This window comes from Shimwellia pseudoproteus (genome assembly GCF_016415625.1).
GTDB lineage: Bacteria > Pseudomonadota > Gammaproteobacteria > Enterobacterales > Enterobacteriaceae > Shimwellia > Shimwellia pseudoproteus.
Genome location: NZ_WBXP01000008.1, coordinates 1 through 57,671, shown reverse-complemented (window position 1 = coordinate 57,671; position 57,671 = coordinate 1). Strand labels below are relative to the sequence as shown.

The 57,671-nt window shown below is 58.2% G+C and carries 45 protein-coding genes and 3 pseudogenes (1 of these 48 running past the window's edge); 32 read left to right on the top strand and 16 right to left on the bottom strand.

Annotated elements, in window-relative coordinates; genetic code table 11:
* From nuoG to nuoN, 8 genes and pseudogenes are all read left to right on the top strand, one after another.
* Positions 1-2,060, top strand: the 3' portion of a protein-coding gene (nuoG, locus tag F9C28_RS05470; protein ID WP_199014225.1) for an NADH-quinone oxidoreductase subunit NuoG. 667 nt of this gene lie to the left of the window's left edge; only the last 2,060 of its 2,727 coding nucleotides appear in the window; its start codon lies off the left edge, out of view; it ends in the stop codon at positions 2,058-2,060.
* Positions 2,057-3,033 (top strand): annotated as a pseudogene (nuoH, locus tag F9C28_RS05465) (NADH-quinone oxidoreductase subunit NuoH). The gene nuoG and the pseudogene nuoH overlap by 4 nt, the downstream one beginning before the upstream one ends.
* Positions 3,034-3,045: 12 nt before the next feature.
* Positions 3,046-3,588, top strand: coding sequence for an NADH-quinone oxidoreductase subunit NuoI (nuoI, locus tag F9C28_RS05460; RefSeq protein WP_199014224.1), 543 nt, complete (start codon positions 3,046-3,048; stop codon positions 3,586-3,588).
* Positions 3,589-3,599: 11 nt separating this feature from the next.
* Positions 3,600-4,151: an NADH-quinone oxidoreductase subunit J gene (gene nuoJ / locus F9C28_RS05455; protein ID WP_199014223.1), complete on the top strand. Its 552-nt coding sequence runs from the start codon at positions 3,600-3,602 to the stop codon at positions 4,149-4,151.
* A complete protein-coding gene (gene nuoK, locus F9C28_RS05450; protein ID WP_199014222.1) occupies positions 4,148-4,450 on the top strand; it encodes an NADH-quinone oxidoreductase subunit NuoK in 303 nt (100 codons plus the stop codon). The genes nuoJ and nuoK overlap by 4 nt, the downstream gene beginning before the upstream one ends.
* Positions 4,447-6,291: an NADH-quinone oxidoreductase subunit L gene (gene nuoL, locus F9C28_RS05445; protein WP_199014221.1), complete on the top strand. Its 1,845-nt coding sequence runs from the start codon at positions 4,447-4,449 to the stop codon at positions 6,289-6,291. Before nuoK ends, nuoL begins: the two co-directional genes overlap by 4 nt.
* Positions 6,292-6,509: 218 nt before the next feature.
* Positions 6,510-8,039 carry an NADH-quinone oxidoreductase subunit M gene (gene nuoM / locus F9C28_RS05440; RefSeq protein ID WP_199014220.1) on the top strand — a complete coding sequence of 510 codons (1,530 nt, stop codon included), beginning with the start codon at positions 6,510-6,512 and terminating at the stop codon, positions 8,037-8,039.
* Between the two features lie 7 nt (positions 8,040-8,046).
* A complete protein-coding gene (gene nuoN, locus F9C28_RS05435) occupies positions 8,047-9,504 on the top strand; it encodes an NADH-quinone oxidoreductase subunit NuoN (protein ID WP_199014219.1) in 1,458 nt (485 codons plus the stop codon).
* On the opposite strand, the gene F9C28_RS05430 is transcribed toward nuoN, so the two are convergent.
* Positions 9,480-9,845, bottom strand: a complete 366-nt coding sequence (locus F9C28_RS05430; RefSeq protein WP_199014218.1) for a hypothetical protein — start codon at positions 9,843-9,845, stop codon at positions 9,480-9,482. The genes nuoN and F9C28_RS05430 overlap by 25 nt on opposite strands.
* On the opposite strand from F9C28_RS05430, the gene F9C28_RS20075 reads away from it, so the two are divergent.
* The 3 genes and pseudogenes from F9C28_RS20075 to F9C28_RS20070 form a co-directional block, all read left to right on the top strand.
* Complete coding sequence (locus F9C28_RS20075; RefSeq protein ID WP_233148927.1) at positions 9,770-9,994, top strand: hypothetical protein; 225 nt, start codon at positions 9,770-9,772, stop codon at positions 9,992-9,994. The two genes, F9C28_RS05430 and F9C28_RS20075, sit on opposite strands and share 76 nt — an antisense overlap.
* Positions 9,995-10,062: 68 nt before the next feature.
* Positions 10,063-10,620: a helix-turn-helix transcriptional regulator gene (locus F9C28_RS05425; protein ID WP_199014217.1), complete on the top strand. Its 558-nt coding sequence runs from the start codon at positions 10,063-10,065 to the stop codon at positions 10,618-10,620.
* A 90-nt stretch (positions 10,621-10,710) separates the two neighbouring features.
* Positions 10,711-11,064: pseudogene (locus tag F9C28_RS20070) on the top strand (hypothetical protein); the annotation flags it as partial.
* A 253-nt stretch (positions 11,065-11,317) separates the two neighbouring features.
* Here the strand turns inward: F9C28_RS20070 and rnz are convergent.
* On the bottom strand, positions 11,318-12,232 hold the full coding sequence (gene rnz, locus F9C28_RS05415; RefSeq protein WP_199014216.1) for a ribonuclease Z: 915 nt from the start codon (positions 12,230-12,232) through the stop codon (positions 11,318-11,320).
* 69 nt (positions 12,233-12,301) lie between these two features.
* On the opposite strand from rnz, the gene F9C28_RS05410 reads away from it, so the two are divergent.
* From F9C28_RS05410 to menE, 8 genes are all read left to right on the top strand, one after another.
* Entirely contained in the window at positions 12,302-12,751 is a 450-nt protein-coding gene (locus F9C28_RS05410; protein ID WP_199014215.1) for a GNAT family N-acetyltransferase, read from the top strand.
* A 91-nt stretch (positions 12,752-12,842) separates the two neighbouring features.
* Positions 12,843-13,154 (top strand): DUF883 family protein, encoded by a 312-nt coding sequence (locus F9C28_RS05405; RefSeq protein ID WP_233148926.1) that lies wholly within the window; start codon positions 12,843-12,845, stop codon positions 13,152-13,154.
* 118 nt (positions 13,155-13,272) lie between these two features.
* Complete coding sequence (gene menF, locus F9C28_RS05400; RefSeq protein WP_199014214.1) at positions 13,273-14,574, top strand: isochorismate synthase MenF; 1,302 nt, start codon at positions 13,273-13,275, stop codon at positions 14,572-14,574.
* Positions 14,575-14,657: 83 nt separating this feature from the next.
* Positions 14,658-16,328 carry a 2-succinyl-5-enolpyruvyl-6-hydroxy-3-cyclohexene-1-carboxylic-acid synthase gene (menD, locus tag F9C28_RS05395; protein WP_199014213.1) on the top strand — a complete coding sequence of 557 codons (1,671 nt, stop codon included), beginning with the start codon at positions 14,658-14,660 and terminating at the stop codon, positions 16,326-16,328.
* Entirely contained in the window at positions 16,325-17,119 is a 795-nt protein-coding gene (menH, locus tag F9C28_RS05390) for a 2-succinyl-6-hydroxy-2,4-cyclohexadiene-1-carboxylate synthase (protein WP_199014212.1), read from the top strand. Before menD ends, menH begins: the two co-directional genes overlap by 4 nt.
* Positions 17,106-17,963 (top strand): 1,4-dihydroxy-2-naphthoyl-CoA synthase, encoded by an 858-nt coding sequence (gene menB / locus F9C28_RS05385; RefSeq protein ID WP_199014211.1) that lies wholly within the window; start codon positions 17,106-17,108, stop codon positions 17,961-17,963. Before menH ends, menB begins: the two co-directional genes overlap by 14 nt.
* Complete coding sequence (gene menC / locus F9C28_RS05380) at positions 17,963-18,934, top strand: o-succinylbenzoate synthase (protein ID WP_199014210.1); 972 nt, start codon at positions 17,963-17,965, stop codon at positions 18,932-18,934. Before menB ends, menC begins: the two co-directional genes overlap by 1 nt.
* Entirely contained in the window at positions 18,931-20,301 is a 1,371-nt protein-coding gene (menE, locus tag F9C28_RS05375) for an o-succinylbenzoate--CoA ligase (protein ID WP_199014209.1), read from the top strand. The genes menC and menE overlap by 4 nt, the downstream gene beginning before the upstream one ends.
* Before the next feature lie 43 nt (positions 20,302-20,344).
* On the opposite strand, the gene F9C28_RS05370 is transcribed toward menE, so the two are convergent.
* Positions 20,345-20,689 carry an ArsR/SmtB family transcription factor gene (locus F9C28_RS05370; protein ID WP_199014208.1) on the bottom strand — a complete coding sequence of 115 codons (345 nt, stop codon included), beginning with the start codon at positions 20,687-20,689 and terminating at the stop codon, positions 20,345-20,347.
* 243 nt (positions 20,690-20,932) lie between these two features.
* Here F9C28_RS05370 and fusA point away from each other — a divergent pair, with 243 nt between their 5' ends.
* A complete protein-coding gene (fusA, locus tag F9C28_RS05365) occupies positions 20,933-23,035 on the top strand; it encodes an elongation factor G (RefSeq protein ID WP_199014207.1) in 2,103 nt (700 codons plus the stop codon).
* A 94-nt stretch (positions 23,036-23,129) separates the two neighbouring features.
* Here fusA and F9C28_RS05360 read toward each other — a convergent pair whose 3' ends face one another.
* Positions 23,130-24,584 carry a catalase gene (locus tag F9C28_RS05360; protein ID WP_199014206.1) on the bottom strand — a complete coding sequence of 485 codons (1,455 nt, stop codon included), beginning with the start codon at positions 24,582-24,584 and terminating at the stop codon, positions 23,130-23,132.
* Between the two features lie 323 nt (positions 24,585-24,907).
* On the opposite strand from F9C28_RS05360, the gene F9C28_RS05355 reads away from it, so the two are divergent.
* Positions 24,908-26,101, top strand: coding sequence for a nicotinamide mononucleotide deamidase-related protein YfaY (locus F9C28_RS05355; RefSeq protein ID WP_199014205.1), 1,194 nt, complete (start codon positions 24,908-24,910; stop codon positions 26,099-26,101).
* A gap of 36 nt (positions 26,102-26,137) precedes the next feature.
* Here the strand turns inward: F9C28_RS05355 and glpC are convergent, their stop codons facing one another.
* The 3 genes from glpC to glpA are packed head-to-tail and all read right to left on the bottom strand — an operon-like array spanning position 26,138 to position 30,214.
* On the bottom strand, positions 26,138-27,337 hold the full coding sequence (glpC, locus tag F9C28_RS05350) for an anaerobic glycerol-3-phosphate dehydrogenase subunit GlpC (protein WP_408641445.1): 1,200 nt from the start codon (positions 27,335-27,337) through the stop codon (positions 26,138-26,140).
* Positions 27,334-28,593, bottom strand: coding sequence for a glycerol-3-phosphate dehydrogenase subunit GlpB (glpB, locus tag F9C28_RS05345; RefSeq protein ID WP_199014204.1), 1,260 nt, complete (start codon positions 28,591-28,593; stop codon positions 27,334-27,336). The genes glpC and glpB overlap by 4 nt, the downstream gene beginning before the upstream one ends.
* Complete coding sequence (gene glpA, locus F9C28_RS05340; RefSeq protein WP_199014203.1) at positions 28,583-30,214, bottom strand: anaerobic glycerol-3-phosphate dehydrogenase subunit A; 1,632 nt, start codon at positions 30,212-30,214, stop codon at positions 28,583-28,585. Before glpA ends, glpB begins: the two co-directional genes overlap by 11 nt.
* A 259-nt stretch (positions 30,215-30,473) precedes the next feature.
* Here glpA and glpT point away from each other — a divergent pair, with 259 nt between their 5' ends.
* Both glpT and inaA read left to right on the top strand, forming a co-directional pair.
* The gene (gene glpT / locus F9C28_RS05335) at positions 30,474-31,826 is read left to right on the top strand and encodes a glycerol-3-phosphate transporter (RefSeq protein ID WP_199014202.1); all 1,353 of its coding nucleotides are present in this window, start codon (positions 30,474-30,476) and stop codon (positions 31,824-31,826) included.
* 193 nt (positions 31,827-32,019) lie between these two features.
* Positions 32,020-32,670, top strand: a complete 651-nt coding sequence (gene inaA / locus F9C28_RS05330; RefSeq protein ID WP_199014201.1) for a lipopolysaccharide kinase InaA — start codon at positions 32,020-32,022, stop codon at positions 32,668-32,670.
* Between the two features lie 68 nt (positions 32,671-32,738).
* Here inaA and F9C28_RS05325 read toward each other — a convergent pair whose 3' ends face one another.
* The gene (locus F9C28_RS05325; RefSeq protein ID WP_199014200.1) at positions 32,739-33,455 is read right to left on the bottom strand and encodes a GNAT family N-acetyltransferase; all 717 of its coding nucleotides are present in this window, start codon (positions 33,453-33,455) and stop codon (positions 32,739-32,741) included.
* A gap of 105 nt (positions 33,456-33,560) precedes the next feature.
* On the opposite strand from F9C28_RS05325, the gene pdxR reads away from it, so the two are divergent.
* Positions 33,561-35,015: a MocR-like pyridoxine biosynthesis transcription factor PdxR gene (gene pdxR, locus F9C28_RS05320; protein ID WP_199014199.1), complete on the top strand. Its 1,455-nt coding sequence runs from the start codon at positions 33,561-33,563 to the stop codon at positions 35,013-35,015.
* A 7-nt stretch (positions 35,016-35,022) separates the two neighbouring features.
* Here the strand turns inward: pdxR and yfaE are convergent, their stop codons facing one another.
* The 4 genes from yfaE to ubiG all read right to left on the bottom strand — a co-directional run bounded on the left by yfaE (position 35,023) and on the right by ubiG (position 39,900).
* On the bottom strand, positions 35,023-35,280 hold the full coding sequence (gene yfaE, locus F9C28_RS05315; RefSeq protein WP_199014286.1) for a class I ribonucleotide reductase maintenance protein YfaE: 258 nt from the start codon (positions 35,278-35,280) through the stop codon (positions 35,023-35,025).
* A gap of 8 nt (positions 35,281-35,288) precedes the next feature.
* Positions 35,289-36,419, bottom strand: coding sequence for a class Ia ribonucleoside-diphosphate reductase subunit beta (nrdB, locus tag F9C28_RS05310; protein WP_199014198.1), 1,131 nt, complete (start codon positions 36,417-36,419; stop codon positions 35,289-35,291).
* Positions 36,420-36,527: 108 nt separating this feature from the next.
* Complete coding sequence (nrdA, locus tag F9C28_RS05305) at positions 36,528-38,813, bottom strand: class 1a ribonucleoside-diphosphate reductase subunit alpha (RefSeq protein ID WP_199014197.1); 2,286 nt, start codon at positions 38,811-38,813, stop codon at positions 36,528-36,530.
* 355 nt (positions 38,814-39,168) lie between these two features.
* Positions 39,169-39,900: a bifunctional 2-polyprenyl-6-hydroxyphenol methylase/3-demethylubiquinol 3-O-methyltransferase UbiG gene (gene ubiG / locus F9C28_RS05300; protein ID WP_199014196.1), complete on the bottom strand. Its 732-nt coding sequence runs from the start codon at positions 39,898-39,900 to the stop codon at positions 39,169-39,171.
* Positions 39,901-40,151: 251 nt separating this feature from the next.
* Between ubiG and gyrA the strand changes: the two genes are divergently transcribed.
* Entirely contained in the window at positions 40,152-42,788 is a 2,637-nt protein-coding gene (gyrA, locus tag F9C28_RS05295; protein WP_199014195.1) for a DNA topoisomerase (ATP-hydrolyzing) subunit A, read from the top strand.
* 125 nt (positions 42,789-42,913) lie between these two features.
* Entirely contained in the window at positions 42,914-45,766 is a 2,853-nt protein-coding gene (gene rcsC / locus F9C28_RS05290) for a two-component system sensor histidine kinase RcsC (RefSeq protein WP_199014194.1), read from the top strand.
* A gap of 134 nt (positions 45,767-45,900) precedes the next feature.
* Here rcsC and rcsB read toward each other — a convergent pair whose 3' ends face one another.
* Together rcsB and rcsD are read right to left on the bottom strand one after the other, a co-directional pair.
* On the bottom strand, positions 45,901-46,551 hold the full coding sequence (rcsB, locus tag F9C28_RS05285) for a response regulator transcription factor RcsB (RefSeq protein ID WP_199014193.1): 651 nt from the start codon (positions 46,549-46,551) through the stop codon (positions 45,901-45,903).
* 16 nt (positions 46,552-46,567) lie between these two features.
* Positions 46,568-49,251, bottom strand: a pseudogene (gene rcsD, locus F9C28_RS05280) (phosphotransferase RcsD).
* An 807-nt stretch (positions 49,252-50,058) separates the two neighbouring features.
* Here rcsD and F9C28_RS05275 point away from each other — a divergent pair.
* The 3 genes from F9C28_RS05275 (at position 50,059) to ada (ending at position 53,647) form a co-directional block, all read left to right on the top strand.
* Positions 50,059-51,186, top strand: coding sequence for a porin OmpC (locus tag F9C28_RS05275; protein WP_199014192.1), 1,128 nt, complete (start codon positions 50,059-50,061; stop codon positions 51,184-51,186).
* 137 nt (positions 51,187-51,323) lie between these two features.
* Positions 51,324-52,370: an FAD:protein FMN transferase ApbE gene (apbE, locus tag F9C28_RS05270; protein ID WP_199014191.1), complete on the top strand. Its 1,047-nt coding sequence runs from the start codon at positions 51,324-51,326 to the stop codon at positions 52,368-52,370.
* Between the two features lie 71 nt (positions 52,371-52,441).
* Complete coding sequence (gene ada, locus F9C28_RS05265; RefSeq protein WP_199014285.1) at positions 52,442-53,647, top strand: bifunctional DNA-binding transcriptional regulator/O6-methylguanine-DNA methyltransferase Ada; 1,206 nt, start codon at positions 52,442-52,444, stop codon at positions 53,645-53,647.
* Between the two features lie 6 nt (positions 53,648-53,653).
* Here the strand turns inward: ada and F9C28_RS05260 are convergent, their stop codons facing one another.
* Both F9C28_RS05260 and hiuH read right to left on the bottom strand, forming a co-directional pair.
* Positions 53,654-54,136: a GlcG/HbpS family heme-binding protein gene (locus F9C28_RS05260; protein WP_199014190.1), complete on the bottom strand. Its 483-nt coding sequence runs from the start codon at positions 54,134-54,136 to the stop codon at positions 53,654-53,656.
* A 138-nt stretch (positions 54,137-54,274) separates the two neighbouring features.
* The gene (hiuH, locus tag F9C28_RS05255) at positions 54,275-54,688 is read right to left on the bottom strand and encodes a hydroxyisourate hydrolase (RefSeq protein WP_199014189.1); all 414 of its coding nucleotides are present in this window, start codon (positions 54,686-54,688) and stop codon (positions 54,275-54,277) included.
* A gap of 136 nt (positions 54,689-54,824) precedes the next feature.
* On the opposite strand from hiuH, the gene hprR reads away from it, so the two are divergent.
* From hprR to alkB, 3 genes are read left to right on the top strand one after another with little or no spacing between them, the layout of a single operon-like run.
* The gene (hprR, locus tag F9C28_RS05250; protein ID WP_199014188.1) at positions 54,825-55,502 is read left to right on the top strand and encodes a response regulator transcription factor HprR; all 678 of its coding nucleotides are present in this window, start codon (positions 54,825-54,827) and stop codon (positions 55,500-55,502) included.
* Positions 55,499-56,899 (top strand): heavy metal sensor histidine kinase, encoded by a 1,401-nt coding sequence (locus F9C28_RS05245; protein ID WP_233148924.1) that lies wholly within the window; start codon positions 55,499-55,501, stop codon positions 56,897-56,899. The genes hprR and F9C28_RS05245 overlap by 4 nt, the downstream gene beginning before the upstream one ends.
* Positions 56,863-57,513 carry a DNA oxidative demethylase AlkB gene (gene alkB / locus F9C28_RS05240; protein WP_199014187.1) on the top strand — a complete coding sequence of 217 codons (651 nt, stop codon included), beginning with the start codon at positions 56,863-56,865 and terminating at the stop codon, positions 57,511-57,513. Before F9C28_RS05245 ends, alkB begins: the two co-directional genes overlap by 37 nt.
* Positions 57,514-57,671: the final 158 nt, after the last annotated feature.

Genomic DNA, 57,671 nt, shown 5'->3' with positions numbered 1-57,671 from the left:
TTGCTCCCAGCATCTGCCAGCAGTGCTCCATTGGCTGTAATACCAGCCCCGGTGAGCGCTACGGTGAGCTGCGGCGGATTGAAAACCGTTACAACGGCAGCGTAAACCACTACTTCCTGTGCGATCGCGGCCGCTTCGGTTATGGCTATGTCAACCGCAAAGACCGTCCCCGCCAGCCGATCCAGCGCCGGGGCGACGATCTGATCAGCCTCAATGCCGATCAGGCCATGCAAGGCGCGGCGGACATTCTGCGCCAGTCGAAAAAAGTGATCGGTATTGGCTCCCCCCGGGCCAGCGTGGAGAGCAACTTCGCGCTGCGTGAACTGGTGGGGGCGGCAAACTTTTATACCGGTATCGCCGCCGGCGAGCAGCAGCGTCTGCAGCTGATGCTCAACGTGTTACAAAACAGCGGTATCCATACCCCGACCCTGCGCGACATCGAATCCTATGATGCGGTACTGGTCCTTGGGGAAGATATTACCCAGACCGGCGCCCGGGTTGCCCTGGCCGTACGCCAGGCCGCCAAAGGCAAGGCCCGGGAAATGGCCGCCGCCCAGAAAGTAGCGGACTGGCAAATTGCCGCCATCCTCAATATTGGCCAGCGCGCGAAGCACCCGCTGTTTGTCACCAATGTGGACGACACACGACTGGATGATATCGCCGCCTGGGCTTACCGGGCGCCGGTGGAAGATCAGGCGCGGCTCGGCTTTGCTATCGCCCACGCCCTGGACAACAACGCCCCGGCAGTGGACGGGATCGACCGCGATCTGCAGGGCAAGATCGACGTTATCGTTCAGGCACTCAGCGGCGCGAAAAAACCGCTGATTATCTCCGGCACCAATGCCGGGAGCGATGCACTGATTCAGGCCGCCGCAAACGTAGCCAAAGCCCTGAAAGGGCGCGGCAGCGAAGTGGGGATAACCCTGGTTGCCCGCTCCACTAACAGCGTCGGGCTGGGAATGATCGGCGGTGGATCACTGGATGACGCCCTGAGCGAGCTGGAAAGCGGCAGTGCCGATGCGGTTATCGTGCTGGAAAACGATCTCCACCGTCACGCGTCTGCGGCCCGGGTTGATGCGGCATTAGCCAACGCGCCGCTGGTGATGGTTATTGACCATCAGCGTACCGAAATTATGGATCAAGCCCATCTGGTGCTGTCGGCGGCAAGCTTCGCTGAAAGCGACGGAACCGTTATCAACAACGAAGGCCGCGCCCAGCGCTTCTTCCAGGTCTACGATCCGGCTTACTACGACAGCAGCACCGTTATGCTGGAGAGTTGGCGCTGGCTGAATTCACTGCGCAGTACCCTGGAAAACCGCCACCCGGACTGGACCCAACTGGATCATGTGATTGACGCCTGCGTGGCGGCACTGCCGCAACTGGCGGGGATTAAAGATGCCGCGCCGGATGCCAGCTTCCGCATTCGCGGCCAGAAACTGGCCCGTGAACCGCACCGTTACAGCGGGCGTACCGCCATGCGTGCCAATATCAGCGTTCATGAACCGCGCCAGCCCCAGGATAAAGACACCATGTTTGCCTTCTCTATGGAAGGGAACAACCAGCCAGGTGCCGCGCGTTCACAAATCCCGTTTGCCTGGGCGCCGGGCTGGAACTCCCCCCAGGCGTGGAACAAATTCCAGGCTGAAGTGGGCGGCCACCTGCGCTTTGGCGATCCGGGTGTGCGCCTGATTGAGGCCCGTGACGGCACCCTGGACTACTTCACCGCAATCCCGGCACCGTTCCAGGCCGGGGAAGGGCAGTGGCGCGTTGCGCCGTATTACCACCTGTTCGGGAGTGATGAACTGTCCCAGCGCTCGCCGGTGTTCCAGAGCCGGATGCCACAGCCTTACCTCAAACTGAACCCCGCAGACGCTGCCCGTCTGGGGATCAATGCCGGGGCGCCGGTGTCGTTCAGTTATGAAGGACAAACGGTCACGTTGCCGCTGGTGCTTGCCGATGGGCTGGCGCCGGGCCAGGTGGGGTTACCGATGGGGATGCCGGGTATTGCGCCGGTACTGGCCGGTGCCCGGCTTGATAATCTGCAGGAGGCTGCCCAATGAGCTGGTTAACCCCGGATGTTATCGAGATCCTGATTGCCGTGCTGAAAGCGGTGGTGATCCTGCTGGTGGTGGTTACCTGCGGGGCATTTATGAGCTTCGGCGAACGCCGCCTGTTGGGGCTGTTCCAGAACCGCTACGGGCCAAACCGGGTGGGCTGGGGGGCTCCCTCCAGCTGGTGGCGGACATGATCAAAATGTTCTTTAAAGAGGACTGGATCCCGCGCTTTTCGGATCGGGTGATCTTCACCCTGGCGCCGATGATAGCGTTTGTCTCGCTGCTGCTGGCGTTTGCCATTGTGCCGGTAAGCCCCAGTTGGGTGGTGGCGGATCTGAATATTGGTCTGCTGTTCTTCCTGATGCTGGCCGGTCTGGCGGTGTATGCAGTGCTGTTTGCGGGCTGGTCCAGCAACAACAAATACTCCCTGCTCGGGGCGATGCGTGCCTCTGCCCAGACCCTGAGCTATGAGGTGTTCCTCGGGTTATCCCTGATGGGGGTTGTTGCCCAGGCGGGCTCCTTCAATATGGGGGATATCGTTGATAACCAGGCCCATCTGTGGAACGTGATCCCGCAATTCTTTGGCTTTGTCACCTTTGCCATTGCCGGGGTTGCGGTGTGCCACCGTCATCCGTTTGACCAGCCAGAAGCCGAGCAGGAACTGGCGGACGGTTACCATATTGAATACTCCGGGATGAAGTTCGGGCTGTTCTTTGTGGGGGAATATATCGGCATCGTGACCATCTCCGCCATGATGGTGACCCTGTTCTTTGGCGGCTGGCACGGCCCGTTCCTGCCTCCGTTTATCTGGTTCGCGCTGAAAACCGCCTTCTTTATGATGATGTTTATTTTGATCCGCGCGTCGTTGCCCCGTCCCCGTTATGACCAGGTGATGTCATTCGGCTGGAAAGTGTGTCTGCCGCTGACGCTGATCAATCTACTGGTGACGGCTGCCGTGATCCTCTGGCAAGCGCAATAAGGTGAAAAAACCATGACGTTAAAAGAGTTAGTGGTTGGTTTTGGCACCCAGGTACGCAGTATCTGGATGATAGGCATGCACGCCTTCGCCAAACGCGAAACCCAAATGTACCCGGAAGAGCCGGTTTATCTGCCGCCCCGTTACCGTGGTCGTATCGTATTAACCCGGGACCCGGACGGTGAAGAGCGCTGTGTGGCCTGTAACCTGTGCGCCGTTGCCTGCCCGGTGGGATGTATCTCATTACAGAAAGCCGAGATGCAGGACGGCCGCTGGTACCCGGAATTTTTCCGCATCAACTTCTCGCGCTGCATTTTTTGCGGGCTGTGTGAAGAGGCCTGCCCGACAACAGCCATTCAGCTGACACCGGACTTCGAGCTGGGGGAATACAAGCGCCAGGATTTGGTGTTCAAAAAAGAAGATCTGCTGATCTCCGGCCCGGGCAAATACCCGGAATATAACTTCTACCGGATGGCCGGTATGGCAATTGACGGCAAGGACAAAGGCGACGCGGAAAACGAAGCCAAACCTATCGACGTCAAGGGCTTGTTACCGTAAGGAGCGGGGCAATGGAATTCGCGTTTTATATCTGCGGCCTGGTGGCTATCCTGGCAACACTCAGGGTTATCACCCACACCAACCCGGTACATGCATTGCTGTATCTGATTGTCTCGCTGCTGGCAATCGCCGGGGTATTTTTCGCCCTCGGGGCCTATTTTGCCGGGGCGCTGGAGATAATCGTCTATGCCGGGGCCATTATGGTGCTGTTCGTGTTTGTGGTGATGATGCTTAACCTCGGTAACTCGGTGGTGGAACAGGAACGCCAGTGGCTGAAACCCCAACTGTGGATCGGCCCGGGCCTGCTGTCGGCATTACTGCTGGCGGTGATGATTTACGCCATCAGCGGGATAAGCGACCAGGGGATCGACGGTAACGCCATCGACGCCAAACAAGTCGGTATCACCCTGTTCGGCCCTTATGTCCTGGCGGTGGAGCTGGCATCAATGCTGCTGCTGGCGGGGCTGGTGGTGGCCTTTCACCTCGGGCGTGAAGAGCGCCAGGGGGAGGTGCTCAGCAACCGTCCAGGCGACAGTAAAAGAAAAACGGAGGAGCGCGTATGATCCCGCTACAACATGGATTAATCCTCGCGGCCATTTTGTTTGTGCTGGGGCTAACGGGTGTGGTTATCCGCCGTAATTTGCTGTTTATGCTGATCGGGCTGGAAATCATGATTAACGCTGCGGCGCTGGCATTTGTGGTGGCGGGCAGTTACTGGGGGCAAACGGACGGCCAGGTGATGTATATCCTCGCTATCTCTCTGGCCGCAGCGGAGGCCAGCATCGGCCTGGTGCTGTTGCTGCAGCTCCATCGTCGTCGTCAGAACCTGAATATCGATTCAGTAAGTGAGATGCGCGGATGAATTTTATCTGGTTAACCGTAGCCTTCCCGCTGCTGGGATACTTGCTGCTGGCATTCTCCCGGGGGCGCTGGTCAGAAAACCTGTCGGCCACGGTCGGTATCGGTTCTATTGGCCTGGCCGCGCTGGTCACCGCTGTTGCCGGGGTAGAATTCCTCGACCAGAGCGTGCGGGCGCCATTTACCCTGCCATTATGGACCTGGATGTCAGTCGGGGACTTTACCATCGGGTTTAACCTGGTGCTGGATGGCCTCTCCCTGATCATGCTCTCGGTGGTGACCGGGGTCGGCTTCCTGATCCATATGTTCGCCTCCTGGTATATGCGCGGTGAAGAGGGCTATTCCCGTTTCTTCGCCTACACCAACTTGTTTATCGCCAGCATGGTTATCCTGGTGCTGGCGGACAACCTGCTGCTGATGTACCTCGGCTGGGAAGGGGTGGGGCTGTGCTCCTATCTGCTGATCGGTTTCTACTATACCGATCCGAAGAACGGCGCCGCGGCGATGAAAGCCTTCGTGGTGACCCGGGTGGGGGACGTGTTCCTCGCCTTCGGGTTGTTCATCCTCTATAACGAGCTGGGCACCCTGAACTTCCGCGAAATGGCGGAGCTGGCGCCGCAGCACTTTGCCGCAGGCAGCACCACACTGCAGTGGGCGACCCTGATGTTGCTGGGCGGTGCGGTGGGTAAATCTGCCCAGTTGCCGTTACAGACCTGGCTGGCGGACGCGATGGCTGGCCCGACACCGGTTTCTGCGCTGATCCACGCCGCCACCATGGTGACCGCCGGGGTATACCTGATTGCCCGTACTCACGGCCTGTTCCTGCTGACCCCGGAGGTATTACACCTGGTGGGGATCATCGGGGCGGTTACCCTGATACTGGCGGGGTTTGCCGCCATGGTGCAGACCGATATCAAACGGGTACTGGCTTACTCCACCATGAGCCAGATAGGCTATATGTTCCTCGCCCTCGGGGTGCAGGCCTGGGATGCGGCCATCTTCCACCTGATGACCCACGCCTTCTTTAAAGCGCTGCTGTTTCTGGCGTCCGGCTCGGTTATCCTCGCCTGCCATCATGAGCAGAACATCTTTAAGATGGGCGGCCTGCGCAAATCTATCCCGCTGGTTTACGCCTGCTTCCTGGTGGGTGGCGCGGCCCTGTCGGCGCTGCCGCTGGTGACCGCGGGCTTCTTCAGTAAAGATGAAATCCTCGCGGGCGCAGTGGCCAATGGCCATATCAACCTGATGATTGCCGGGCTGGTGGGGGCGTTTATGACCTCACTGTACACCTTCCGGATGATCTTCATTGTCTTCCACGGTAAAGCGCAGATCCACGCCCACCCGGTGAAAGGGATCACCCACAGCCTGCCGCTGATCGTCCTGCTGGTGCTGTCTACCTTTGTGGGCGCGCTGATTGTACCGCCGCTGCAAGGGGTGCTGCCCGCCAGCGCGGAACTGGCCCACGGCCAGGTTGTGACACTGGAGATAACCTCCGGGATCGTGGCGATTGTCGGGATCCTGATTGCCGCCTGGTTGTGGCTGGGGGATCGCGCACTGGTTCGTGCGCTGGCAAACAGCGGCCCGGGGCGCTTCTTTGGCACCTGGTGGTTCAACGCCTGGGGCTTCGACTGGCTGTATGACAAAGTATTCGTGAAGCCGTTCCTCGCGGTGGCCTGGCTGCTGAAACGCGATCCGCTCAACTGGCTGATGACGCTACCGGCGTATATCGCCCGCTTTGCCGGCCGCGGCTTGCTGCTCAGTGAAAACGGCTACCTGCGCTGGTACGTGGCCTCTATGAGTATCGGGGCGGTGGTGGTGTTAGCACTGCTGATGGTGTTTCGCTAACTGATGGCTTTCATCAGTACCAACGATGTGAATGTCGTTATTGAGATTCGTTGAAATCAGGTTTTGAAGGACAGGCGTCATCGGCGCCGCCAGGCTGGAACCCGCCAGCGCACAGCAACCGGCGCGTACTGGAGTACGTGAAGATTGCGCGCACTGTCGGGGGCCGGGCTGGCAAGTAAGATAGCCTGCTCAGAACTTTTATAAGGAATATTGCTGCCATGCTACTACCCTGGCTAATACTGATACCCTTTATCGGCGGATTCCTCTGCTGGCAATCGGAGCGCTTCGGCATCCGTATGCCGCGCTGGATCGCGCTGATCACGATGGGGCTGACCCTGGCGCTGTCATTGCAACTTTGGTCCCAGGGCGGTTATTCGCTGACCCAGGCCGCCGGTCTGCCCCAGTGGCAGTCAGAGTTTTTGCTGCCGTGGATCCCGCGTTTCGGGATTACTATCCACCTGGCGCTGGATGGCTTGTCCCTGCTGATGGTGGTGCTCACCGGGCTGCTGGGGGTGCTGGCGGTACTCTGTTCATGGAATGAAATCCAGAAATATCAGGGCTTCTTCCACCTCAACCTGATGTGGATCCTCGGGGGCGTTATCGGGGTGTTCCTCGCCATCGATATGTTCCTGTTCTTCTTCTTCTGGGAGATGATGCTGGTACCGATGTACTTCCTGATTGCCCTGTGGGGGCATAAGGCATCGGACGGGAAAACCCGTATCAGCGCCGCCACCAAGTTCTTCATTTACACCCAGGCCAGCGGTCTGGTGATGCTGATTGCCATCCTCGCACTGGTGTTCGTTCACCATAATGCCACCGGGGTGTGGACCTTCAGCTACCAAGCGCTGCTGAAGACGCCGATGAGCAACAACATTGAATACCTGTTGATGCTGGGCTTCTTTATTGCCTTCGCGGTAAAAATGCCGGTGGTACCGTTCCACGGCTGGCTGCCGGATGCGCACTCCCAGGCGCCCACGGCCGGTTCGGTGGACCTGGCGGGGATCCTGCTGAAAACCGCGGCCTACGGGTTACTGCGCTTTGCGCTGCCGCTGTTCCCGAACGCCTCTGCCGAGTTCGCGCCCATTGCCATGTGGCTGGGGGTGATTGGTATCTTCTACGGCGCCTGGATGGCGTTCTCCCAGACCGATATCAAGCGCCTGATTGCTTACACCTCGGTGTCGCATATGGGGTTTGTCCTGATTGCTATCTACACCGGCAGCCAGCTGGCCTACCAGGGGGCGGTTATCCAGATGATCGCTCACGGTCTGTCGGCGGCGGGTCTGTTTATTCTCTGTGGTCAGCTGTATGAACGGCTGCACACCCGCGACATGACTAAAATGGGCGGCCTGTGGAGCAAAATTAAATGGCTGCCGGCGCTGTCGATGTTCTTCGCGGTGGCAACACTGGGGATGCCGGGGACCGGCAACTTCGTGGGTGAGTTTATGATCCTGTTTGGCAGCTACCATGTGGTGCCGGCGATCACGGTGATTTCCACCTTCGGGCTGGTGTTTGCGTCGGTTTACTCACTGGCGATGCTGCATCGCGCTTACTTCGGTAAGGCAAAAACCGAGGCGGCGGCACAAACGCTGCCCGGGCTGTCAGCACGCGAATTGTTCATTATTCTGTTGCTGGTTGTATTGCTGGTGCTGCTGGGCTTTTACCCGCAGCCAATTCTGGATACCTCTCACTCTGCGATGAGCAATATCCAGCAGTGGTATACCAGTTCAATTTCAACTACAAGGCCGTAATTCGCTCATGACAATAACAACCCAACATTTGATCGCGCTACTGCCGCTGTTGATCGTCGGATTGACGGTGGTGGTTGTGATGTTGTCCATTGCGTGGCGACGCGACCATTTTATTAATGCCACGCTCTCGGTTATCGGGCTTAACCTGGCGCTGCTTTCCCTGTGGTTTGTCGGCCAGGCGGGGCCAATGGATGTCACACCGCTGATGCGGGTTGATGGTTACGCCATGCTGTATACCGGGCTGGTGCTGCTGGCCAGCCTGGCAACCTGTACGTTCGCCTATCCCTGGCTGCAAGATTACCCGGACAATAAAGAAGAGTTCTATCTCCTGGTATTGATTGCCGCCATGGGGGGGATACTGCTGGCCTGCGCGAACCATTTTGCGTCGCTGTTCCTCGGCATTGAGTTGATCTCGCTGCCGCTGTTCGGCCTGGTGGGTTATGCCTTCCGCCAGAAGCGCTCTCTGGAAGCCAGTATCAAATACACCATCCTTTCTGCGGCGGCGTCATCGTTCCTGTTGTTCGGTATCGCGCTGCTGTATGCCATGACCGGGGATCTCTCCTTCGGTGCTCTGGGCCGGAGCCTGGCGGATAATATGCTGCATGAGCCACTGCTTCTGGCCGGTGTGGGAATGATGATTGTCGGCCTCGGCTTTAAGCTTTCGCTGGTGCCGTTCCACCTGTGGACCCCGGACGTGTACCAGGGGGCCCCGGCGCCGGTATCAACCTTCCTGGCAACCGCCAGTAAGATTGCTATCTTTGCGGTGGTGATGCGCCTGTTCCTGTACACCCCCATCGGCCACAGCGCGGCCGTTACCACGGTGCTGGGGATTATCGCGTTTATCTCTATCCTGTTCGGTAACCTGATGGCCCTCAGCCAGAGCAATATCAAGCGCCTGCTGGGGTACTCGTCTATTGCGCACCTCGGTTACCTGCTGGTGGCCCTGATTGCCCTGCAGCACGGCGACATGGCGATGGAGACGGTAGGGGTTTATCTGGCGGGGTACCTGTTCAGTAGCCTGGGTGCCTTTGGTGTGGTTAGCCTGATGTCCAGCCCTTATCGCGGCCCGGATGCGGATTCGCTGTTCTCTTACCGCGGGCTGTTCTGGCACCGTCCGCTGTTATCAGCGGTGATGACCGTGGTGATGCTCTCCCTGGCCGGTATTCCGATGACCCTCGGATTTATCGGTAAGTTCTATGTGCTGGCGGTGGGTGTTGATGCACATCTATGGTGGCTGACCGGCGCCGTGGTGGTGGGGTCTGCTATTGGCCTGTATTACTACCTGCGCGTGACCGTGAGCCTGTATCTCACTGCGCCGCAACAACTGAACCGCGACACCCCGTCTAACTGGGCATTTACTGCCGGTGGGGTGGTGGTGCTGATTGCGGCGCTGCTGGTGCTGGTGCTGGGGGTTTACCCGCAGCCGCTGATCAGTATTGTTCAGATGGCAGTCCCGCTGATGTAACGGGCGTTGCTGTAAAGGAACCCGGCTACGGCCGGGTTTTTTGTACCCGTAGCCCGTGAATGACCTGAATAACCTGCCGGTACGCTTCTGAATAAATGGAAGCCATCTTCTGAATCCGCCATAAAACCTCCGAAATCGAAAATCACCGGGTTGAACCCCTCCCCAAAACGGGAGATGAATACCATCCCGCGATGCAGGGCGGGAATGCGTGATATTGTGTGTTGACAGGTGTCAACGAAGATAATAAGGTCATACCCGGAGGCAAATGAAAAAACATCCGAACAAGCATATCCAGGCCGCCATTGAATATGCTCTGAGTCAGGGCTGGGTTTGGGTTCCACCAGGTGATTCCGCCCACTGTTTTTGCAAGTTGCGTTGTGGTCATCCGGAAGGTGAGCATCGGGATCACCAGATGAGTGTATGGTCGACGCCGAAAAGTGCTGAGAGCCATGCCAGGCAAATCAGGCGCAAAACAAACCGCTGCTCTTGATTGTGTCCGGCAGGGGCGTTGACAATCTCCGTTTACTGAACGATCAAAGACTAACCGAAGGGGGAACTATGGCGCTTTACCACTTTATACTGACGCTCTCAGGCGTAACCTACGAGCGCGAAGGGCTGGAAGACGCGCTATACGAAAGCGGCTGTGGCGATGCACTGATCTGTGCATACGGGAACTCGGTCTATGTTGAGTTCGATCGTGAGGCTGACTCACTCAATGAGGCTATCGCATCTGCGGTTGAAAATGTCGAATCCGCCGGGATTGGCGCTGTTGTTGAGTCTGTTGACTCTGCCCTTGTCGGACTGAGCGATATTGCGGAAATGACAAATATGTCCCGTCAGGCGATTGCCATGCTGAAAGACGGCACCCGCGGCAGCGGTGATTTTCCTTGCCCCGTTCAGCGCATTAAAGGCCAGTCGCCGCTCTGGGACTGGGCGAATGTTGCACAATGGTTGTTAAAAAATGGCCGGTTGAAAGCGAACAGCGAGCTGGTTGTGAACGCGGGTGTATTAAGTAAATGGAATCTGGTGCTCAGAGCCAGCGCCTCACAAGATTTTAAAGAAGTGGAATCACTTGCGGCATCACTGATTGCACGACGCAGCAAAACAGTCGTATGACCGGTAAGTGTTAATGTGGTTAGATATTGCATTGTTTACCTTTGCGGTCTGTTTGAAGTGGCCTAATGAAAAAAAGAAATTTCAGCGTAGCTGGTGAGTTGTCAGCAGCCTACCCACCGGTATAAACGTGGTGGTCATGAACACATCGTTATCCCGAATCGCCTTGAGCGACAAAGTGCACTTCACATCATCGCTATCGGACGTTTACGAACTGACGATAAAACGAAGGAATATGTTGCCTGGCGAGTAACCGAAGGACATACAAAAATGCAAGCAATACGCTGTCTGAAGCGCTGTATCTCACGCGAAGTTTTCACTCTACTGCGAAATCAAAATAGGCAGTTCAACAGCATCACAATAAGCGGCAACCCCATTGGGCAGTCACACTGTACGCCAATTGTTAAGCGGTTCTTATTGGAAAGTAATCATGTGACCGACTGGTAACACAGGAAATCCCGCCGTAAGGCGGCTAAATAACAGGCAAAAAAAAGCCTCTGTGGCAGCAGAGGCAGGAAACGAATATCAGGCCCATCATCGGTAATGGGCTAACTAATCAACAGGAAGGAATTGCTCCAACAGCGATGAATGTTACTCGCTGGGCGTGCCGCAGTTTTCTCAATTAATGCCAGCTTAATAATTAAAAAGCTAATAACAAATATAGTTACTACTTAATTGTGTTTTTTATCATGGCGGAATGTTAAATATCCACCACCAATAAATCCTCTGCCAGCACGGTATTGGCAAACACCCCCCGGCACTCTGCCAGCAAGCGGGGAAAGTCCTCCCGGCGATAGCGGGAACTGAAGTGAGTAATAATCAGCTTTTTCGCCCCGCAGGCGTGCGCCAGGGTTGCCGCTTGCAGGGTGGTGGAGTGGCCGCGGCTATTGGCTTTCTCCGCCAGGCTCGCCTCCAGGGTGGCTTCATGGACCATCACATCGACCTCTGCGGCCAGAATACAGGCGCTATCTACCGGGGCGGTGTCCCCGAAGATAGCCACCGATTTGCCTTTCACCGGCGGGTTCACATACTGGCGGCCATCGATCCAGCGGCCATCATCCAGTTGCAGGGTTTCCCCCTGTTTCAGCCGCTGGAACAGGGGCCCGGGGGGCACGCCATCAGCCTGCAGCGCTGCCGCATCCAGCGCACCTGGCTTATCATGGGCGCTGACCCGGTAGCCAAAACAGACCACCGGATGGGACAGGGCAACGCAGCGCACCTCATGGTCACCATCATCAAACACCACCCCCTCACGCACTTCGATAATCTCCAGCGGGTAGTCGGTCCAGGAGCCGCTCATGGTCAGGGACATCTGGACAAACGCGCGGATACCCGGCGGCCCATAAATGGTCAGCGGCCCGCCACCGCCGACCATTGAGCGGCTACATAACAGCCCCGGCAGGCCAAAAATATGGTCGCCGTGCAGGTGAGTAATAAAAATTTTATCCAGTTTTCCCGGGGTGAGCGGGGTACGCAACATCTGGTGCTGGGTTCCTTCGCCGCAGTCAAATAACCACCAACTGGTGTGCTGAGGGGCAGGGTGCAGCGCAACGGCACTGACATTACGCCCCCGGGTGGGTACCCCGGCAGAGGTCCCCAGAAACAGTAATTCCATAGATATTTCCCGGCTTATGCATATTGGCAGTAGTATAACCGCCACAGACCGTACCACAGGGGAATAACCGTGATTGAATGGCAGGATTTGCACCACGGGGCGTTGTCCGCCCCTCAGTTATACGCCGCCCTGGCGCTGCGCAGCGCCGTCTTTGTGGTGGAGCAACAGTGTCTCTATCAGGATGTCGACGGTGATGATTTGTGCGGTGATAATCGTCATCTGTTTGGCTGGCGGGATGGCCAGCTGATCGCCTATGCGCGGATTTTACAGCCGGATACCGACAATAGCCCGGTGGTGATTGGGCGGGTGATTATCGCCCCGCAAGCCCGGGGTGAAAAACTGGGGTTCCAGCTGATGGCGCAGGCGCTGGCAAGCTGCCGCCAGCACTGGCCCGATCGGGGGATTTACCTTGGCGCCCAGGCGCATTTGCAGGATTTTTACCGCCAGCTCGGTTTTACCCCGGTGACGGCTATCTATGATGAAGACGGCATTCCCCATCTGGGGATGGCCCTGGCGTAACCGGCAATACCCTGGACCCAAAAGGGGGAATCCAGGGCGCGACGGCACGCGATTGTCTATAGTTACCATGAACTCATGGCAATGGAGATAAATGATGAATGGAACCCGTAGTCGTGCTGCCGATCTGGAAGACGATCTGGAAATGTTAAGCTATACCCTGGAAGAGGTGTTGCGCGCTTCCGGTGATCCGGCAGATCAGCGATATATTGAAATCCGCGATCGCGCCGCCGAAGCACTGGCGCAGATCCGCGCCAGGCTGGAGAGAACCTCCGACGCGCTCTACTATCAGACCAAAAAAGCGGTCTACCGTACTGATGATTATGTCCACCAGAACCCGTGGCGCGGTATTGGGGTCGGCGCGTCCCTTGGGCTGGTTGTTGGTTTATTGCTCGCCAGACGTTAATTTTTTGCCCATCCGTGTGGGATGGGCCACCTTTCTGAGATCTTACCCCCTGGGTGGGATTTTTTTTGCGCTGGTGACCACGTATAATTCGGGGCTTTTCCCGGGAACCGAGGTTGATGTGAATGCTGTTGTTGCTGCACTGTCTGAATTACAACAAAAATTAACCGACGGCCTCCCGGAAACACCAGGCACCCGTATTTTTACGGTCCCGCTGGCGCTCAGCGATGCCAGTGATGCCCTCGGATGGCTGGCGGCGCAACCGGTATGGCCGCAATTTTACTGGCAGCAACGTGACGGTGAGCAAGAGTTGGCGGCCCTCGGGGCGGTGCAGCACTTTACCGATCTGCCGCAGGGCAGGGCGTGGCTGGCCGGGCAGCCAGACAGCGGCCATCTGCTGGTTTGCGGGCTGAACCAGTTTGACCCGGCGAGCGGGGCGCTTTTCCTGCCGCGCCTGCTGTGGCAGCGCCAGCGCGGCCACGCCACGCTGACGTTACTGCTGCACAGTGACCACTCCCTGGCGGATGATGCGCTCCGGGCACGGGCCATGCTGGCCGGTTTACAGCCCGCTCAGCCACTACCGCTCCGGCAACTGACCCTGCTGCGGGAGCAGCAAACCCCCTCAGAACCTCACTGGCACCAGTTAATTCACCAGGCGCTGGCCTGTTTCGCCCGGGGGACGCTGGATAAAGTCGTGCTGGCCCGGGCGTCCGATCTCTGGTTTAGCGAGGCGGTCCCGGCGGCAAACGTGCTGGCGGCCAGTCGCCGGGTGAATATGAACTGCTACCATTTCTATATGGCCTTTGAGGCCGGGCGGGCCTTTATTGGCTCTTCGCCAGAGCGTTTGTGGCGCCGGCGGGGTAACCAGTTACGCACCGAGGCGCTGGCCGGAACCGTGGCTAACAGCCCGGATGACGCTCAGGCTGCCCGGCAGGGGGCGTGGCTGATGCACGATGATAAAAACCAGCGTGAAAATATGCTGGTGGTTGAGGACATCTGCCTGCGCCTGAAAGAGATTGCCAATACCCTTGATGTCTTGCCCGCTCAGGTGATGCAGCTGCGCAAAGTACAGCATTTGCGCCGCTGTATCTGGACCACGCTCCACCAGCCGGACGATGCCCTGTGCCTGCAACAACTGCAGCCCACTGCCGCGGTTGCCGGGTTGCCGCGCGAGGATGCCCGGGCGTTTATTGCCCACTGTGAACCTTTTGAACGCCAGTGGTATGCCGGTTCCGCCGGTTATCTTACCCGGCAGCAGGCAGAGTTTTGCGTGTCGCTGCGCAGCGCGCTGGTGGAGGACAACCGGGTACGGCTCTATGCCGGTGCCGGGATTGTGCCCGGTTCGGACCCGGCAGAAGAGTGGCGGGAAATAAACAATAAAGCGGCGGGATTGCGCAGTTTGCTGACGGAGAAAAGCGAATGAAAACAGCTATCCCGACCCATATCAATGTCTCTTTTTATCTGGCGATTATACTGTGCCCGTATCTTTGAACCCCGGACAATATTATGTCAACCAGCTCTTTTAACCGCCGCTGGGCGGCGGTGATCCTTGAAGCCCTGACACGCCACGGCGTGCGCCATGTTTGTATTGCACCGGGTTCCCGTTCAACCCCGTTAACGCTGGCGGCGGTACAGCACGGCGGTTTTGTGTGCCATACCCATTTTGATGAACGCGGCCTGGGCCATTTAGCCCTCGGGATTGCCAAAGCCAGCGGTGAACGGGTGGCGGTGATCGTGACCTCCGGCACTGCGGTTGCCAACCTGTACCCCGCCCTGATTGAGGCGGGGCTCACCGGTGAGAAACTGATCATGCTGACGGCGGATCGCCCGCCAGAGCTGATTGACTGCGGCGCCAACCAGGCGATTCGCCAGCAGGGGATCTTTGGTTCCCATCCGGCTGGTGCGCTGAACCTGCCGCGTCCCACCCGGGATATTTCCGCTCACTGGCTGGTGTCGGTGATTGATGAATTACTTAACGGCCAGGAAAACGGCGCGGTCCAGATTAACTGCCCGTTTGCCGAGCCGCTGTACGGTGAAATGGATGACAGCGATCTCCCCTGGCAAAACAGCCTCGGGAGCTGGCTGACCAGTGAAAAACCCTGGCTGGCCCCGGGCCGGGCGAGGGTTAGTGTCCTGCAGCGGGACTGGTTTTTCTGGCGCCAGAAGAAAGGCGTTATTGTGGCGGGCCGGATGAGCGCCGCCGAAGGCAAACAGCTCGCCGCCTGGGCCGCCATACTCGGCTGGCCGCTGATCAGCGATGTGCTGTCCCAGACCGGCCAGCCGCTGCCTTGCGCCGATTTGTGGCTGGCTAACCCGGACGCGGTACGGGAACTGGATCAGGCACAACTGGTTATCCAGTTTGGCAGCAGCCTGACCGGTAAGCGGTTGTTACAGTGGCAGGCCGCCTGCACCCCGGATGAATACTGGATTATTTCCCCGCTGGAAGGCCGGCTGGATCCTGCCCAACATCGTGGCCGCCGCCTGGTGGCGGATATTGGTGAGTGGCTGGAACAGCACCCGGCAGAAAAACACGGGTGCTGGGCGCCACATCTGCGGGAACTGTCCCGCCAGGCCCTCGACTATGCGCGGCAGGCCACCGGTGAATTTGGGGAGGCCCAGCTCGCCCAGCGGATGGCGGCACTACTGCCGGAACAGGGGCAGCTGTTTGTCGGTAATAGCCTGGTGGTGCGGCTGGTGGATGCGCTCTGCCAGTTACCTGCCGGGTATCCGGTATACAGCAACCGCGGCGCCAGCGGCATTGATGGCTTGATCTCGACCGCCGCCGGTGTGCAGCGGGCGTGCCCGCGGCCAACCCTCGCGGTGGTGGGGGACCTTTCTGCCCTGTACGATATCAACAGCCTGGCGCTGTTGCGCCACACCCCGGCCCCGTTGGTGCTGATTGTGGTCAATAACAACGGCGGGCAGATTTTCTCCATGCTGCCCACCCCGGTCGAAGAGCGGGAGCGTTATTACTGTATGCCGCAGAATGTGGAATTTGCCCCGGCTGCCGGAATGTTTGGCCTGGGGTACTTCTGCCCGGACAACTGGGAGAGCCTGGTACAGCACGTGGCTGATGCCTGGCAGCGCCCCCAGGCCACCCTGATTGAGCTACGGGTGGATGAACATACCGGCGCCCAAACCCTGCAACAGCTGCTGGCGCAGGTGAGCCAGCTATGATCCTCCAGGGCACATTGCACCCCGGCAACCGGCCCGGGTTTCCGTGGCTGGTCTGGCTGCACGGCTTCCTCGGTAGCGGGGCGGAGTGGGCCCCTGTGGCCAGTGCCCTGGCCGACTGGCCGCAACTGCGGCTCGACCTGCCCGGCCACGGCAAGTCTGCCGGGCTGCGGGTGGCGGACTTCCCGGCGATGGCCGCCGCGCTCCAGGCCACGCTGGACCATTACCAGATAACCGACTACTGGCTGGTGGGCTACTCGCTGGGGGGGCGGATTGCCATGTACCACGCGTGTTATGGGCATCCCGACGGGATGCGCGGCCTGATTGTCGAAGGGGGTAACCCCGGGCTGGCAGATCCCCTGGCGCGGCGCGGCAGGCTGGCGTACGACCAGCACTGGGCGGAGCGACTGCGCCAGCAGCCGCTGGCGGATGTGCTCAACGCCTGGTATCGGCAGCCGGTGTTTGCCTCGCTGAGCGACGCTCAGCGCCAGCAACTGGTTGAGATCCGTCTGGACAATGACCCCGCAGCGCTGGCCAGCATGCTGATGGCGACCTCTCTCGGCCAGCAGCCGGATCTCACTCCGCGCCTGCAACAACTCAGGCTACCGTTTTATTATCTGTGCGGTGAGTATGACGCGAAATTCCGCGCCATTGCCGGGGAACTCCCCGCCACCACACTGACCATTAGCGCCGCTGGGCATAATGCGCACCGGGACAATCCCGCCGCTTTTGCCCACGACCTGCACACCCTACTGTGTCAACCTAACTCAAGGACTCACCATGCTTTATCCTGATGAACAACTGCTTTATGCGCCGGTGGAATGGCACGACTGCTCTAAGGGCTACAGCGATATTCGCTACCAGAAATCCAGTGACGGGATTGCCAAAATCACCATTAATCGCCCGGAGGTACGTAACGCGTTCCGTCCGTTAACCGTCAAAGAGATGATCGATGCGCTGGCCGACGCCCGCTATGACGACGGTATTGGCGTGATTATTCTTACCGGGGAAGGGGACAAAGCGTTCTGCTCCGGCGGCGACCAGAAAGTGCGTGGTGACTACGGCGGTTATCAGGATGACTCCGGCGTGCACCACCTCAACGTACTGGACTTCCAGCGCCAGATCCGCACCTGCCCGAAACCGGTGGTGGCGATGGTGGCCGGGTACTCCATCGGCGGTGGCCACGTACTGCATATGATGTGCGATCTGACCATTGCTGCCGAGAACGCCATTTTTGGCCAGACCGGGCCGAAGGTGGGTTCCTTTGACGGCGGCTGGGGCGCGGCGTATATGGCGCGGATTGTCGGCCAGAAGAAAGCCCGCGAAATCTGGTTCCTGTGCCGTCAGTATGATGCGCAACAGGCGCTGGATATGGGGCTGGTCAATACCGTGGTACCCCTGGCGGACCTCGAAAAAGAGACCGTGCGCTGGTGCCGGGAAATGCTGCAAAACAGCCCAATGGCGCTGCGCTGCCTGAAAGCGGCCCTGAATGCCGACTGTGACGGCCAGGCCGGGTTGCAGGAACTGGCGGGTAACGCCACCATGCTGTTCTACATGACCGACGAAGGCCAGGAAGGACGTAATGCGTTTAACCAGAAACGCCAGCCGGACTTCAGCAAATTTAAACGGAACCCGTAATGCGTAGCGCACAGATCTGGCGCTACAACTTGCCCATGGACGCGGGGGTTATCCTGCGGGAGCGGCGCCTGAAAGTCCGCGAGGGGCTGGTCCTGTGCCTGACCGAGCATGGCCGCCAGGGGTGGGGGGAAATCGCCCCGCTGCCGGGCTTCAGCGCGGAAACTGTCGACGATGCCCAGGTGGCCCTGGTGGGCTGGGCCAGACAGTGGCAGGCCGGGGAGGTGCTAACCGGCGCTGCTCAGGCGCTGCCCAGTGTGGCATTTGGCACCAGCTGTGCGCTGGCGGAATTATCGGGCCAGTTGCCCGGGGCGGCGGACTACCGTGCGGCCCCGCTGTGCACGGGCGATCCCGATGAACTTTTTGCCCTGTTGCAGCAGATGCCCGGGGAGAAGATCGCCAAAATCAAGGTCGGCCTCTGGGAGGCGGTACGCGACGGAATGGTGGCGAACCTGCTGCTGGAGGCGTTGCCGGATCTTAACCTGCGGCTGGACGCCAACCGCAGCTGGACCCCGCTGAAAGCCGCGCAGTTTGCCAAATACGTCAACCCGCAATACCGGGCGCGTGTTGCGTTTATTGAAGAGCCCTGTAAAACCCGGGCCGAATCGCTGGATTTCAGCCAGCAAACCGGGATTGCCATTGCCTGGGACGAAAGTGTCCGTGAAGCGGACTTTGTATTTGAGGCCCAGCCCGGGGTCAGTGCGCTGGTTATTAAGCCAACCCTGACCGGCAGCCTGGAGAAGGTGCAGGCCCAGGTGGCAGCGGCCCACAGGCTGGGGCTGCAGGCAGTGATCAGCTCGTCTATTGAGTCCAGCCTGGGGCTGACCCAACTGGCCCGCATTGCCGCATGGCTGACCCCCGGCACCTTGCCGGGGCTGGATACCCTGTCCCTGATGCAGGCGCAGCTTATCCGTCGCTGGCCGGGTAGCCCATTACCCTGCCAGGATACTGAACAACTGGATAGCATATTATGAGTTTTACTGACTGGCCCTGGCGGGTATGGCGGCAACAGCGTGGCGATGCGATCGCGCTACGTCTGGCGGCGGAGACACTGACCTGGCGGCAGTTATGCCAGCAGGTGGATGCCCTGGCCGCGGGCTTTTTTGCCCAGGGGGTGGAGAGCGGCACCGGGGTGGCACTGCGCGGCAAAAACAGCCCGCAGATGCTGCTGTGCTGGCTGGCGTTACTCCAGTGCGGCGCCCGTATTTTACCCCTTAACCCGCAGCTCCCGGACAGCATGCTGACCCGGCTGTTACCGGGGCTGTCGCTCTCTTTTGGCCTGGCACTGGCGGAAACTCCCGCGGTACCGGGGCTGGCGCCGCTGATCCCCCAACCGCGCGACGGCCAGCACCAGGCTGACTGGGACGCGACGCGGCTGGTCTCCATGACCCTGACCTCTGGCTCTACCGGGTTACCCAAAGCGGCAGTACACAGTGCGGCGGCGCACCTCGCCAGTGCTGCGGGGGTCATCCGCTTGATGGGGTTTACCGCTGACGATAGCTGGCTGCTCTCGCTGCCGCTGTTTCATGTGTCGGGGCAGGGGATTTTGTGGCGCTGGCTACAGGCGGGCGCCACACTGGTGGTGCGCCCGATGCACCCGCTGGAAGGGGCGTTACAGGGCTGTACCCACGCCTCACTGGTGCCGACCCAGCTCTGGCGGCTGCTGGAGAACAACCCGCAGTCCCTTGATCTGAAAGCGGTATTGCTGGGCGGGGCGGCGATCCCGGTGGCGCTGACCGATCAGGCAGAATCCGGCGGGATCTGCTGCTTTTGTGGTTACGGGCTAACGGAGTTTGCCTCCACGGTGTGCGCCAAACCCGCGGACGGTAAGCCGGATGTCGGCACGGCGCTGGCGGGCCGGGAAGTCCGTATTGTGGATGGCGAAGTCTGGCTGCGGGCGGCGAGCATGGCGGCGGGTTACTGGCGCGACGGCAAACTGGCGCCGCTGACCAACGCGGAGGGCTGGTTTGCCACCCGGGATCGCGGCCGCCTTGACCAGGGGATCCTGACCATTATTGGCCGGCTGGATAATCTGTTTTTCAGTGCCGGAGAGGGGATCCAGCCGGAAGACGTTGAGCGGGTTATCATCGGCCACCCGGCGGTGCATCAGGTGTTTGTGGTGCCGATTGCCGATCGGGAATTTGGCCAGCGGCCCGTGGCGGTGGTGGAATGCGACCCGGACTTTGCCCCAGGGCAACTGGCGGACTGGCTGGCAGGGAAACTGGCGCGTTTCCAGTTGCCGGTACACTGGCTGCGGCTGCCTGAAGGGCTAAAAACCGGTGGGATTAAAATCTCCCGCCGGGCACTGCAAACCTGGGTTGCACAGCAGCTTGCCGGGTAACCGGTATCTGTTGGCGTCCGCTACCGCCCGGTAGCGGCGCGAGTTACTGACTTTTCTGCTGGCCGGGGGCGGTAGTGCCCCTGGCTTCCCGCGCCAGAACCTGTAGCAGCATATCCAGCAGCCCCGGAAAACAGGCGTCGAGATCTTCCCGGCGCAGGGAAATCATATTCTCCCGCCCCTGGGGGCGTTGCCAAATCACGCCGCTGTCGCGCAGGACGCGCCAGTGGTGGGTCATGGTGGATTTGGTGACATCCTGGCGCAGGGCGCTGCAATTGCGCTCGGTGCCGTCTGCCAGGGTTTTGACTATCTCCAGCCGCAGAGGATTACCAAGGGCAAAAAGGACATTTTCCAGGCGGATTTGTTCTCGTTCGGGGTGATTGGCGATCATAATATTCCTGTGTCGACGGCGAAGGCTGACTCAGCCAACCGCCGGTTAATATACCCAATCCACGGGTCGAAGGCTATGCAGGCGGGCTATCTGCCTGGTCGATATCAATGATAGCGAAAATAGTTTGAATGTACTCGTACATTTGGACTATTATCACCACCGTTAGATAACCTGCGGCCCGGCACCCGATTGTCGGGTGTTAGTGGGGCCGCTCACAACCCGTCAACAGACTAAGGACGCATTATGCCCCGACCCATCCCCCTCGACCGTTATCGCAACATCGGTATTTCCGCGCATATCGACGCCGGTAAAACAACCACAACCGAACGTATCCTGTTTTATACCGGCATGAGCCATAAACTGGGTGAAGTTCACGATGGCGCGGCAACAACTGACTGGATGGCGCAGGAGCAGGAACGCGGGATAACCATTACCTCTGCGGCAGTCAGCTGCTTCTGGGCCGGTATGGACCGCAGTTTTGAGCCCCACCGGATCAACATTATTGATACCCCGGGGCACGTGGATTTTACCATTGAAGTCGAACGCTCCATGCGGGTGCTGGACGGCGCGGTCATGGTCTATGACTCGGTAGGCGGCGTGCAGCCGCAGTCGGAAACGGTCTGGCGCCAGGCCAATAAATACCGGGTGCCGCGGCTGGCCTTCGTCAACAAAATGGATCGCCCCGGAGCGGACTTCTTCCGGGTGGTACAAATGATGGTTGACCGGCTGAAAGCCAACCCGGTGCCGATTGTTATCCCAATTGGGGCGGAAGATCACTTTACCGGGGTGGTGGATCTTATCAAGATGCGCGCCATCATTTGGGATGATGCCACCCAGGGGATGACCTTCCGTTATGAACCGGTGCCGGATGGGCTGCTGGATACTGCCCGCCAGTGGCGGGCGAAAATGGTCGCCGCTGCCGCAGAAGCGAACGATACGCTGATGGAGCGCTATCTGGACACCGATGACCTTGACCACGCAGACATCATCGCCGGGTTGCGCCAGCGCACTATCGCCGGCGAGATCCAGCCGATGCTGTGCGGCAGTGCGTTTAAAAATAAAGGCGTGCAGCGCATGCTGGATGCGGTTATCGAGCTGATGCCGTCGCCGCTGGATATTCCGGCTATCCAGGGGGTGGATGAAAAAGGCCAGCCTGCACAGCGCCACCCCAGCGACGATGAGCCGTTCTCTGCCCTGGCATTTAAACTGATGACCGACCCCTATGTGGGCCAGCTGACGTTTATCCGGGTCTATTCCGGGGTGCTGAAAAAAGGCGACGCGGTGTATAACCCGGTGAAGGGCAAGAAGGAGCGGATCGGGCGAATAGTGCTGATGCACGCGAATGACCGCCATGAGGTGGACGAGCTGCGTGCCGGGGATATTGCCGCCTGTGTCGGGCTGAAAGATGTCTCTACCGGGGATACCCTGAGCGATCCCGCGGCGGTTATCACCCTTGAGCGGATGGCGTTTCCGGAGCCGGTGATTTCCCTGGCAATTGAACCGAAAACCAAAGCGGATCAGGAAAAAATGGGCATTGCCCTGCAGCGGCTGGCGTCTGAAGACCCGTCGTTCCGCCTGCAAACGGATGAAGAGTCCGGCCAGACGATTATCTCCGGGATGGGGGAGCTGCATCTGGAGATTATTGTTGACCGGATGAAGCGCGAGTTTGGCGTGGAGGCCAACATTGGTCGCCCCCAGGTGACCTACCGGGAAACCCTGCGCCGGACCGTCAGCGACGTCGAAGGCAAGTTTGTGCGCCAGTCCGGCGGTAAAGGCCAGTACGGCCACGTGGTGCTGACCCTGGCGCCGCTGGCGCCGGGCAGTGGTTTTATCTTTGAAGATGCCACAAAAGGCGGGGTGGTGCCCCGGGAGTATATCCCGTCGGTTGAAAAGGGCATCCGCGAGGCGCTGAACAGCGGCGTGCTGGCCGGTTATCCGGTGGTGGATGTTAAAGCGATCCTGACATTTGGTTCCTACCACGATGTGGACTCGTCGGAAATGGCGTTCCGCATGGCGGCGATTTTGGGTTTTAAAGAGGGTGCTAAACGGGCGGACCCGGCGATTCTTGAGCCGGTGATGCATGTCGAAGTGGAAACCCCGGAAGAGTATGCCGGTAACATTATGGGGGATCTCTCTTCCCGCCGCGGTATGGTACAGGGTATGGAGGCGCGTTTCGGCAGCCAGATTATTCGTGCGGATGTGCCGTTAGCGGAGATGTTTGGCTATTCCACCACGCTGAGATCTATGTCCCAGGGTCGGGCGACCTACAGCATGGAGTTCCACCACTATGCCCAGGCGCCGAATAACGTGGCGGAAGGGATCATTGCCAGCCGCAGCAAAGGCTGATGTCGCGACGGGTCACCGCCGCGCGCGTGATGCGGTGAGTAAAAAGTAAGGCCGCCGCCGGGGCTCCGGGGCGGCCTTTTTTCTGCTCAATAACTCAGGCGCCGCCGGTGCGTAATGCGGCCAGGGCCCGGGCGACACCGTCACCGTAGTCCGGGTGTACCTGGCGGAACAGATCTATCTGCCGCTGGCTGATGTGTGCCGGGATGGTGGCCATATCCCCGGCAATACGCTGGAACATGCGCTGGTGCTCTTCGGGGCTCAGCAGTTCAAACAGCGCCCGGGGCTGGCTAAAGTAGTCGCCGTCTTCCCGGTGGTTCCAGTGGTCCGCGGCCCCGTCGAGAGACAGGGGCGGCTCGCTGAAGTCCGGCTGCTCCTGGAACAGGCCAAAGCTGTTGGGCTCATAGGTCACGGTATTACTGCTGTTGCCGTCCACCCGCATCGCGCCGTCACGGTGGTAGTTATGGAACGGGCAGCGGGGGGTATTTACCGGGATTTGGTGGTGGTTCACCCCCAGCCGGTAGCGATGGGCATCGCCGTAGGAGAATAACCGCCCCTGCAGCATTTTATCCGGCGAGAAGCCGATACCCGGTACCACATTGCCGGGATTCATGGCCACTTGTTCGACTTCGGCAAAGTAGTTATCGGGATTACGGTTGAGCTCCAGCACGCCGACCTCATGGAGCGGGTAATCCCCGTGGGGCCAGATCTTGGTTAGGTCAAAGGGATTGTAGGGCAGGCCACCGGCCTCCGCTTCGGGCATCACCTGTACGAACAAGGTCCAGCGCGGATAATCCCCCTGTTCAATGGTGGTGAACAGATCGCGCTGGGCGCTTTCGCGATCGCTGGCCACCAGGCGGGCCGCTTCGTCATCCATCATATTCTGGATACCCTGCTGGCTTTTAAAGTGGAACTTAACCCAGAAGCGCTGGTTTTGCGCATTGATAAAACTGAAGGCGTGGCTACCGAACCCGTGCATATGGCGGTAGCTGCGCGGCATACCGCGATCGCTGAAGTCAATCGTCAACTGGTGCAGGGTTTCCGGCATCAGGGAAAAGAAGTCCCATTTCCAGGTGGGATTACGCAGGTTACTGCGCGGATCGCGTTTTACAACGTGGTTAAGATCGGGGAATTTCAGCGGATCGCGCAGGTAGAAAATTGGCGTGTTATTGCCCACCAGATCCCAGTTGCCTTCTTCGGTATAAAACTTGATTGAAAACCCGCGAATATCCCGTTCGGCATCGGCGGCGCCCCGTTCCCCGGCCACGGTGGAGAAGCGTAAGAAAAGCGGGGTTTGCTTACCCGGCTGGGCAAACAGCGCGGCCCGGGTCCAGTGGCTGATGTCCTGGGTCACCGTGAAGGTGCCATAGGCCCCGGAGCCTTTGGCGTGCATTCGGCGCTCAGGGATCACTTCCCGGTCAAAGTGGGCCAGTTTTTCCAGGAACCAGACATCCTGCAATAACATCGGGCCGCGGGGGCCGGCAGTGACGACGTTATTATTATCGGTAACCGGGGCACCGGCGGCGGTGGTTAATCCTTTTTTACTCATCATTTACTCCATCTCGTTTAAGGGTATGACGTACTGTTCAACGCGTTACCAGCGGTAAATAACGCGGCGAAATAACCCGGCAAACGTGAAAAACCCCCGGCGATAACCTGATACAACACCAGGGAGCCAGCGGAAAAATAACGCGTTTTGTCGCAAAGACGCGTGGCGTTACATCATCGCAATGGAGATGCAACGTAATGATAATTATGATTTATTTTAGTTATCATAAGCGCTTGCCCGGCGGATGTAATCCCGATGGCCTACTTTTCGATGATTTATGAGTTGGTTGGGGTATAGTTTTGGCACTGTGACCACGGAGTACAATAATGTTAAAAGTGGAGATGCTTTCTACCGGGGATGAAGTGTTATCAGGGCAGATTGTCGATACCAATGCCGCCTGGCTGGCGGACTATTTTTTTCATCAGGGGCTACCCCTGTGCCGCCGCAATACGGTTGGCGATAATTTTGCCGATCTGGTGGCGGTGCTTGAAGAGCGCAGCCATCAGGCGGATATTCTGATTGTTAATGGCGGCCTGGGGCCCACCGGGGATGATTTAAGTGCCGCCGCCGCAGCCCAGGCCGCCGGAGTGGCGCTGGAGGCCCACCCGGAATGGCTGGCGAAAATTGAACACTATTTCGCCCAGCGCGGCCGCCCGATGGCCCCCAGTAACCGTAAACAGGCGCTGATCCCGGCAGGTAGCGAGATGATCGATAACCCGGTGGGGACCGCCTGTGGTTTTGCGCTGCGGCTTAACCGCTGCTGGCTGTTTTTCACCCCCGGGGTACCGTCGGAATTCAAACAGATGGTGACCCGGCAAATTATGCCGCGTATCCGCGCTGCCTGTACCCTGCCACAGCCGCCGGTCTGCCTGCGGCTGACCACTTTTGGCCAGTCGGAAAGTGACCTCGCGCAACTGCTCGATCCACTGCCGCTCCCCGAAGGGGTGGTGATGGGCTACCGCTCTTCCATGCCGATTATTGAACTCAAGCTCACCGGGCCCGCGGCATTACGCCATGAGATGGACGCCCTGTGGCCCCGGGTACGGGAAGCCGCTGGCGACAGCCTGATATTTGAGGGCACCGCCGGGCTACCGGCCCGGGTAGCCGGGTTAATGGCTCAGCAGGAGGTGACGCTGTCGGTGGCGGAGCAGTTCACTGGCGGCCTGTTATCCCTGCAACTTAACCGCGCCGGGGTGGCGCTGAACAGTGGTGCTATCCTGGGGGGTGAACCTGAGACGCTGGCGCAGACACTGGCGCGGGCGCAGGCGTTGTCCCGGCAACAGCACGCCCCGGCCCTGGTGGTCAGCAGCCAGCAGCAGGGGGCGGTCAATATCGCCCTCGCCGGTGATACCGCGTGCGGGGCGATGCGCGTAGTGCTGGATAACCCCCGCCATAGCCCGGCGCTGCGCCAGGAGATTGCGGCCATGCTGGCATTGAATATGCTGCGCCGCTGGCTGGAGGGCCAACCGCTCACCGCCCAGACGGGCTGGGTGGCCCCGGTCGCGGTACTGGACGCGTAATCACCCGCAGGCCCGGTGTGCCGGGCCTGTTGCTGGTCAGGCCAGCGCCCTGGCCAGCAGGGTCAGCGGATGTTCACAGGGCTTGCTGGTGGACATTTCGATTTGCCATTTGCAGGTTTCGCAGTCGGTTATCACCAGATCCACGTCACTCTCTTCTATCTGGCGGAACAGCGGCGCACCAATCGCCTGAGAGGTCGGGTAGTTTTCGGTTTTAAACCCGTAGGTCCCGGCAATTCCGCAGCAGCGGGATTCCAGTTCGACCAGCTCCAGCCCCGGGATCAGCCGTAACAGCGCCAGGGTATAGAGTGACCAGCCCATTTTCTCCATATGACACGGGGTGTGGTACGCCACCCGCAGCGGCATTCGCCGCAGGTTCAGGGTGGCGCCGTCATCCAGCTGCCGCCAGATAAACCGGGTGGCCAGTTCGATATGGTCACGCAGCGGGGCGGTATCCACATCCAGCACATCGGGGTACTCATCCCGCAGGGTAAAGGTGCAGGTAGAGGAGGTGGCAATCACCGGCAACTGGCGGTGCAAAATGGCCTGCCCGAGGGCGGCGGCATTGACCCTGGCCTGTTTGCGGGCTTTGTCGTAAAAGCCGTTGGCGATAAGCGGTACCCCGCAGCATTTTTCTTTGTCCAGTAGCTGGACACCTATCCCCAGGGCGTTAACCACTTTCAGCAGATCCCGCCCCAGTTGTGGGTTGTTGTAATTGACATAGCAACCGTGGAAAAACGCCGCCTGGCGGCTGAACTGCTGCTGGTGCGCCGCCTGTTTGCGATACCACTGGCGAAAGGTGCCGCCGGTGGCGTATTTAGGCAGCGTGCGGCGGTGATCGATTTTCAGCGCGCTATCAAGCATACGCCGCACCGGAGCCAGCCCGGTGGTGGCATTAACCAGCGGCGCAAACGGGGTGGCGAGGGTGCCCATCAGATCGGTGTGGCTGAGTACCGTATCGCGGATTGAGACATTACGCGGTGCGAACTGCGCCCGGGCGCGCTGGATAAGATCGCCAATCTTCACATCAGAAGGGCAGGCCACTTCACAGCGTTTGCAGTTGGTGCAGTATTTAAGGGCTTCATCATACAGGCCCGGGTCCTTGAGCCGTAAACGTTCGCCGTCAGGGCCCGCCTGCTTTGGCCCGGGGTAGCGGGGGTTAACCGCGCTTACCGGGCAGGCCGTTGTACACACGGTGCATTTAATGCAGTTTTCAAAGCCGCTGTTATGCAGACTCATAGGGGGGCCTCCTGATGCGCAAGGATCTGGTCGGCGGCGTGGAGCGCCGTCACCACCGAAACCCCACCACCGCAGCCGAGGTGGATCGGATCAAATCCCCCCAGCACGCCGCCAATCACAAACATATCCGCCACCGGGGCACCGTCCTTGCGGGGCCGCAGGGCGGCATCCGCCAGCACGCCAAACTGCTGCCACGGCTGGGGCTGGAAGAAATCGGCCTGGTACCACTGGCTGCGGGGGCCCGGGTCCTGAACTTCCAGCCCGAACAGCGGCTCCTGTATGCCGCTGCGGGTGGCCACCAGCCCCTGGCTGAAGAAGCTGCCGCTGGCCAGCACCAGATGGCGGGCCCGGAGCGGGATATCCCCGTGGTTCGCGGTAAATACCCGGTAGCCGCCCCCGGGTTCGGGGTGGGCCTGTTGTACTTTATCCCCCACCAGTACCGTGCCCCCAAGGGTGCGGAAATAGCGCGCCAGCGCCTGGTGCAGCGCGATACCGGGGACTGACGGCGGCAGGGTGGGAACACAGGCAATAGCGCAGCCGATACTGGCTTGCAGATTGGCGATGATCCGCGGGTTATCCAGCCCCAGGCAGGCCGGCAGGATCAATAAATCACTGTGCCTGGCAAGCTGGTGCAGCTCATGAAGCAGGGCATTATGCTGGGCGTCGTTATCCAGTACCCGGGCAATATTCACCGAGCGAAATTCGCTGGGGTTATCCCGCAGTTGATCCAGTACCGGCAGGGTCAGTTCTGCCTGGCGGCAGGAAACGCCCTCCCGCTGCAGGCTGTCGACGATACTGGCCGGCTCGATATCCAGAAAACCGCAGATCCCCACCACCGTTACCCGCTGGGACGAGCCAATCGTGCGGCAGGCGTGGCGGGGGCTAAGCCAGGTGCGGTGCCATTTACCGAGCGGGGTCAGGCTGTGATGAGGGGTATCCAGGCTACCGTGCATGGCCAGTGGGCTCTGGGTAAATAGCGATTCGGCGTCCCGGGCAAGGCGGATAACCGACGCGGCACCAATCAACGTGTAGGGGTGCTGCGGGGCCTGACGGGCAAGCTCCGCCAGGGCTGAGGGCAGATCGTTAACTGGGCTACCGTCGGGCAGGCGGTTGAGCAGATCCAGCCCCCCGGAGGCGAAATGCAGTGCGCTTTGTCCGCGGCTGACAATCACCGTTTTATGGCCGCCCTGGGCCAGACGAATCCCGCATACCAGGCCCGCGAGGCCGCCCCCGATAATCAGTGAGTCAAACTTCATCAGTATTTCCTTCCTGTACCATACCGCACAGCCCCATATAGATCCAGCGGGTAAATTCAGCCTCACGCAGGGCATCCCCCCAGGCCACAGGCTGGATCCCTTTCCAGCGCTCATTGAGAAATTCGCTGAGCTGCGCCAGGGACTGGCGCGGCGGGGTGACCTGTAAGCGCTGCATCAGGCCGCTGGCGCGGCAGGCACACAGCTCACCCTGGCAGGTCCCCATGCCGACCCGGGTGCGGCGGCGCAAATCCACCAGATTGGTGACCGTCAGGGATTCCACCGCGTAGCGCACTTCGGCGGCGCTGACCGCTTCACATTCGCACACCAGGCTCTTGCCCAGCCTATCATTGTCCAGCCACTGGCTGGCCCGCTCCCCGTGGCGATATACCGCAGAACCGCGCAGCGGGGCAGGCAGCGACACCACTTTGCGCAGCGTGCTTTCACTGCTCTCCCGGGAGCCGGGTAGCGGCACGGTGGCGGTATCACAGGGGGTGGTATTCCCCAGTTTGCGGCAGACGGCATCGGTGGCCCACTCGGCCATCAGGCGGTAGGTCATCAGTTTGCCGCCGGTAATGGTAATAAAGCCTTCCAGGCCGTCGCGGCTGGCGTGATCCAGCAGCACAATGCCCCGGCTGACGTTGCGCCCGGTGGGATCATCGTCGCTGGCCACCAACGGGCGCACCCCGGCATAGGCGCGTAAAATGCGGGTTTCCGCCAGTGAGGGGGCCAGTTTGGCCCCTTCGCGGATCAGGATGTCCACCTCTTGCGCCGTCACCCGGGTATTGTCTATCTGGTCATCGGCAATATGGGTGGAGGTGGTACCGATCAGCGAGATGGTATCCCCGGGCACCAGAATGTCGGCGTCTGCCGGCTTACGGCAGCGGTTAATCACCTGCTGATTAATGCGGTGCCCGAGGATCAACAGCGCGCCTTTCGCCGGGAACATCCGCACCCGCAGCGCGGCGTATTCCGCAATCTGCTGGCCCCAGATCCCGGCGGCGTTAACCACCACCGGGGCATAGAGCTGGCCGCGCTGGCCGGTGCGACAGTCCTGATAATGCACCCCGGTCACCCGGTCCCCCTGGCGGATCAGGCCGGTTACCGCATGCCAGGTCAGGACAGTGGCGCCCTGTTCCCGGGCATCAAGCATATTGGCCGTGGTGAGGCGAAAAGGGTCCACGGTGCCGTCCGGCACCTGGACTGCCCCGATTAGCGCCGGGTTAACTGCCGGTTCGGCGAGCCTGGCCTGCTGTGGTGTGAGCAGGCGGGTATCTATCTCTGCCGCCTGGCAGGCGGCAATAAAACGCTGCTGCCAGGCGAGATCGTCCTCCGGCAGGGTAATAAACAGGCCGCCGGTGGGCTCAATACAGTGGCGGGCGATGCGCTTCAGGATGCGGTTTTCCCGGATGCACTCCCGGGCAGATTCGGGATCGTTAACCGCGTAGCGGGCGCCGCTGTGCAGCAGGCCGTGGTTGCGGCCCGTTGCCCCGGTGGCGATATCGTGACGCTCCAGCAGGATGGCCCGTAACCCGCGCCTGGCGCAATCGCGCACGATCCCGGCCCCGGTTGCGCCACCGCCAATAATGATTACATCTGCTTCCTGGTGTCCGCGGGTTGTCATAACCCCTCCTGGCCAATAATTCCTTACCTTTAGTAGACCATAAGGCGTTACTAAAATGTTTGATAGCGAGCACAAACGAGCATTTTGTGAAAAGGCAGCATCATGAAAAATGACGATATTTACAATATTTGCGCGTTTTTTAACATTGTGTGTGCTATTTCACAGCATGAAATGCGGTGGATCCCTATTATCACGCTCGAAAAGGAACGTAAGTTTTATTGACCTGTGACTGACGAACACCGTAAGCCAGGAGGCATACATGTTAAGTATTTTTAAACCGATAGCCCATCGCGCCCGGCTGCCTGATGCGCAAATTGATCCCCACTATCGCCGCCTGCGCTGGCAGATATTCCTCGGGATCTTTTTTGGTTATGCAGCCTATTATCTGGTGCGTAAGAACTTCACCCTGGCAATGCCGTATTTGATCGAGCAAGGGTTTTCCCGGGGAGATTTGGGGTTTGCGTTATCCGGTATCTCTATTGCTTACGGGTTTTCGAAATTTATTATGGGGTCAGTGTCTGACCGCTCAAACCCCCGGGTGTTTCTGCCTGCCGGGTTGATCCTCGCCGCGCTGGTGATGCTTATCATGGGGTTTGTCCCCTGGGCGACCTCCAGCATTATGACCATGTTTGTGCTGCTGTTTTTGTGTGGCTGGTTCCAGGGGATGGGCTGGCCACCTTGCGGGCGGACCATGGTGCACTGGTGGTCCCAGAAGGAGCGTGGCGGCATCGTGTCGGTGTGGAACTGTGCCCATAACGTCGGGGGCGGGCTGCCGCCGCTGTTGTTCCTGCTGGGGATGTACTGGTTCAGTGACTGGCACGCGGCACTCTATATGCCCGCCATTGCCGCCATTATTGTCGCGCTGTTTGCTTTTATGCTGATGCGCGATACCCCCCAGTCCTGCGGGTTACCGCCTATTGAGGAATATAAGCAGGATTATCCTGATGACTACAGCGAGCGGGATGAGCAAGAGCTGACCACCAAACAGATTTTTATGCAGTATGTCTTACCAAACCGTCTGCTGTGGTATATCGCGGTGGCTAATGTGTTTGTCTATTTATTGCGCTACGGCATTCTCGACTGGTCACCCACCTACCTCAAGGAAGTGAAGCACTTTGCGCTGGATAAATCCTCATGGGCCTATTTCCTCTACGAGTATGCCGGGATCCCGGGCACCCTGATCTGTGGCTGGATGTCTGACCGGGTATTTAAAGGCAACCGCGGCGCCACCGGGGTCTTCTTTATGGTGCTGGTGACCATTGCCACCGTGGTTTACTGGCTTAACCCGCCGGGCAACCCCGGGGTGGACATGGTGTGCATGATTGTCATTGGCTTCCTGATCTACGGCCCGGTGATGCTGATAGGGTTGCATGCGCTGGAGCTGGCGCCGAAGAAGGCGGCCGGTACCGCGGCCGGGTTTACCGGGCTGTTTGGTTACCTGGGGGGATCGGTGGCGGCCAGCGCCATTGTGGGTTATACGGTGGACAGCTTTGGCTGGGACGGCGGTTTTATGGTGATGATTGGCGGCAGCATACTGGCGGTACTGCTGTTGCTGGTGGTGATGATTGGTGAGCGCCGCCATCATCAGCAGCTCGCCGACCAGCGGGGGTAACGGTGTCGCTGCCCGCTTCACGCGCGAGTGGTTGCGCTGAACCGGGCACGCGCTGCCTTTTCTCTCCTGACCCGGTCTGCCTTTTTTTGTTGATCACGCGGGGGTTTTATAGGGGTTATTACGATTTTTTGATAAGATCGCCCCGGTAAAACTGACTAACATTTCCGCGTTTTAACAATCGAAAAGGTAAATTATGACCTCTGCAGCAGAACGTGAAGAGTTCGCGCGCTGGTGGGCCACGGAAGGCGACTGGGTTGAAGAGCCTAACCAGCGCCGTGGCGGAATGAGTGGCGTACAGCGCACCCAGTACAACGGGAAAACGGTGTATGTGAAGCGCATGACACACCACCTGTTTCACTCTTTGCGTTATCCGTTTGGCCGCCCGACCATTGTGCGGGAAATCGACGTGATCCGTGACCTTGAAAAGGCCGGGGTGATCGTGCCCAAAATTGTTTATGGCAAGGCGATGAAAATTGACGGTGAATGGCGCGCGCTGCTGGTTACCGAAGATATGGCCGGGTTTATCAGTATTGCCGACTGGTATGAACAGCATGCCAAAACGCCGTTTTCTGACGAGCTGCGTGAAGGGATGCTGCGGGCGGTTGCTGTGGCGTTTAAAGGGATGCACAGCGTGAAGCGCCAGCACGGCTGCTGCTATGTGCGCCATATTTATGTCCGCACCGACGGTAAAGAACAGGCCGGGTTCCTCGATCTGGAAAAAAGCCGCCGCCGCCTGTGCCGCGAAAAGGCCATTCACCACGATTTTCGCCAGCTGGAAAAGTACCTTGATCCCATCCCCCGGGCGGACTGGGAAAAGGTAAAGGCCTATTACCGCACTCTGTAATTTGCTCCACCGTACATCACAACACCGGCGCCATCAGGGCACCGGTGTTGTCTGAAGTACGGTCTGGATCACTGGCCGGCGAGCGCCGCAGCAATCTGCTGTAGCGACTGGCGCTGGTGACCATCGCCATCAAAATTGTCCGGGTGCAGCCAGGCCATAAACGCCCGGTTTTGCCCGGGCCATTCACGGTCGATAATCGAAAACCAACTGGTATCCCGGGTGCGGCCTTTATAGACCAGCGCCTGGCGGAACAGCCCTTCAAACTGGAAACCCAGCCGGGCCGCCGCATTGCGGGAGGGCTGGTTGAGGCTGTCACACTTCCATTCATAACGCCGGTAGCCCAGCGAGTCAAAAACGTAGCGCATCAGCAGCCAGTGCGCTTCTGTGGACATTGGGGTCCGCTGCAGGGCCGGTGAAAAATGCACGTGGCCCACTTCGACAATGCCGTTTTGCTGGTCGATACGCATTAATGACAAGGTGCCCACCGGCTGCCCGCTGTCCCGGGCGATGACGGTATAAAAGACCGGATCGCGGCTGGTGGCCATCTGCCCGGCCAGGGTCTGGTATTCCGCTTCTGATGCCGGTGGCTGCTGGAAAAGCCAGGTCCAGCTCCGGGGATCGGCGGCCTGCTGGTAAGCGTGGTACAGGGCGCTGGCGTGCTGGAGGCTGAATGGAACAACGCGGCAATAGCGGCCTTCCAGGGTGACGTTACCCGGGCGCGGGCGGGGCTGCCAGTCCGGCAGGGGATCGCCAATCGGTTGTCCCCACTGGTTTAACTGTGGCATGGGTAATTCCTTATAGTGCTAAATGATGCCCCCAGACTAGCCAGATTGCTGGCCCATAAAAAGTGCCATATAGTGGCAATATGATGGTGCCACCAGGCCTACAGTATGAACCTTCCTGAACCGCAGTTGATCCAGTTATTAGCCCGGCCGCCGCTGAGTGAGAGCCGTGAAACCCGCCACCGGGCGCTGTACTTGCGCCTGAAGCAGGCTGTCGCCACCGGGCAGCTGAAAGCCCACAGCCGCCTGCCCGGGGGACGGCGGCTGGCGGCGCTGCTCGGGGTTTCCCGTAATACCGTTGAAGCGGCGCTGGAGCAACTGGTGGTGGAGGGGTATCTGCGGCGGGATAAGCAGGGCAGCCAGGTGCTGGCACTGCCCCGGGCGGTGCCGCCCGCGCCCACCAGTACAGTGGATCTTGCCCAACTGGCCGGGCGGATGCGGGCCGTGGCGGGATATCCGGCCCGGGGAGAGAGCCCACTCCTGTTGCAACCGGGGTGCCCGTCGATTTATGACTTTCCGCTGAACCACTGGCAGCGCTGCCGCAAGTATGCCCTGCAAGCCCTGGGCATGGAGGCGCTGGCCTATGGGCCCCCGCTCGGGGAGCGGGCACTGCGGGCGGCGGTGGCGCGCCATTTGTCGTTATCCCGGGCGGTGCCTTGTGATCTGGAGCAGGTGGTTATCACCCAGGGCACCCGCCAGGCGCTGGATATCTGTGTGCAGTTGCTGACTAACCCCGGGGATACCGCCTGGGTGGAGAACCCCGGTTACCCCAGTGCGCAGGTGGCTTTCCGGGCCGGTGATCTGGCGCTGGTGCCGGTGGCGGTGGATGACGAAGGCATCGCCCCTACGGCGGCCCAGTGGCGCGATACGCCGCCCAAACTGATCTATACCACCCCCTCTCATCAATACCCGCTGGGGTATGTGATGAGCGCCGCCCGCCGCCTGGCGCTGCTCGACAACGCCAGCCGCAGCCAGAGCTGGATCATTGAGGATGATTACGACAGCGAGTTTCGCCACAGCGGGGAGCCGGTGGCGGCGATGCAGGGCATGATAGCCCTGCCGCCGGTGATTTATGTCGGCACCTTCAGCAAAACCCTGTTCCCCGCGCTGGGGGTGGGGTTTATGGTGTTGCCGCCGCAGCTGATACCGGCAGTGGGGTGGCTAAAACCGCTGTTGCGCGGGGGCGATCGGCTGGCCCAGCTGGCGCTGGCGGAGTTTATTGAACGGGGATATTACAGCCGCCACCTTAGCGCCATGCGCCGCCAGTACAGTGAGCGCCAGAAGCGGCTGCGCCAGTTGCTGGCGGCAGAGATCCCGGTGGCGCACCGTATTTATGGCGGGGCCGGGGGGATGCATTTGACCCTGGCACTAGCGGCGGACATTGATGATCGGGCGCTGGTGCGGCAATTACAGGCGGCGGGCATCGGCCCGGGGGCGCTATCGCGCTTTTATATGCCGGGGACCGGGGCCCAGCCCGGGCTGGTGATTGGCTACGGCGGGGCGCCGCTTTCCCGGCTGGAAGGGGCGATTCACCAGCTGGCGCGCCGCCTACGGGCCGGCTAACGGACGATCACAGGCTGATTTCGATATCACCTGCCGCTTTGCAGCAGCAGGGCAGGATCTCGCCGGGTTGAATAAAGGCCAGCGGGTCAGTAAGCCATTCTACTTCGCCAGCCAGTAGCCGGGTGCGGCAGGCGCCGCAATACCCGGCGCGGCACTGGTATTCAACCGGTATATTGCGTGATTCCAGTAAGGCCAGCAGGGAAGGGTGCTCCCCTGCTTTACAGACCAGTTGCGCGCCGCTCAGGCGCAGGGTGATACGCTGAATCATCAGGCTTACAGCTGGAAGTTACTGAGGTCGTCGGCGTCGATTTCGGCATCTATCTGGCCCACCAGATAGGAGCTGACTTCCACTTCCTGCGGGGCGACCTGCACGTTGTCCGACACCAGCCAGGCGTTGATCCAGGGGATCGGGTTAGAGCGGGTCTGGAAGGGCAGATCGAGCCCGACCGCCTGCATGCGGATATTGGTGATGTATTCCACATACTGGCAGAGAATGTCTTTATTCAGGCCGATCATCGAACCGTCGCGGAACAGGTAGCTGGCCCACTCTTTTTCCTGCTGGGCGGCCATCACAAACAGGTCATAGCACTGTTGCTGGCATTCCGCGGCGATCTCGGCCATTTCCGGATCGTCCTGGCCGGAGCGCAGCAGATTGAGCATATGCTGGGTACCGGTCAGGTGCAGGGCTTCGTCACGGGCGATCAGTTTGATGATTTTGGCGTTGCCTTCCATCAGTTCACGCTCGGCAAAGGCAAACGAGCAGGCGAAGCTGACATAGAAGCGGATCGCTTCCAGGGCGTTAACGCTCATCAGGCACAGGTAGAGCTGTTTTTTCAGGGCGCGCAGGCTGACATTTACGGTTTTGCCGTTAACGCTGTGGGTGCCTTCCCCCAGCAGGTGCCAGTAGCTGGTCATTTCGATAAGATCGTCATAGTAGTCCGAAATGTCTTTGGCGCGCTTGAGGATCTCGTCGTTGGTGACGATATCGTCAAACACAACCGCCGGGTCATTGACGATATTGCGGATGATATGGGTGTAAGAGCGGGAGTGGATGGTTTCGGAAAACGCCCAGGTTTCTACCCAGGTTTCCAGCTCCGGAATGGAAATCAGCGGCAGCAGCGCCACGTTGGGGCTGCGGCCCTGGATAGAGTCCAGCAGTGTCTGGTACTTCAGGTTGCTGAGGAAGATGTGCTTTTCATGTTCCGGCAGGGCCTGGAAGTCAATACGATCCCGGGCGACGTCCACTTCTTCCGGGCGCCAGAAAAAGGAGAGCTGCTTTTCAATCAGCTTTTCAAAAATGTCATATTTTTGCTGGTCGTAGCGGGCCACGTTAACCGACTGGCCAAAAAACATCGGCTCAAGCAGCGGGTTATTTTTCGTCTGTGAAAAGGTGGTGTAAGCCATGAATTGAGATCCTGTTCGCCACAGCCGCGATGCCGTGACGCCAATGCAGGCCGCTGGCGGCCCGACTAACTTATCGAAGAAAGGGCGGGGAATGCCCCGCCCGGCTAATCAGATTTTGCACGCGCCGCTTTCGCAGCCGTCATCCTGGATGGACGCCACCAGGTCATCCTGGGTATCTTCCGCGCCATCGCGGGTGTTCTGATAGTAAAGGGTTTTGACCCCGAATTTATAGGCGGTGAGCAAATCTTTGAGCAATTGCTGCATCGGCACTTTTCCTGACGGGAAGCGCGCCGGATCATAGTTGGTATTCGCTGAAATCGACTGGTCGATAAATTTCTGCATGATGCCCACTAATTGCAGGTAGCCGTCGTTGCTGCCCATTTCCCACAGTAATTCGTAGCGGTCTTTCAGCTGTTCGTAGTCCGGCACCACCTGGCGCAGGATACCGTCTTTCGACGCTTTAATACTGATATGGCCCCGGGGCGGTTCAATACCGTTGGTGGCGTTCGAAATCTGGGATGACGTCTCAGACGGCATCAGGGCTGAGAGCGTGGAGTTACGCAGGCCGTGGGCCACGATATCGGCGCGCAGGGCTTCCCAGTCGTAGTGCAGCGGTTCCTGGCAGATGCTGTCGAGATCCTTTTTATAGGTGTCGATAGGCAGCACGCCTTTGGCGTAGGTGGTTTCTTTAAACCACGGGCAGGCCCCTTGCTCTTTGGCCAGCTCATTAGAGGCTTTCAGCAGGTAATACTGAATGGCTTCAAACGCCTGGTGGGTCAGATTATTGGCGCTGCCGTCGGAGTAGCGCACCCCATGTTTTGCCAGGTAGTAGGCGAAGTTGATCACGCCGATACCCAGGGTACGGCGGCCCATCGCACCGCGTTTGGCTGCCGGGATCGGGTAGTCCTGATAATCCAGCAGGGCATCCAGGGCACGAACTGCCAGCACCGCCAGCTCTTCCAGCTCGTCGAGGCTGCTGATAGCGCCGAGGTTAAAGGCTGACAGGGTACAAAGGGCGATTTCGCCGTTGTCGTCGTTGACATCGTCCAGCGGTTTGGTGGGCAGGGCGATTTCCAGGCACAAGTTAGACTGGCGCACGGGCGCAATGGCCGGATCAAACGGGCTGTGCGTATTGCAGTGGTCGACGTTCTGGATGTAGATTCGGCCGGTGGAGGCGCGTTCCTGCATCATCAGGGAGAACAGATCCGCGGCTTTGACGCGCTGCTTACGGATGCTGGCATCCTGCTCGTATTGGGTGTACAGGCGTTCAAATTCTTGCTGATCCGCAAAGAAGGCGTCATACAACCCGGGCACGTCAGACGGGCTGAACAGGGTGATGTCGCCGCCTTTTAACAGCCGGGTATACATCAGTTTGTTGATTTGCACCCCATAGTCCATATGGCGCACCCGGTTACCTTCTACCCCACGGTTATTTTTCAGCACCAGCAGGCTTTCGACTTCCAGGTGCCACAACGGGTAGAACAGCGTGGCCGCGCCACCGCGTACCCCGCCCTGAGAGCAGGACTTCACCGCGGTCTGGAAATGTTTGTAGAACGGAATACAGCCGGTGTGGAAGGCTTCCCCACCGCGGATAGGGCTCCCCAGGGCGCGAATACGCCCGGCGTTAATGCCGATACCGGCGCGCTGGGAGACATATTTAACAATGGCGCTGGAGGTGGCGTTAATGGAGTCCAGGCTGTCGCCGCACTCGATAAGCACACAGGAGCTGAACTGACGGGTCGGCGTACGCACCCCGGACATTATCGGGGTTGGCAGCGAAATCTTAAAGGTGGACACCGCATCATAAAAACGCTTCACATAATCGAGGCGGGTTTCACGGGGGTAATTTGAGAACAGGCAGGCGGCCACCAGCACGTACAGGAACTGGGCGCTCTCGTAGATTTCACCGCTAACGCGGTTCTGGACCAGGTATTTGCCTTCCAGCTGTTTTACTGCCGCATAAGAAAAGTTCATATCGCGCCAGTGGTCGATAAAACTGTCCATCTGCTGGAACTCTTCTTCCGTGTAGTCTTCCAGCAGATGACTGTCGTATTTGCCCAGTTCAACCATGTTAACCACATGATCGAACAGCGCCGGCGGCTCAAACTGGCCGTAGGCTTTTTTACGCAGGTGGAAGATGGCCAGACGGGCGGCCATGTACTGGTAATCCGGGGCCTCGCGGGAGATAAGATCCGCAGCGGCTTTGATAATGGTCTCGTGGATATCAGAGGTTCTGATGCCGTCATAAAACTGAATGTGTGAACGGAGTTCAACCTGAGAAACCGAGACGTTGTGTAAACCTTCTGCCGCCCAGTCCAGTACGCGGTGGATTTTATCCAGATTGATGCGCTCGGTGGAGCCGTCGCGCTTAGTCACCATCAGACTCTGATTCATGCCGATTATACCTGTCCGTGAATTAACGGTGAAAATGAAATACCCGCTACTTATCCACAAACCGCAATAGTGATTGTGTTTGTGGATAAATACTATATGTAGGGGGTGTGTTTTACGATTAACGCTATATGGTGAGTTATTCTAGTCGGGATTCTTTTCAGTACAAGGGTTGCATTTGAGGTTAATTTGAGGTTGCGCCAGGTAAAAAAACGGTAAGTCCGCATCCGGTAAGGGCTGCATTGAAAGTCAATAAGCGGGATTTTTTTTATGAAAATTGATCGAGTGCTGATTTCTTCGGCGAAGCGGTGAAAAGCGCGACTTGATGTCGCGCAATTTTGGTGGCGGGGAGTGCCTCTCAGTCGGGCAATTTGTGCTGTGTGTGCAACATATAGTTAACGTCAACCCCGGCACCAAGGCGGAAATGGTCAGTCAGCGGGTTGTAATGCAGGCCGGTGATATGGCGCTCCTGCAGATCGGTGCTGTCCACCCAGCCCAGCAGCTCCGCCGGTTTAATAAACTTCTTAATATCATGGGTGCCTTTGGGCACCATATTCATAATGTATTCCGCGCCCACCACCGCCATCAGCCAGGCTTTGCCGTTGCGGTTAATGGTGGAGAAAAACACATGGCCGCCGGGCTTCACCAGCCGGGCGCAGGCCTTAACCACTGAGGCCGGGTCCGGCACGTGTTCGAGCATTTCCATACAGGTGACCACGTCGTACTCCCCGGGGTGTTCGCAGGCGAGCTGTTCGACGGTTTGCTGAATGTAGTCCACCTGTATGCCGCTCTCCAGGGCGTGCAGGCGCGCCACCAGCAGCGGTTCCGCCCCCATATCCAGACCGGTCACGTTTGCCCCTTCCCGGGCCATGCTCTCGGCCAGAATGCCCCCGCCGCAGCCCACATCCAGGACCTTCTTGCCGAACAGACCGTTGCTGCGGTTGGTGATGTAGCCGAGGCGGAGCGGATTAATGCGGTGTAGCGGTTTGAACTCACCTTCCATATCCCACCAGCGCGAGGCCACCGCCTCAAATTTGGCGATTTCCGCATGATCGACATTCTCTGGAGATTGGGTGTTTTCGGTGTTCATTCGGGCTCGTGCTCCTTGGTTCATGGTCTGGCGACGGTCACTGTTGCAGATCAGTCGTCCCTGGCTGCTATGTTGCAACATTGTGGGGCCGATTGCACCTGTCACCGTGTGCTAATCGCCCATCCTGAACAACCGGTGCCGGAAGCGCGAAGAAAGGCGCCAGGAAACGCTATCTGGTTTACCGCTCTTTGGGCGGTTGTGTTATAATTTGCGACCTTTGAATCCGGGATACATAGAGGGATAGCGGTTACATGAGCGACCTTGCCAGAGAAATAACACCGGTCAACATTGAGGAAGAGCTGAAAAGCTCCTATCTGGATTATGCGATGTCGGTGATTGTCGGCCGTGCATTACCAGATGTCCGAGATGGACTGAAACCGGTACACCGTCGCGTATTATACGCCATGAACGTGTTGGGCAACGACTGGAACAAAGCCTACAAAAAATCCGCCCGTGTTGTTGGTGACGTAATCGGTAAATACCACCCCCATGGTGACTCTGCCGTTTATGACACTATCGTTCGTATGGCGCAGCCTTTTTCCCTGCGTTACATGTTGGTCGACGGTCAGGGCAACTTTGGTTCTATTGACGGTGACTCCGCGGCAGCGATGCGTTATACGGAAATCCGTATGGCGAAAATCGCCCATGAGCTGATGGCCGATCTGGAAAAAGACACTGTCGATTTCGTTGACAACTATGACGGCACGGAAAAAATTCCTGACGTTATGCCGACCAAGATCCCCAACCTGCTGGTGAACGGGTCTTCCGGTATTGCCGTTGGTATGGCGACCAATATTCCGCCACATAACCTCACCGAGGTGGTCAACGGCTGCCTGGCGTATATCGATGATGAATCTATCAGCATTGAAGGGCTGATGGAGCACATTCCGGGGCCGGACTTCCCGACCTCTGCCATCATTAACGGCCGTCGCGGTATTGAAGAAGCGTACCGTACTGGCCGCGGCAAAATTTATATTCGTGCCCGCGCTGAAGTGGAAGCGGACGCCAAAACCGGCCGCGAAACCATTATCGTGCATGAAATTCCGTATCAGGTGAACAAAGCGCGCCTGATCGAAAAAATTGCCGAACTGGTCAAAGACAAACGGGTTGAAGGCATCAGTGCCCTGCGCGATGAGTCTGACAAAGACGGGATGCGCATTGTTATTGAGATCAAACGCGACGCCGTTGGCGAAGTGGTACTGAATAACCTGTACTCCCAGACCCAGATGCAAGTTTCTTTCGGGATCAATATGGTGGCGCTGCATCACGGCCAGCCGAAGATCCTTAACCTGAAAGACATTATCGAAGCCTTCGTGCGCCACCGCCGTGAAGTGGTGACCCGCCGGACAATCTTCGAACTGCGTAAAGCCCGTGACCGTGCGCATATCCTTGAAGCACTGGCGGTGGCGCTGGCGAACATTGACCCGATCATCGAGCTTATCCGTCATGCGCCGACCCCGGCAGAAGCGAAAGCTGGCCTGGTGGCCCGTCCGTGGGATCTGGGTAACGTTGCCGCCATGCTGGCAAGCGCCGGTGATGACGCGGCCCGCCCGGAATGGCTGGAGCCGGAGTTCGGTATCCGTGACGGCCAGTATTATCTGACCGAGCAGCAGGCCCAGGCTATCCTGGATCTGCGCCTGCAAAAGCTGACCGGCCTTGAGCATGAAAAACTGCTCGACGAGTATAAAGAGCTGCTGACCCAGATTGCTGAGCTGCTGTTTATCCTCGGCAATGCCGATCGTCTGATGGAAGTGATTCGCGAAGAGCTGGTGCTGATCCGCGATCAGTTTGGCGATGCGCGTCGTACTGAAATCACCGCCAACAGCGCTGATATCAATATTGAAGATCTGATAAGCCAGGAAGACGTGGTAGTCACCTTGTCCCACCAGGGCTATGTGAAATACCAGCCGCTGTCCGATTATGAAGCGCAGCGTCGCGGCGGTAAGGGCAAATCTGCGGCCCGCATTAAAGAAGAAGACTTTATTGACCGCCTGCTGGTGGCCAATACCCACGATACCATTCTGTGCTTCTCCAGCCGTGGTCGCCTGTACTGGATGAAGGTGTATCAGTTGCCGGAAGCGAGCCGTGGTGCCCGTGGCCGTCCGATTGTTAACCTGCTGCCGCTGGAGCCGAATGAGCGTATTACCGCCATTCTGCCGGTACGCGAATACGCCGAAGGCGTGAACGTGTTTATGGCCACCGCCAGCGGTACCGTGAAGAAAACCGCGCTGACAGAGTTCAGCCGTCCGCGTTCTGCGGGGATCATTGCGGTTAACCTGAACGACGGTGATGAGCTTATCGGTGTGGATTTAACCTCCGGGTCTGACGAGGTGATGTTGTTCTCCGCCGCGGGTAAAGTGGTGCGCTTCAAAGAAGACGCTGTGCGCGCCATGGGCCGTACGGCGACCGGGGTGCGCGGTATCAAGCTGGCCGATAGCGATAGCGTCGTCTCGCTGATCATTCCGCGTGGCGAAGGCACTATCCTGACGGTCACCCAGAACGGTTACGGTAAACGGACCTCTGCCGCAGAGTATCCGACCAAGTCCCGCGCCACCCAGGGGGTTATCTCCATCAAGGTGACGGAACGTAACGGCAATGTGGTCGGCGCTGTGCAGGTAGATGATGCTGACCAGATAATGATGATAACCGATGCCGGTACCCTGGTGCGTACCCGGGTGTCTGAGGTGAGCATTGTGGGGCGTAACACCCAGGGTGTTATCCTGATCCGTACTGCGGAAGACGAACACGTGGTTGGCCTGCAGCGCGTTGCTGAACCGGTTGACGACGAAGAGCTCGACAGCATCGACGGTAGCGTTGCGGAAGGGGAAGAGGATATCGCCCCTGAAGTTGACGGCGATGATGATGTCGCTGACGACGCAGACGAATAATCTGATTTACGCTGTTAACAGAGGGCCGGTTCTCCGGCCCTTTTCTTTAGCATTGCGGCAGAGGCCGTTTACCGTTACCTTATCGTTATTGCGCTATTTACCTCATCATTGTTTGCGGTACTACCTTGAAATATTTCGTCTCTTTCCGCTCAACACTAAAAGTCTCCCGCTACCTGTTCCGCGCCCTGGCGCTGGCCGTCTGGCTGCTGATAGCGACTTTTTCGACGTTGTTTATCATCAAGGTATTGCACGACAAAGAAGCGGAAATTCATCAAGCGTTTAACCTCAATTTTGATCAGGCCCAGCGCTACATTCAGCGTACCGCCGATGTGCTAAAAGAGCTGCAATACGTGGCGGATAACCGCAGCGGGGAGAGCGGTAACGCCGCCGGGCTTAATGCCGGGCAACTGGATCTGCCGGATTTTAACCCGTTATTTGGTGATACTGATTGCGCAGACGCGGCGGAAAAATGGCAGGGGCCGCTACAGTCTCTGGCGCTGTTCCTGCGCTACTGGCGAGATAACTATGCTGCCAGCTACGATCTTAACCGGGTATTTATGATCGGCGACGATAATCTGTGTATTGCGGATTTTGGGCTGCGCACCCTGTCTATCGATCGCGAAAAGGCGCTGAAAGCACTCCATGAGCGGATTACCCGCAGCGGGGCGGCTTCCCCGGATGGGGGCAACAGCAATCTCTACTGGATAAGCCCCGGCCCGCGTCCCGGTGTTGGCTATTTTTACTCTCTGGCGCCGGTCTACCAGGCGGAGCAAGGCCAGGGGCTGCTGGGGGTAGAACAGACCCTGCGGCTGGAAAGCCTCTACACCCCTGGGGTATTGCCGGTGCAGATGACCCTGCTGGATGAAAATGGCCGCCCGTTGCTGAGCAACCAAAAATCACTGACGCCGGCGCGCCAGGACACCCACTGGGGGAGCGGGGCGGTGTGGTTCGGTTATACCGAGGGGTATAAAGCGCTGGCCCTGCGTAAGACGCTACCGCCATCGTCCCTGAGCGTGGTGTATGCGGTGCCGGTCACGCTGCTGCTTGAGCAGTTACGGGTGCTTATCATCAACGCCTTTTTGCTTAACCTGCTGGCCGCCGGGGTGCTGTTTACCCTGTGCCGGATGTATGAAAAGCGGATCTTTTTACCCGCCGAGAGTGATGCCCAGCGGCTGGAAGAGCACGAGCAATTTAACCGTAAAATTGTTGCCTCCGCCCCGGTGGGGATCTGTATTTTGCGTACTCAGGACGGGACCAATATCCTGAGTAACGAGCTGGCCCACAATTACCTGAGTATTCTGACCCACGAAGACCGCCAGCGGCTGACGCAGATTATCTGCGGCCAGCAGGTGAACTTTGTTGATGTGCTGACCAGTAATAATACCAACCTGCAAATCAGCTTTGTGCACTCCCGCTACCGCAACGAGAATGTGGCGATTTGTGTGCTGGTGGATGTCAGCGCCCGGGTAAAAATGGAAGAGTCCCTTCAGGAAATGGCCCAGGCGGCGGAACAGGCCAGCCAGTCAAAATCCATGTTCCTCGCCACCGTGAGTCACGAATTACGCACCCCGCTATACGGTATTATCGGTAACCTCGATCTGTTACAGACGAAAGCGCTGCCTAATGGGGTCGATCGGCTGGTCACGGCGATGAATAACTCCTCCAGCCTGTTGCTGAAAATTATCAGCGATATTCTCGACTTCTCTAAAATTGAATCCGAGCAACTGAAAATCGAACCGCGGCCGTTCTCCCCCCGGGAGGTAATGAACCACATTGTGGCGAACTACCACCCGCTGGTGGTGCGTAAGCAACTGGCAATGTACTGCTTTATTGAGCCGGATGTCCCGCTGCAGATGGAAGGGGATCCGATGCGTTTGCAGCAGGTTATCTCTAACATGCTGAGCAACGCCATTAAATTTACCGATGTCGGCTGTATTATCCTGCGGGTGGCGGTGGAGGGAGAGTACCTGACCTTTGAAGTCCGGGATACCGGGGTCGGGATACCGGAAAAAGAGGTTCTGCGGCTGTTTGATCCATTCTTCCAGGTGGGGACCGGTGTCCAGCGTAATTTCCAGGGGACCGGCCTTGGGCTGGCTATCTGTGAAAAGCTTATCAATATGATGGACGGCGATATCGCCGTAGAAACCGAAGTGGGGATGGGGAGCCTGTTTGCTATCCGTATCCCCCTGTGGCGGGCGACGCTGGCGCCGGCAGAGCCCATTGCCGGGTTGCAGGGCAAACATTGCTGGCTGGATATTCATAATGCCGCCCTGCGCGATATGCTGAGCCGGTTACTGGCCCGCAGCGGGATGACCTATACCCTGATCCAGCCGGAGGTGGCGCCACAGCCCGGTAAAGACGATGTGTTGCTGACCGATCAGGCCGCGCCGCAGGAATGGTGCGGGCTGGGGGTGGTGGCGTTCTGCCGTCGCCATATCGGGGTGCCGGTTTTACAGTCCCCGGGGGTGTGGTTACAGAGCCTGGCCCTTGCCCACGATATTATGGGGCTACTGGGGCGAATCTACCGGGTTGACGTGCCGCTGGTGAGCGGGGAGGCGGAACTGCCTGCGGTGGCGGCGGCCACGGAACGTAATGACGACATGATGATCCTGGTGGTGGATGATCATCCGATTAACCGGCGCCTGCTGGCGGATCAACTGGGATCCCTGGGGTACCAGTGTAAAACCGCTCAGGATGGGGTGGATGCCCTGAATGTGTTAAGTAAGAACCATATTGATATCGTCCTCAGTGATGTGAACATGCCTAATATGGACGGCTATCGCCTGACCCAGCGGATTCGCCAGCTGGGGTTAACGCTGCCGGTGATTGGGGTGACGGCGAATGCTCTGGCAGAAGAGCGCCAGCGCTGTCTGGAGTCCGGTATGGATAGCTGCCTGTCGAAGCCGGTGACGCTGGATGTGATTAAAAAGACCCTTGCGGCATTTGCGGCGCAGGTGCGCAATGGCCGGGAAGGGTAGTGCCTGGCGTTATGTCCCGGGGAATACCTGGAGGCAATGTCTGGCGGCAATGTCTGGAAAGGAGGCCGGGTTGGCAACAGTGCCGGAAGAGCAGACAAAAAAAGTGCCCCGGACGGGGCACCTGATATCGGTAATTATTCTTTGTCGGACGCCGGAAGGCTGACGGACGAGAGGTAATTAAGCAGGGCGATATCGTTATCCACACCCAGTTTCATCATGGCGGATTTCTTCTGGCTGCTGATGGTTTTAATACTGCGGTTCAGCTTGCGGGCAATTTCGGTTACCAGGAAGCCTTCGGCGAACAGACGCAATACTTCGCTTTCTTTCGGTGACAGGCGTTTGTCGCCGTAACCGCCCGCGCTGATTTTTTCCAGCAGGCGCGATACGCTTTCCGGGGTAAATTTCTTGCCTTTTTGCAGTGCGGCCAGCGCCTTCGGCAGATCGGTTGGCGCCCCTTGTTTCAGCACAATACCTTCGATATCCAGTTCCAGCACGGCGCTCAAAATCGCCGGGTTATTGTTCATGGTCAGAACAATAATCGAGATCGACGGGAAGTGACGTTTGATGTATTTGATAAGCGTAATGCCATCACCGTATTTATCTCCCGGCATTGAGAGATCGGTAATCAGTACGTGAGCATCAAGCTTGGGGAGGTTATTGATAAGCGCCGTGGAATCTTCGAACTCACCGACGACGTTTACCCACTCGATTTGTTCTAGTGATTTACGAATGCCGAATAAAACAATCGGGTGGTCATCGGCAATGATTACGTTCATATTGTTCATGTTATAGGCTACCTTGCTATAGCAAGCGCTTGACATAACCGTCAATGTCGCTGATGTATTTTTCTATGGCCGGAGCATCTTTCTCGCGAATATGCTGCTCCAGCGCTTCACATAACTGTTTACCAGGGATCAGATTTAACATCGCAAATACCCCTTTCAGACGGTGTGCGGTTTGTGCCAGAGCTGCAAAATCGCTACTCACTGATTCATTATACAGTCTCTCGACATCCTCCGGTACCGTGTCGGCAAACAGAGCATAATACCCGCTGGCATGAAGTTGTGTGCTTTCGTCGCTGCCAGATGCCGTTTCCACCTGAATCTCCTGGGAGAGTTGCGCCTCAATGAGTTGCAACACGGCTTCTTGTACTGCGGAGCTTATATTAAAGTTAGCGCAAAATGTATTGTGACCTATTTTGCGCATACCGGGCTCATCATCGCTTAAAAGCACGCCGCTGGCTGTAAGATTAGACGGATTATCTGTCAAAAAGAGATCGAATTCTTGACTTGCCAGCCGCTCATCCGGGGTGATGCAGGTGGCCCCCCAGCTTTCCAGCAAGCGGGTGATAATATGGCGCACTTCATTGGCGGTGACATCCACCATCGCGACGACGTCATCCAGCAATTTCTCCGGCGCGTCTTCGTCGCCCGCGCCGTCAGGGGTGTCTGGCGCCTCCACCGGCATTTTGACGTGCAGCGTATAACGGGTGCCTAACCTATCCCGGGACTTAATATTCAGGTGCCCGCCCAGTTTACGCGCCAGCTGATTACATAAATAAAAGGTAAGGCCATTGGCCTGTTGCTGTTCGTCGGCGCTGGTCGGGCTGAAGAACGGGAAGTGCAAATTATCTATTTCATCGTTATTGATGCCGGTGCCGGTATCAATGATTCGGAAGGTTAACCGCTCCGGTGACGAGGTATCCTGATCGATTTCGAGGGTGATTTTGCCAATACGGGTGGTGACCAGCGCATAGTGCAGCAGCATCAGCAAAATGGTGCGTAGCGCTTCACGATCACCGTGACGGGCGGCACCGGCGGCCAGTTGGTTATTCACCAGCAGTTGCAGCCCCTTACGGCGGATCCCGGGTAGCACCTCCGGTACCACTTCATCCACCAGACCCTGGAGGGTAAAGCGCTGGCTCTCCCCTTCCCAGGTGTCCGCTTCAAGGGCGTTGAGTAACTGGATCTCCTGCACCAGGCGCAGGATATTCTCGGCGGTTGCCACCACGGCGGCGCCGCTATCGCGGGGTAACTGGCTGGCCTGGGTGGCGAGGCGCAGGGTAGGGGCTTTCAGTGCCTCCCCAATATGTTCCATAAAAGAGACTCGCCCTTGTTGGTTTTTTTCATAAAGCCGCTGAGCCTGTTTGAGCTTTTTATTGACCAGCACTTCTTTGTCCTGATCGCGGATCACAAAAATTTGGGTACGCGGGGCTATCTGGCTGCGGTACTGGCGGATTTCGTAGAGTTCATTATTAATCGTGGCCTGGATAACCCCCTGATGTTGATCGGCCAGGCTGGCGATATTTTGCAGGTTCAGGTGGGGCAGCAGGTGATCGGCAATCTTATTGCTGATAACCGTACGGTTAGCGTCCAGATCATGAACCAGCAGGCCCAGGGGAAGCTGGGCGACAATCTCTTCATTGAGTGCGCGCAGGGTTTGTAATTCGTTATTCCCCGGGGAAGTGGGGGCCGCCGCAGTGGTGGTGGGGCTCACCGGCGGCTGGCGGAAGCGAATATAGCCGTACATGGCCATGATAAGCAGCACGATATTCAGCAGCAGCGGTAAGGCAATATTTTGCAGGGACTGGCTCAGCAACATGCTGGTGGGCACTTGCCAGACAAGGCGCAACTGGCTGGTATTGATGGGGGAGGCGATATCAATCCGGGTGCCGTTAAAGTTAACCGTGACATTTTCCGGGGTGTTTTTATTGGCACCACCGTTGGTGATGGGATCGAGCCGGATACTGTCCAGCGACATGTCCGGGGTGATTAAATCGTTAACCGGCAGATCAAACGCCACCACCGTGGCCAGGTGCCCCGGCTGGTTAAAGGTGGTCCTCAGGGTAAAGTAATAGCTGTTTTGCCAGCCGAGCTGGCGCAGCGGTGAAAAGCTCTCCCGCTCATCCAGCACATTGGCCTGCTGCAACATCTCTGCCCGCCGTAAATCCACCATATTTTCCACGCCGGACTCTTTGAATCCGGCGGTCAGGTCTTTGAGCGGCAGGGTAGAGACCATTATCATGCTGTTATCCTGGCCATTCAGGTAGTACATCGACCAGGGGGGGTCTGTGCACCCCATAGGGTATCCAGATAGCCGGAAATCCGCTGGGCCATGTCCAGGGTACCGCTGTCGTGGGAGCCAAAGATCAGTGCTTCCGTTTTATGGCGCGTCTTCTCCAGATAATAGACATCCTGGCGTAGCCGGGTTTCCTGTAAGCCATTACTGGTATCGCTGCCTTGGGGGGCGGCGATATTGTCATAAATCTGCCAGGTGACATAGCGGTAGGTTTCAACGCGCTTTTCCAGCAGGCGGCTGATATCCGCCACCTGATAGCTTTTATTCTTCAGCCAGCCCGTCGTCGCATTCTGTACCAGCACCCCCATGGCAATCAGCAGCATGATCACCAGCAACAGGAAGAAGCGGGTGATGTTCCCCGGCATAAAAGAAAACTTGCTAATAAAGGAAGTGTCGGCCTGGCGCATGGTGGCTATATAACCTGTAAATGGCGGTCCTGGAGTGGCTGTGGCCCGCTAAGCATACCGGGAAATGAGGCCACCGTCATCGTTCCCGCAAGGTAAAGCACAGATGCCCGCCTCCTGGTGGGGCCAGTCGCGTAAAAACTCGCCTATATAACCGCAATCACTCGACCCAGATCACAGGCTTATATAAAAATAGTTGCGATAAGAAAATAAATTTTCCTTATATGTCGGCAATAATCGTAACCTAACGGTAATATCCGGGAAATTTGATTGTATTATCGGCAAGTTAATAATACCGGTAGTGGCGACAGCGAAGCGATGAAATAGCCAGCGTCACCGCCGCTAATGGCGCTAAGTGGCAGTAGTTATTCAGTTTTTGTAAAAGAGAGTAAAAAAAACCGGATGCAGGCATCCGGTTGAAATAGGGGTAAACAGACATTCAGATTTGAATGAAGGTAATAAATAAAGTTAATGATGATAGCGCCCGCAATTCTAGTCGCAAAAATCGCCAATGTTTTACCATTCAGTGCGCAGCGCTTGTTTTTTGTTAACTTACTGAAAATACGCAAATAAAAATATTCACTTGACTGTTGGTGCTTTTATAGTTGGCAAAGCGTGCGCCTAAAAGTTCCCTGAAATATACATTTTGTTACATATACGGCGGTGTATGTAACAACTAAAAAGTTTTAGTATCATATTCCCGTTGGATTATTCTGACGTTGTTTTACACAATAAATCTGCCGACTGGTTATAGGGTGTAACCAGTACGCAGTGGCATATATAAAAAAGGCATATAACAGAGGGTATAACATGAAAGTTAAAGTACTGTCCCTGTTGGTTCCGGCTCTGCTGGTTGCTGGCACCGCACATGCGGCGGAAATCTATAATAAAGATGGAAATAAATTAGATCTGTACGGTAAAGTTGATGGCCTGCATTACTTCTCCAAAAATGATGGCGATGACGGCGATCAGACTTACATGCGCTTTGGTTTCAAAGGGGAAACCCAGATCAGCGATCAGCTGACGGGTTATGGCCAGTGGGAATACAACGTTCAGGCAAACAACACTGAAAGCTCTGGCGACCAATCCTGGACCCGTCTGGCGTTTGCCGGTCTGAAATTTGGTGATGCGGGCTCCTTTGACTACGGTCGTAACTACGGTGTGGTTTACGACGTAACCTCCTGGACCGACGTGCTGCCGGAATTCGGCGGTGATACTTACGGTTCTGACAACTTCCTGCAGTCTCGTGCTAATGGTCTGGCAACCTACCGCGTGACCGATTTCTTCGGTCTGGTTGACGGCCTGAACGTTGCCCTGCAGTACCAGGGTAAAAACGGCAGCCCGAGCGGCGAAGGCTCCACCAACAACGGCCGCGGCGCGTCTAAACAGAATGGCGACGGCTTCGGCGGTTCAATCACTTATGACATCATCGACGGTTTCTCCGCCGGTGCTGCGGTGGCCAGCTCCAAACGTACTACTGACCAGAACCGTACAACGTTTGGTAATGGTGATAAAGCGACCACCTATACTGGCGGCCTGAAATATGACGCCAACAACATCTATCTGGCAGCGCAGTACACCCAGACCTATAACGCTACCCGTATTTCTGGTGATGGTCCTGGTTTCCCAGAAAATGAGCATGGTTTAGGTTTTGCTAATAAAGCGCAGAACTTTGAAGTGGTTGCCCAGTACCAGTTTGACTTCGGTCTGCGTCCGTCTGTGGCGTACCTGCAGTCCAAAGGTAAAGACCTGGGTAACGGCTGGGGTAACGAAGATCTGCTGAAATATGTTGATGTGGGCGCGACCTACTACTTCAACAAAAACATGTCCACCTACGTTGACTACAAAATCAACCTGCTGGACAAAAACAGCTTCACCCGTGCTACCGGTATCTCTACCAATGATATCGTCGCACTGGGCCTGGTTTACCAGTTCTAAGCTAACGCTCGCGCGTCATCAGGGGGCCTCCGGGCCCCTTTTTTTATCTCTTTTCCCTCAATAACCTGATTCTCCCCCCGGCTCATTTGGCGATTTTCATATATGCTTGCCCGGCTGTTTTCAGAGGATGATGAAATATGGAATTGACGTTGCTGCGTGCCGGTCTGGTGGCTGGCTTACTGATACTGACCGGTTGCGATAACCCCCCTTCAACCGCGGCCACCACTGCGGTGGTGCTGGAAGGTAAAACCATGGGGACTTACTGGCGCGCCAGCCTGGCCGGTGTCGATAGCGCCCGGGCAGAAGATCTGCGCCACAAAATACAATCCCAGCTGGACGGTGACGATCAGTTGCTGTCCACCTGGAAGCCGGACTCTGCACTGTCCCGTTTTAATCAGTCCACCAGTACCGCTCCGTGGCCGGTCAGTGAAGCGATGAGCGATATCGTAACTGAGGCGCTGCGGGTGGGGGAGAAAACCCACGGGGCGATGGATATTACCGTGGGGCCGCTGGTGAACTTATGGGGCTTTGGCCCGGATAAACAGCCGGTAAAAACGCCGGATGCCAGCCAGATTGCCGCCGCCAAAGCGAAGACCGGCCTGGCGCATTTAACCGTGATTAATAAAGCCGGCCAGCAGTGGCTGCAAAAAGACATTCCTGGCCTGTATGTTGATCTCTCCACGGTAGGAGAGGGGTATGCGGCGGATCACCTGGCCCGGCTGATGGAGCAGCAGGGGATCAGCCGCTATCTGGTCTCGGTGGGCGGGGCGGTGGTGACCCGGGGGACCAATGGTGACGGTAACCCGTGGCGGGTGGCTATTCAGAAACCGACCGACCGGGAAAATGCCGTTCAGGCGGTGGTTGATCTCAACGGCCACGGGATCAGCACCTCTGGCAGTTACCGCAACTATTATGAACTGGATGGCAGACGGATCTCCCATGTGATTGACCCGGTCAGCGGGGCGCCCATCCAGCATAAGCTGGTGTCGGTCACGGTGATTGCCCCGACAGCCCTGGAGGCGGATGCCTGGGATACCGGTTTGATGGTGCTCGGCACGGAAAAAGCCCGGCAGGTGGTAGAGCAGCAGCAACTGGCGGTGTATATGATAACCAAAACCGCCGAGGGGTTTTCGGTCTGGATGTCTCCGCAGTTTAAAACCTTCCTGCTTGCCGGAGAGAATTAAAAAGCAGGATTACGGGGGTAATGGGGGCGGGCTGGTGGCACTGTGGTGCTGAACTTATCAGGAGTCTTATGATGAACGCGACCTCGTCTTCCCGTGATTATCCCGCAGGCGGTTGCGCTGCATACCGTACAGAGGACGCCCGCTGGGCGGCTGTCATGCAGCGGGACCCCAACGCAGACGGCCAGTTTGTGTTTGCGGTTGTCACCACCGGCATTTTCTGCCTCCCTTCCTGCCGGGCCCGGCATCCGCAGCGCCAGAATGTGCGCTTCTTTGCTGATGCCGCCGCCGCCCAGGCTGCGGGCTTTCGCCCCTGTAAGCGCTGCAACCCCGGCGGGGTCGATCGCCAGCAGCGCCATGCCCGGGTGATAGCCGGGGCCTGTGAGCGGCTAAGCCACAGTGAACAGCCTATCCCGGTGGCGACCCTGGCCGCCCAGTGCGCCCTGAGCCCGTCACATTTCCAGCGGCTGTTTAAACAATACACCGGGCTAACCCCCCACGGCTGGTACCGGGCCCAGCGGGCTAACCGCCTGCGCCTGGCCCTGCAACAGGGGGAAACCGTCACCGGGGCGATTTATCAGGCGGGGTTTGGTTCAGCCAGTAATTATTACCAGCAGGCGGATGCCGCCCTCGGCATGACGGCCCGCCAGTATCAGCGGCAGGGAGAGGCGCTGATTATTGAGTACGCGTTTGGCCGTGCCACACTGGCGACTGTCCTGGTGGCCACCACCGGGCGCGGGGTATGCGCGATTTTCCCCGGGGCCGATGAAGCGAAACTGTACCAGCAACTGGCCGCCCAGTTCCCCAGGGGGACCCTGGTGGCCGCGGCACCGGATAGCGCGCTGATCACCGGGCTGGATGAGATCCTGGCCTTTATGGACAACCGCCGTCCGGCGTTTCCGTTACCGCTTGATATCCAGGGGACCGCGTTCCAGTGCCAGGTCTGGCAGGCGTTACAGGCCATCCCCCCGGGAAAGACAGCCAGTTATCAGCAGATTGCCGCTAAAATTGGCCACCCCAGGGCGGTGCGGGCGGTGGCCGGGGCCTGTGCGGCAAACCGGCTGGCGCTGGTTATCCCCTGCCACCGGGTGGTACGCACCACCGGGGCGCTGTCTGGCTACCGCTGGGGCCAGGCGCTTAAGCGCCAGCTGCTGGATCGCGAAGCGCGGGACTGCGGGCGGACCGGATCGGCGGTAAGTGAAAAAAGCGCTGCCGGGGGCAGCGCATCAAAGGGGATAACAGCAGACTCAGGCTGCCCCGGAGAGAAGCACCACGGGTAATTTATGTCAGGCGGTGGGTAGCACTTTTGCGATGGCCTGCACGGCGCATTTTTCGTCGAACTCAGGGCCGCCCATACCGGCAACCCCGAGGGCGCCAATCACCTGTTGCTGATAGCTGACCGGCACGCCACCGCCCAGCAACAGCAGATCCTGGACGGTATTCAGGTTGTTGGCGTCGCTATTGGCGCGGGCATTTTTAGCCAGTTGTAAGGTGGGGGTCTTGGTGGACAGCGAGGTATAAGCCTTGCGCTGGGCCGCCAGGGTGTTGTGGGGGCCAACATTGTCACCGCGCATAACCACCACCGGGTTACCCCCGCGATCAACTACGGCAACCACCCCGTTTTTACCCAGCTGCTGGCACTGGCTGAGGGTCTCCGTTGCCAGCGCCGTGGCCAGGGCAATATTCATATCATGCTGCTGGCTGGGGGTAACCGCAGCGGCGACGCCCGGCAGCAGGCAAAACAGAAGTAATGATAAGGGATATTTCACGCTAATTTCCTTAAGGTGACTGCGCGCACCATAATAATCATAAAATAGCCTATGGCGCGCCGGTGAATATTATTATCAGCGGCCGCGTGTATTATCGTAACGGGTTAAATGATTATGCTGATAATAACGCCATGATGGTTAGCTGCCGCGATAAGTGGCATAACCGTATTGGCTTAACAATAACGGCACATGATAATGTTCCGCCGGTTTGCCGATATGAAATTCAACCGGGATCTCAGGGAAGAAACTGTCCAGTTTTTGGGCGCTGAAATAGCTACCGGTTTTAAAAATAACCCGATAATCCCCCACGGTAGCGGCAGGTTGCTCAGGCCATAATCCCTTGATTCTGCCGTCATTATCTGTGGTGGCGGTGTTGAGCTTTTTCCAGCCATCCCCTTGTTTTTGTTCCAGTACCACTTCAACACCGGCTGCCGGGGTGCCTGTTTGCTGGTTAAGGATATGCACGCTGAGGGTATTTTGCCCGGCGGCAAATACCGCCGCCGGTGCCGCGATTGCCAGCGCAATTAACGAGGACGGGAACGTTTTTGTCATGTTCATTTCTCCTGTGTTGTTTACGGGGCTGTTATAGCTTATTCGGTTGCGTGCAGACCTGACAAAAACATGACAATCCTGTCATGTCCGGCCGCGTTATTCAGGTGGGACGCTAAATTCAGAGGGCGACATATCAGTGAAAATATTACTTATCGAGGATAATAAAAAAAGCGGTGACTGGCTACGTAAGGGATTATCCGAGGCGGGATATGTGGTTGATGTGGTGATGGATGGCCGCGATGGCCTGTATTTAGCCCTCGATAATGCCTACGGCCTGATTATTCTGGATATTATGCTACCGGGAATGGATGGCTGGCATATTCTCAGCGCATTACGCGCTGCCCGCACCACGCCGGTAATGTGTCTCACCGCCCGGGATGCGGTTGCCGATCGGGTCAGAGGGCTGGAGCTGGGGGCCAATGATTATCTGGTGAAGCCGTTTGCCTTTGCTGAATTACTCGCCCGGGTGCGCAACCAACTGCGCCAGCATCCTGAAGCCGGATCGCAGATTACCCTGGACGATCTCGCGCTGGATTCGGTACGCCAGACCGTATCACGCCAGGGCATGCCGATACCGCTTACCCGCCGGGAGTTTGCGCTACTGTGGCTGCTGGCCTGCCGGGCGAATGAGATAGTGCCGCGGACCTTGATCGCCAGCGAGGTGTGGGGAATCAATTTTGACAGTGAAACCAATACCGTGGATGTGGCGATCCGCCGTTTGCGGCGCAAGGTCGATGATCCTTTTCAGGTGAAATTGATCACCACAGTACGGGGGATGGGGTACCGGCTGGTCACCCGGGCGGCAGCGTCATGACACTGTCACTGGTCCAGCGGTTAACCCTGAGCATGGTGCTGCTGACCACCCCCGCCTGCAGTGGGGTGGTGGTGACACTCTACCGTGGCTTACAGCAGGAGCTAGTCCGCCGCGATGAGCAGACCCTGATCAACCGGGCGGAGCAGATCCACCAGTTATTGCTCGACGGCGCACCGCCGCAAACGTTGCCGCGTTATTTTAACCGGATGATGGACACCCGTCAGGACATCCTGGTTATCCAGCCCCTGAGGGGGGAGATTATTGTGATGAACCGTACCGGGGTTGCGCTACCGGCGCACTTTTCCCGGCTGGCAGCGGATTCTGGCGTGGTCCGCCACCTGGTCAGCGGTGACGGCGCCGATATTAGCCTGCTGCGCATTGCCAGCCAGGCGGAGGCGGCACCGCTGGTGCTGACTGTGGCGAGAGTGGCCCGCTCCCGGGGGGAGATGCTGGCGGATTACCGCCAGTTAAGCCTGGTGGTGTGTGCGGTGGCGATAATGCTGTGCCTGGTCATTAGCCCACTGCTGATCCGCCGGGGGCTGCGGGCTATCCGGGTATTAAGCCGGATGACGGAAAACACCCGCTCCGGCCAGTTAGGGCACCCGCTACCGGTGTCCGCCATGCCCCGGGAACTGCTGCCTCTGGGGAAGGCACTTAATACGATGCGTGCCCGGCTGGCGGGGGATTTTTCCCGGCTAACCCAATTTTCCGATGATTTAGCCCATGAGCTGCGGACCCCGCTGAGTATTTTGCTCGGGCAGAACCAGGTGACGCTTACCCAGGTGAGAACCGCGGCACATTATCAGCGGGTGCTGGAGGATAATGTGGAGGAGCTGGAAGGGATCACCACGCTGATTGACAATATCTTGTTCCTCGCCCGGGCAGATAATCAAAATGTGGTGCTGCACTGCCAGCCGCTGAGAGCAGGGCAAGTGCTGGAGGATGTCTGTGACTTTTTAGCTCCGCTGGCGGAAGAAAAGCCGCTTACCCTGGCGCTGGACGGCGTACTGGACAGGGTGCTGCATGTGGATAAGCTGCTGTTACAGCGGGCGGTAACTAATTTATTGACCAATGCCATCCGCCACGCCCCGCCAGGATCTGTGGTACGGATAACGGCGCAACACCAGCCCTCCAGTGTGACCATTGAGGTGGCAAACCAGGGGGCCCCTCTGGCGGATACCGGGCTGTTGTTTCGCCGCTTCTGGTGTGCTGATGACGCCCGGCATACCCCGGGAACCGGGTTAGGGCTCTCCCTGGTCAGCGCCATTGCGCGGTTACACGGCGGCAGTGCGGGTTATTATCACCGCCAGGGCAATAATGTTTTTTTTATCCGTTTTCACCCGCCATCATCGGAGGTGCCATGCTCGATTTATTCAGTGACGAAGCCCCCTGGGTAGAGGCTATCGTCCCCGGGGCCGTGGTTTTACGGCGGTTTGCCCGGGACCAGGCCGCAACGTTACTGGCGGGGATTGAGGCCGTGGCGGCCCAGTCGCCGTTCCGCCAGATGATGACCCCCGGCGGCTTCACCATGTCAGTGGCGATGACCAGTTGTGGCCAGCAAGGGTGGATAACCGATCGCCAGGGTTACCGCTACCAGGCCCGGGACCCGCTCAGCCAGCACCCCTGGCCGCCGATGCCGCCCGAATTTTACCTGCTTAGCCAGCAGGCGGCAGCAATGGCGGGGTTTGCCCAGTTTATGCCGGACAGTTGCCTGATTAACCGCTATGTGCCGGGAGCGAAAATGGCCCTGCACCAGGATAAAGACGAGCAGGAGCAGGCGGCACCGATTGTGTCGGTATCCCTCGGGCTGCCGGCCCGCTTTTTGTTTGGCGGGCTAACGCGCAGTGCGCCGCTGCATCCTGTCCTGCTGGAGCACGGCGATGTGGTGGTGTGGGGCGGGGAGGCCCGGCTGAATTACCACGGTATTCAGCCCGTTAAAGCAGGCAATCATCCGCTGGTTGGGGCGCTGCGTTATAACCTGACGTTCCGCCGCAGCGGAAAGTACGAATAAAAATAATAATTATTCTTGCTGCTGTGCTTCAGGCCATTAAACTGCTGAGCAGTTTTTCTGGGCTTTGTTGAATAAATCGAACTTTTAGCCGAAATTAGGATCAGATCACCACACTCCTGACCCTGTAGCGACATCCTGTGACAAAGCAAAAGTTCAAA

Coding starts and splice junctions, on each gene's coding strand:
- menB (WP_199014211.1), top strand. CDS start 17,106: ATGCTTTATCCTGATGAACAACTGCTTTATGCGCCGGTGGAATGGCAC.
- glpA (WP_199014203.1), bottom strand. CDS start 30,214: ATGACAACCCGCGGACACCAGGAAGCAGATGTAATCATTATTGGCGGT.
- F9C28_RS05405 (WP_233148926.1), top strand. CDS start 12,843: ATGATGAATGGAACCCGTAGTCGTGCTGCCGATCTGGAAGACGATCTG.
- nuoI (WP_199014224.1), top strand. CDS start 3,046: ATGACGTTAAAAGAGTTAGTGGTTGGTTTTGGCACCCAGGTACGCAGT.
- nrdB (WP_199014198.1), bottom strand. CDS start 36,419: ATGGCTTACACCACCTTTTCACAGACGAAAAATAACCCGCTGCTTGAG.
- nuoK (WP_199014222.1), top strand. CDS start 4,148: ATGATCCCGCTACAACATGGATTAATCCTCGCGGCCATTTTGTTTGTG.
- nrdA (WP_199014197.1), bottom strand. CDS start 38,813: ATGAATCAGAGTCTGATGGTGACTAAGCGCGACGGCTCCACCGAGCGC.
- nuoL (WP_199014221.1), top strand. CDS start 4,447: ATGAATTTTATCTGGTTAACCGTAGCCTTCCCGCTGCTGGGATACTTG.
- nuoN (WP_199014219.1), top strand. CDS start 8,047: ATGACAATAACAACCCAACATTTGATCGCGCTACTGCCGCTGTTGATC.
- glpC (WP_408641445.1), bottom strand. CDS start 27,337: ATGAGTCTGCATAACAGCGGCTTTGAAAACTGCATTAAATGCACCGTG.
- rnz (WP_199014216.1), bottom strand. CDS start 12,232: ATGGAATTACTGTTTCTGGGGACCTCTGCCGGGGTACCCACCCGGGGG.
- alkB (WP_199014187.1), top strand. CDS start 56,863: ATGCTCGATTTATTCAGTGACGAAGCCCCCTGGGTAGAGGCTATCGTC.
- glpB (WP_199014204.1), bottom strand. CDS start 28,593: ATGAAGTTTGACTCACTGATTATCGGGGGCGGCCTCGCGGGCCTGGTA.
- nuoM (WP_199014220.1), top strand. CDS start 6,510: ATGCTACTACCCTGGCTAATACTGATACCCTTTATCGGCGGATTCCTC.
- pdxR (WP_199014199.1), top strand. CDS start 33,561: ATGAACCTTCCTGAACCGCAGTTGATCCAGTTATTAGCCCGGCCGCCG.
- F9C28_RS05325 (WP_199014200.1), bottom strand. CDS start 33,455: ATGCCACAGTTAAACCAGTGGGGACAACCGATTGGCGATCCCCTGCCG.
- ubiG (WP_199014196.1), bottom strand. CDS start 39,900: ATGAACACCGAAAACACCCAATCTCCAGAGAATGTCGATCATGCGGAA.
- F9C28_RS20075 (WP_233148927.1), top strand. CDS start 9,770: ATGAAAAAACATCCGAACAAGCATATCCAGGCCGCCATTGAATATGCT.
- hiuH (WP_199014189.1), bottom strand. CDS start 54,688: ATGACAAAAACGTTCCCGTCCTCGTTAATTGCGCTGGCAATCGCGGCA.
- inaA (WP_199014201.1), top strand. CDS start 32,020: ATGACCTCTGCAGCAGAACGTGAAGAGTTCGCGCGCTGGTGGGCCACG.
- menH (WP_199014212.1), top strand. CDS start 16,325: ATGATCCTCCAGGGCACATTGCACCCCGGCAACCGGCCCGGGTTTCCG.
- F9C28_RS05355 (WP_199014205.1), top strand. CDS start 24,908: ATGTTAAAAGTGGAGATGCTTTCTACCGGGGATGAAGTGTTATCAGGG.
- menC (WP_199014210.1), top strand. CDS start 17,963: ATGCGTAGCGCACAGATCTGGCGCTACAACTTGCCCATGGACGCGGGG.
- F9C28_RS05425 (WP_199014217.1), top strand. CDS start 10,063: ATGGCGCTTTACCACTTTATACTGACGCTCTCAGGCGTAACCTACGAG.
- F9C28_RS05360 (WP_199014206.1), bottom strand. CDS start 24,584: ATGATGAGTAAAAAAGGATTAACCACCGCCGCCGGTGCCCCGGTTACC.
- ada (WP_199014285.1), top strand. CDS start 52,442: ATGAACGCGACCTCGTCTTCCCGTGATTATCCCGCAGGCGGTTGCGCT.
- F9C28_RS05245 (WP_233148924.1), top strand. CDS start 55,499: ATGACACTGTCACTGGTCCAGCGGTTAACCCTGAGCATGGTGCTGCTG.
- gyrA (WP_199014195.1), top strand. CDS start 40,152: ATGAGCGACCTTGCCAGAGAAATAACACCGGTCAACATTGAGGAAGAG.
- fusA (WP_199014207.1), top strand. CDS start 20,933: ATGCCCCGACCCATCCCCCTCGACCGTTATCGCAACATCGGTATTTCC.
- menD (WP_199014213.1), top strand. CDS start 14,658: ATGTCAACCAGCTCTTTTAACCGCCGCTGGGCGGCGGTGATCCTTGAA.
- apbE (WP_199014191.1), top strand. CDS start 51,324: ATGGAATTGACGTTGCTGCGTGCCGGTCTGGTGGCTGGCTTACTGATA.
- F9C28_RS05275 (WP_199014192.1), top strand. CDS start 50,059: ATGAAAGTTAAAGTACTGTCCCTGTTGGTTCCGGCTCTGCTGGTTGCT.
- rcsB (WP_199014193.1), bottom strand. CDS start 46,551: ATGAACAATATGAACGTAATCATTGCCGATGACCACCCGATTGTTTTA.
- F9C28_RS05370 (WP_199014208.1), bottom strand. CDS start 20,689: ATGATCGCCAATCACCCCGAACGAGAACAAATCCGCCTGGAAAATGTC.
- nuoJ (WP_199014223.1), top strand. CDS start 3,600: ATGGAATTCGCGTTTTATATCTGCGGCCTGGTGGCTATCCTGGCAACA.
- glpT (WP_199014202.1), top strand. CDS start 30,474: ATGTTAAGTATTTTTAAACCGATAGCCCATCGCGCCCGGCTGCCTGAT.
- menE (WP_199014209.1), top strand. CDS start 18,931: ATGAGTTTTACTGACTGGCCCTGGCGGGTATGGCGGCAACAGCGTGGC.